At 55.4% G+C, this 52,513-nt stretch carries 40 protein-coding genes; 20 read left to right on the plus strand and 20 right to left on the minus strand.

Features of this window, described 5'->3' with window-relative positions; genetic code table 11:
* Both DHN12_RS24965 and DHN12_RS22185 read right to left on the minus strand, forming a co-directional pair.
* On the minus strand, positions 1-743 hold a 743-nt coding region (locus DHN12_RS24965; protein ID WP_159090165.1), incomplete at its 3' end, for a DUF1349 domain-containing protein.
* Positions 744-1,511: 768 nt separating this feature from the next.
* Complete coding sequence (locus tag DHN12_RS22185; RefSeq protein WP_108862134.1) at positions 1,512-3,047, minus strand: oligosaccharide flippase family protein; 1,536 nt, start codon at positions 3,045-3,047, stop codon at positions 1,512-1,514.
* A gap of 339 nt (positions 3,048-3,386) precedes the next feature.
* Here DHN12_RS22185 and DHN12_RS22190 point away from each other — a divergent pair, with 339 nt between their 5' ends.
* Entirely contained in the window at positions 3,387-4,283 is an 897-nt protein-coding gene (locus DHN12_RS22190) for a glycosyltransferase family 2 protein (RefSeq protein WP_159090167.1), read from the plus strand.
* Positions 4,284-4,285: 2 nt separating this feature from the next.
* Here DHN12_RS22190 and DHN12_RS25120 read toward each other — a convergent pair whose 3' ends face one another.
* Both DHN12_RS25120 and DHN12_RS22200 read right to left on the minus strand, forming a co-directional pair.
* Positions 4,286-4,972, minus strand: a complete 687-nt coding sequence (locus DHN12_RS25120; RefSeq protein ID WP_108862136.1) for a CatB-related O-acetyltransferase — start codon at positions 4,970-4,972, stop codon at positions 4,286-4,288.
* A complete protein-coding gene (locus DHN12_RS22200) occupies positions 4,969-6,672 on the minus strand; it encodes a hypothetical protein (RefSeq protein ID WP_234416753.1) in 1,704 nt (567 codons plus the stop codon). Before DHN12_RS22200 ends, DHN12_RS25120 begins: the two co-directional genes overlap by 4 nt.
* Before the next feature lie 1,135 nt (positions 6,673-7,807).
* Between DHN12_RS22200 and DHN12_RS22210 the strand changes: the two genes are divergently transcribed.
* From DHN12_RS22210 to DHN12_RS22220, 3 genes are all read left to right on the plus strand, one after another.
* Entirely contained in the window at positions 7,808-8,980 is a 1,173-nt protein-coding gene (locus DHN12_RS22210; RefSeq protein ID WP_159090170.1) for a glycosyltransferase, read from the plus strand.
* Between the two features lie 74 nt (positions 8,981-9,054).
* Positions 9,055-9,999, plus strand: coding sequence for a glycosyltransferase family 2 protein (locus DHN12_RS22215; RefSeq protein ID WP_159090172.1), 945 nt, complete (start codon positions 9,055-9,057; stop codon positions 9,997-9,999).
* A gap of 5 nt (positions 10,000-10,004) precedes the next feature.
* Positions 10,005-11,324, plus strand: a complete 1,320-nt coding sequence (locus DHN12_RS22220) for a polysaccharide pyruvyl transferase family protein (RefSeq protein ID WP_255415481.1) — start codon at positions 10,005-10,007, stop codon at positions 11,322-11,324.
* Positions 11,325-11,337: 13 nt separating this feature from the next.
* Here the strand turns inward: DHN12_RS22220 and DHN12_RS22225 are convergent, their stop codons facing one another.
* Entirely contained in the window at positions 11,338-12,234 is an 897-nt protein-coding gene (locus tag DHN12_RS22225; RefSeq protein ID WP_199913567.1) for a glycosyltransferase family 2 protein, read from the minus strand.
* 588 nt (positions 12,235-12,822) lie between these two features.
* Here DHN12_RS22225 and DHN12_RS22230 point away from each other — a divergent pair.
* The 3 genes from DHN12_RS22230 to DHN12_RS22240 are packed head-to-tail and all read left to right on the plus strand — an operon-like array spanning position 12,823 to position 16,179.
* The gene (locus DHN12_RS22230; RefSeq protein ID WP_108862142.1) at positions 12,823-13,737 is read left to right on the plus strand and encodes an ExeA family protein; all 915 of its coding nucleotides are present in this window, start codon (positions 12,823-12,825) and stop codon (positions 13,735-13,737) included.
* A gap of 52 nt (positions 13,738-13,789) precedes the next feature.
* Positions 13,790-15,316, plus strand: a complete 1,527-nt coding sequence (locus DHN12_RS22235; RefSeq protein ID WP_108862143.1) for a lipopolysaccharide biosynthesis — start codon at positions 13,790-13,792, stop codon at positions 15,314-15,316.
* 41 nt (positions 15,317-15,357) lie between these two features.
* On the plus strand, positions 15,358-16,179 hold the full coding sequence (locus DHN12_RS22240; protein WP_108862144.1) for a CpsD/CapB family tyrosine-protein kinase: 822 nt from the start codon (positions 15,358-15,360) through the stop codon (positions 16,177-16,179).
* Between the two features lie 326 nt (positions 16,180-16,505).
* Here the strand turns inward: DHN12_RS22240 and DHN12_RS22245 are convergent, their stop codons facing one another.
* Entirely contained in the window at positions 16,506-17,192 is a 687-nt protein-coding gene (locus DHN12_RS22245; RefSeq protein ID WP_306418424.1) for a DnaA N-terminal domain-containing protein, read from the minus strand.
* A gap of 460 nt (positions 17,193-17,652) precedes the next feature.
* Between DHN12_RS22245 and DHN12_RS22250 the strand changes: the two genes are divergently transcribed.
* Both DHN12_RS22250 and DHN12_RS22255 read left to right on the plus strand, forming a co-directional pair.
* The gene (locus DHN12_RS22250) at positions 17,653-18,960 is read left to right on the plus strand and encodes an AAA family ATPase (protein ID WP_108862145.1); all 1,308 of its coding nucleotides are present in this window, start codon (positions 17,653-17,655) and stop codon (positions 18,958-18,960) included.
* Positions 18,957-20,063, plus strand: coding sequence for a ParB N-terminal domain-containing protein (locus tag DHN12_RS22255; protein WP_108862146.1), 1,107 nt, complete (start codon positions 18,957-18,959; stop codon positions 20,061-20,063). The genes DHN12_RS22250 and DHN12_RS22255 overlap by 4 nt, the downstream gene beginning before the upstream one ends.
* Before the next feature lie 68 nt (positions 20,064-20,131).
* Here DHN12_RS22255 and DHN12_RS22260 read toward each other — a convergent pair whose 3' ends face one another.
* A complete protein-coding gene (locus DHN12_RS22260) occupies positions 20,132-21,187 on the minus strand; it encodes a tyrosine-type recombinase/integrase (protein ID WP_108862147.1) in 1,056 nt (351 codons plus the stop codon).
* Positions 21,188-21,479: 292 nt separating this feature from the next.
* Positions 21,480-22,499 (minus strand): replication initiator protein A, encoded by a 1,020-nt coding sequence (locus DHN12_RS22265; RefSeq protein ID WP_108862148.1) that lies wholly within the window; start codon positions 22,497-22,499, stop codon positions 21,480-21,482.
* Positions 22,500-22,921: 422 nt separating this feature from the next.
* Here DHN12_RS22265 and DHN12_RS22270 point away from each other — a divergent pair, with 422 nt between their 5' ends.
* Together DHN12_RS22270 and DHN12_RS22275 are read left to right on the plus strand one after the other, a co-directional pair.
* A complete protein-coding gene (locus DHN12_RS22270; protein WP_108862171.1) occupies positions 22,922-24,310 on the plus strand; it encodes an AAA family ATPase in 1,389 nt (462 codons plus the stop codon).
* Positions 24,311-24,357: 47 nt separating this feature from the next.
* The gene (locus DHN12_RS22275; protein ID WP_108862149.1) at positions 24,358-25,404 is read left to right on the plus strand and encodes a ParB N-terminal domain-containing protein; all 1,047 of its coding nucleotides are present in this window, start codon (positions 24,358-24,360) and stop codon (positions 25,402-25,404) included.
* 311 nt (positions 25,405-25,715) lie between these two features.
* On the opposite strand, the gene DHN12_RS22280 is transcribed toward DHN12_RS22275, so the two are convergent.
* Genes DHN12_RS22280 through DHN12_RS22290 form a run of 3 tightly spaced genes read right to left on the minus strand, consistent with a single transcriptional unit; the run spans position 25,716 to position 28,068 of the window.
* Positions 25,716-27,059 (minus strand): nucleotide sugar dehydrogenase, encoded by a 1,344-nt coding sequence (locus tag DHN12_RS22280; RefSeq protein WP_108862150.1) that lies wholly within the window; start codon positions 27,057-27,059, stop codon positions 25,716-25,718.
* 17 nt (positions 27,060-27,076) lie between these two features.
* Positions 27,077-27,589 (minus strand): glycosyltransferase, encoded by a 513-nt coding sequence (locus DHN12_RS22285; RefSeq protein ID WP_159090175.1) that lies wholly within the window; start codon positions 27,587-27,589, stop codon positions 27,077-27,079.
* Positions 27,586-28,068, minus strand: coding sequence for a UDP-N-acetylglucosamine--LPS N-acetylglucosamine transferase (locus DHN12_RS22290; protein WP_108862152.1), 483 nt, complete (start codon positions 28,066-28,068; stop codon positions 27,586-27,588). Before DHN12_RS22290 ends, DHN12_RS22285 begins: the two co-directional genes overlap by 4 nt.
* A 595-nt stretch (positions 28,069-28,663) precedes the next feature.
* Here DHN12_RS22290 and DHN12_RS22295 point away from each other — a divergent pair.
* The 3 genes from DHN12_RS22295 to DHN12_RS22305 all read left to right on the plus strand — a co-directional run bounded on the left by DHN12_RS22295 (position 28,664) and on the right by DHN12_RS22305 (position 32,538).
* Positions 28,664-29,320, plus strand: coding sequence for a sugar transferase (locus DHN12_RS22295; protein ID WP_234416754.1), 657 nt, complete (start codon positions 28,664-28,666; stop codon positions 29,318-29,320).
* Between the two features lie 74 nt (positions 29,321-29,394).
* Positions 29,395-31,830 (plus strand): tetratricopeptide repeat protein, encoded by a 2,436-nt coding sequence (locus tag DHN12_RS22300; RefSeq protein ID WP_159090177.1) that lies wholly within the window; start codon positions 29,395-29,397, stop codon positions 31,828-31,830.
* A gap of 117 nt (positions 31,831-31,947) precedes the next feature.
* A complete protein-coding gene (locus tag DHN12_RS22305) occupies positions 31,948-32,538 on the plus strand; it encodes a polysaccharide biosynthesis/export family protein (protein ID WP_108862154.1) in 591 nt (196 codons plus the stop codon).
* A 116-nt stretch (positions 32,539-32,654) separates the two neighbouring features.
* On the opposite strand, the gene DHN12_RS22310 is transcribed toward DHN12_RS22305, so the two are convergent.
* Positions 32,655-33,560, minus strand: coding sequence for a glycosyltransferase (locus tag DHN12_RS22310; protein WP_108862155.1), 906 nt, complete (start codon positions 33,558-33,560; stop codon positions 32,655-32,657).
* Between the two features lie 263 nt (positions 33,561-33,823).
* Here DHN12_RS22310 and DHN12_RS22315 point away from each other — a divergent pair, with 263 nt between their 5' ends.
* The 4 genes from DHN12_RS22315 (at position 33,824) to DHN12_RS22330 (ending at position 38,387) form a co-directional block, all read left to right on the plus strand.
* Positions 33,824-35,218: a hypothetical protein gene (locus DHN12_RS22315; protein ID WP_108862156.1), complete on the plus strand. Its 1,395-nt coding sequence runs from the start codon at positions 33,824-33,826 to the stop codon at positions 35,216-35,218.
* A 112-nt stretch (positions 35,219-35,330) separates the two neighbouring features.
* Entirely contained in the window at positions 35,331-36,929 is a 1,599-nt protein-coding gene (xrtD, locus tag DHN12_RS22320; RefSeq protein ID WP_108862157.1) for a VPLPA-CTERM-specific exosortase XrtD, read from the plus strand.
* 435 nt (positions 36,930-37,364) lie between these two features.
* A complete protein-coding gene (locus tag DHN12_RS22325; protein WP_108862158.1) occupies positions 37,365-37,985 on the plus strand; it encodes a VPLPA-CTERM sorting domain-containing protein in 621 nt (206 codons plus the stop codon).
* A 198-nt stretch (positions 37,986-38,183) separates the two neighbouring features.
* Positions 38,184-38,387, plus strand: coding sequence for a hypothetical protein (locus DHN12_RS22330; RefSeq protein WP_108862159.1), 204 nt, complete (start codon positions 38,184-38,186; stop codon positions 38,385-38,387).
* Positions 38,388-38,460: 73 nt separating this feature from the next.
* On the opposite strand, the gene DHN12_RS22335 is transcribed toward DHN12_RS22330, so the two are convergent.
* Positions 38,461-39,714 (minus strand): Coenzyme F420 hydrogenase/dehydrogenase, beta subunit C-terminal domain, encoded by a 1,254-nt coding sequence (locus DHN12_RS22335; RefSeq protein ID WP_108862160.1) that lies wholly within the window; start codon positions 39,712-39,714, stop codon positions 38,461-38,463.
* Positions 39,715-40,052: 338 nt separating this feature from the next.
* Here DHN12_RS22335 and DHN12_RS22340 point away from each other — a divergent pair, with 338 nt between their 5' ends.
* Both DHN12_RS22340 and DHN12_RS22345 read left to right on the plus strand, forming a co-directional pair.
* Positions 40,053-41,375 carry an O-antigen ligase gene (locus DHN12_RS22340; protein WP_108862161.1) on the plus strand — a complete coding sequence of 441 codons (1,323 nt, stop codon included), beginning with the start codon at positions 40,053-40,055 and terminating at the stop codon, positions 41,373-41,375.
* Between the two features lie 14 nt (positions 41,376-41,389).
* Positions 41,390-43,822 carry a LamG domain-containing protein gene (locus tag DHN12_RS22345; protein WP_159090179.1) on the plus strand — a complete coding sequence of 811 codons (2,433 nt, stop codon included), beginning with the start codon at positions 41,390-41,392 and terminating at the stop codon, positions 43,820-43,822.
* Positions 43,823-44,001: 179 nt separating this feature from the next.
* Here the strand turns inward: DHN12_RS22345 and DHN12_RS22350 are convergent, their stop codons facing one another.
* The 7 genes from DHN12_RS22350 to DHN12_RS22380 form a co-directional block, all read right to left on the minus strand.
* A complete protein-coding gene (locus DHN12_RS22350) occupies positions 44,002-44,643 on the minus strand; it encodes a PIG-L deacetylase family protein (protein ID WP_108862163.1) in 642 nt (213 codons plus the stop codon).
* Positions 44,644-44,647: 4 nt separating this feature from the next.
* On the minus strand, positions 44,648-45,427 hold the full coding sequence (locus DHN12_RS22355) for a sugar phosphate nucleotidyltransferase (protein WP_108862164.1): 780 nt from the start codon (positions 45,425-45,427) through the stop codon (positions 44,648-44,650).
* Between the two features lie 21 nt (positions 45,428-45,448).
* The gene (locus DHN12_RS22360) at positions 45,449-46,720 is read right to left on the minus strand and encodes a class I SAM-dependent methyltransferase (RefSeq protein ID WP_108862165.1); all 1,272 of its coding nucleotides are present in this window, start codon (positions 46,718-46,720) and stop codon (positions 45,449-45,451) included.
* A 35-nt stretch (positions 46,721-46,755) separates the two neighbouring features.
* A complete protein-coding gene (locus DHN12_RS22365) occupies positions 46,756-47,952 on the minus strand; it encodes a class I SAM-dependent methyltransferase (protein ID WP_108862166.1) in 1,197 nt (398 codons plus the stop codon).
* Positions 47,949-49,199, minus strand: coding sequence for a class I SAM-dependent methyltransferase (locus DHN12_RS22370; RefSeq protein WP_108862167.1), 1,251 nt, complete (start codon positions 49,197-49,199; stop codon positions 47,949-47,951). Before DHN12_RS22370 ends, DHN12_RS22365 begins: the two co-directional genes overlap by 4 nt.
* Positions 49,200-49,202: 3 nt before the next feature.
* Positions 49,203-50,249: an NAD(P)-dependent oxidoreductase gene (locus DHN12_RS22375; protein WP_108862168.1), complete on the minus strand. Its 1,047-nt coding sequence runs from the start codon at positions 50,247-50,249 to the stop codon at positions 49,203-49,205.
* 251 nt (positions 50,250-50,500) lie between these two features.
* Positions 50,501-52,513: cadherin-like domain-containing protein (locus tag DHN12_RS22380; RefSeq protein WP_199913568.1), on the minus strand; the 2,013-nt coding region annotated here is incomplete at its 5' end.

Below are 52,513 nucleotides of genomic sequence, written 5' to 3' on the forward strand. Positions count from 1 at the left end.
GTCAGGCTCAGCGCATCGCCGTTCGGGTCACTGTCATTGGCCAACAGATCGCCCGCCACATTGATGGTCAGCGCCACATCCTCATCTGTTGCCAGAGTATCGTCGGTTGCAACAGGCGGATCGTTCACCGGCGTGATCGTCCCATCCTCATCGGCGATCGGGTCACTGGCAAATTCAAAGTAATCCACCTGCGCGGTGTAGCCTGTTGCCGGGCCGGTATTACCGGCAAAGACACCCGCCTGACTGACGGTCATTGCGTGGTTAAAGCTGCCGGCGGTGGTCCAGTTCTCTCCATCCTGGGAATAGTCCAGGGTCCAGGTATCGCCGGTCCGGTCCACTCGCAGATACGGGGCACTGCCGCCGGGGATGACCACGTTGAACTGCATCGAAGTGTTGCCGTCGATGGTGATTGCCGCAAAGGCGCGCAGATCAGTGCCGTCCGAATAGGTGTCGAACCGGATCCAGTTGTCTGCATCCTGTTCAACCAGCAGGCCCTGCATCTGATATCGCTCGGTTGGCGTGGTCAGAAATCGGGCCTCGAGGGTAAAATCCGCGTTAGCCTGACTCTGCATCGCCCGCGCACTGTTGTTGGTGCCCCAGACATTGTGATCACCGTCCGGCGTGACAAGTTCCAGATAAGCATCTGAACCAGCCACCCCAAGCCCCACAGAAGTCCCCTGCGGACCAGTAATGTTCCAGGCCGGATCAATTGAACCAGAAGAAAAATCGTCAGAAATGCTCAATACGCCCCCCCACCGAACAATCTCGGCTATAACTCACCACCATGCTCCAATACAAAATGCTCAGACAAAAATGACTTAAAACCCTAAAAATAATAAAAAATACACAGGAAAGCCCCAGTGTATTTTACATTCTAAAACGGGATTTCAACGTAGCCCCCAAAAAACCAAACACCGACAATCAGACACAAAGAGCGGGAAACTTCGACGCATTACTCTTTGCGAAAAACACCATCATTTTTCGTGGAGAATTCTAACATACTATCCTGAGAGGGTCACCAAAATTGTCGAAGGCCACACCCCAAAGTGATTACTGTTATACATGTGGAAACAAAGACAAGGGTTTGAGACCTTAATCTGGGAAGCCGCTGCAATCCGACAGTCGCAATTCAGGTTCAGAGACCACCGTTTTCCATCGTGCAGCATTATCCTGTTTAGTCGTAGCAGTATACAATGGCGCGATGCACCTTTCTGCGCGGGTAGGGGCATAAGAAGGGGGCACCGGGTTACATGCCACCTGTGACAACCAGAGAACGGCATGTTCAACTTGTGCACTACCCTTGTGCAAGTCGGTAACTACAGTGAGACTAGGCTCGGTCTGGCCCAAGATATGGTGGCGCGAGCAGCTTTGCCAGGAATTCATCCCAGCGTTTCATTCCCATAATCTACCTGCTTTAGTGCAACAAACCTCGGTGGGCTTAAACTATGGTCAACCGAGTTACGGTAACATGATACTATCGAATAAAGATGCCATATTTTTGCCGGCACAATTTATGATCTCACCAAAATTTTCTTCAAATCTGCACGCTCACCTTTATTCAAGCAAAACCCAAATAAAACCGCAACGTAAACCAATGCACCGTAAACGGAATAGGCTATCAACATATGCCAGCTTTCCGGCTGTTTGTTTAGGTCCAGGGCAATCCAGACAATACTGGCGGCTATCGCCGGAGAGTAACCGGGAACCAAAACGCGCCGGAACAAATCGGCAAACGATCTTTCAATAATCTTAAGGCAGAGAATCCAAAAGAATAGGATCTGAGCAAGAATGGTGATAATTGTCAGCGACAAGGTTGCTCCAACTGCGCCCAATTCGGTAAAGCTCAGGAAAGAAATCATCAGGATCAGCCCGAAAAACTGAAAGATGAATGCGGCCGAAAAGAAAGCCTTTACCTGTTTTGTTGCTATTGCTGTCAATGGAAGTAAGGCCATTGGCGACGTAAAGGGATAGATAATCATAAACAGGATAATAACCATGGAAGCCTGCGAATACTCTTCACCCAGATAAAGGTGAACGAAGCTGTCCGAGTAGATCACCAGAGGTGTCGCAACCAAAAGCGTTATCCATGACGCATATCGCCCGCCACGAAGTACAGTCTCAGCCAGTCTCCGCTTGTCATCCAAGGCATACATTGCCGTCAGGGCTGGCTGCAGCGTTTGAGCGGCAAGCCCTACCGTACTGTCGATTTGCCGGTAAAACGTCGCCCCAATATGGTAGCAGGTCACATCTACAGCTGTGCCATAAATATTCAGCAATATGGTCGCTGCGTTTGTGTACATTATTCCGCCCAAACGACCAATTGTGGTCCAAAGACCAAAACTCGTCAACTCTTTGGCCTGGCTCCAGCGAAACTTACCGCGCTGAAGACGTAATTCCGGAACCAGAAACCTTGCGCGAATGACTAACACGATGGAATAAATCGTATCAGAAATTACAGTAGCTATTACCACCCAGATAACCTGAGGTCCAAAATACAATAGGAAAAACAGAAGAAGCCCCATACGGATTAAATCACGGGCGATGCCGAAAAGATTTAATTCAATAAACCGCTGGCGAACATGAAAACCGGAAAGGAAGGGCAAAGCTAACATTTGCAACGTGAAGCTTGCCACCAATAAAAGCAACATTGACTGCGCTGAACTCACCATGCCGGGCGCGATGTTCAGAAACTTTTCTATATTCAGGGCGAACGCTGCCCCACCAAGCAGAAAAATAGCGCCGACAACAACAAGCGGAGGAAATATGGAACTAATCAGGACAGGTATGCGCGCAAAATCCCCTTTTGCATATGCTTCAACCACATAGCGACTTATGCCTCCGGTAAAAAAAGAAAAGAAAAGCGGTGCAAACACCATCAGGGACGTAACGATCGGAAGGATCGCAAATTCTTCGGCCGTTATGCGGTGCAGAAGATATTGATACATCCACAGAAGGACGGTAACATTGAGTGCTTTGGCAAGGACCGAACTTGCCGAGTTGATAGCGACCAGCTTTTTCGAAACAACGATGTTCTTGTGTTCAGCCACACAGAATTCTCGATTTGGTTACTACTGCAAAATCAGACTTCAAATCCATGCCATTTACCTGATCCACAATCTCAGCTTTGTAAAGTGCGTTTGATGAAGCGCCCGAATCCCTGGGGCTAAGCCAAACAACTCTACTGAAGGGATCGTACCACACGCTCAGGCGCGGGCGGCGGCAACGCATGGTGCCTGCCCCAAGCCCACCAGGTAGGCACATTGCTGCTACACCCTTTACAAATCAAAAGGGTGATTACATGTTTTGAGCACTCTGGTTTCGATTAAATCAGGGTCTAATTTATTGCATGGAATATTACTGTGACCGGAACACGGCCTAGTCCAAGATTGAGTATCGGAATCCCTGTTTACAATGGCGAAAAGTATTTGCGGGTTGCTCTGGACAGCTTGCTTGCGCAGACATTCGAAGATTTCGAAATCATAATTTCCGATAATGCTTCGACGGACAAAACACAGGGGATTTGCGAAGAATACGCCGCCAAAGACATCAGAATTCGCTATGAGCGGCAGGCGACCAATCAGGGCGCGGCGGCCAACTACAATCGAACATTCGAACTGGCCCGGGGCGAGTTGTTCAAATGGGCAGCACATGATGATGCCTGCCTGCCAACGTTCCTTGAAAAATGTGTTGATGCTCTCGACAAGGCCGGGAAATACACTGTTCTGGCTTACACGACCGCAACCACCATCGACTCAGATGGAGAAGCCATTATTCCTGATCCATACGCCAACGGTGACACGCTGCGGCCAAGCAGTAAATTCGCCGCCGCACGCGTCGTACACACGTTGCGATATATAAGCTTGGCCAATGCGACCTTTGGAGTGATCCGAAGTGAACATCTCAGACGGACTCGTCTCATTGGTCCCTTTGTGGCCTCCGATTATGTCCTGATGATTGAGCTTGCCATGTTGGGTCGTTTCAGCAGGCTGGATGAAAGGCTTTTGCTGCGACGCAAACATTCCGAGGGGTCGCGGCATGAGGCCAATCCGACACTTGCCGATGTCGAGAAATGGTTCCGTGGAAACAGTGACCGCAAGTCCGTTCTTTCGCCACGGCTTAAACTTATGCTGGAGTATTACCGTTCCGTTTTCGTCGCGGATGTGCCCACAACCACCAAGCTGGCCTGTGCCAGCGTCATCCTTCCCGCAATGGCCGAGAGAAAACTTCGAGTCGCGGCAGGAAAGTGGAGGCGCCAAATAAGGCGGTCCACACTGGCACCCTGATTTTATTGCTCCAAAGCAGCCAAGAACGCTTTTACATCTCTTAACTTGTCTGCATTGTTCTTTAGCCACTCGAGGTCGCGATCCCACCATCGTGACGCAAGCAGAGCATCGATCGTTGGCTCATCGAACCGATATCTCAGTATCCGGGCCGGGACACCCGCAACTACTGCGTATGGCGGAACATCGCGCGTAACAACCGAACCGGCACCAATAATAGCCCCGTGCCCAATGTTCACGCCCCCCTTCACAATAACGCCATGTCCAATCCACACATCATGTCCAAGCGTTGTTTTGGTGATGTCCTGATGCGCGTCCTCAGCCACCAGATCGTAGCCTACATGGGGCAAGGAGCGGTAGAAATACGGATGCGTCGAGACAAAATGATCTGGGTGATCAGCCAGACCTATCGTCGAAAATGGTCCGATTGAGCAAAAGCGCCCGATATCCGTCAGGCTGACCCGGCATCCAACCTCGACATAGCTGAAGGCCCCGAAATTGGAACCGGAAACATATGCCGGACCGCCCAGTCGGCAACCGGTCTCGAACGTGTTGTTGTCAGCAATCCAATAATCGAACTCCGGACCCAATGAGCGCAGGCCATGCCGCTTTTTCAGGCGTTGGCGCAACAGAGCACGCCGGACACCGTGAGGCATCAAGTTTTCGAGCACGCGGATCAGTCGACTACTCATCGGCCAGATAACTTACGGATTCCGGCCACCAGAGCGGTATGTACAGTGCCAGATTTTTTTTCTGAGCTACGATAAGCAGATTCTGCAAGCTTCAGACCCTTTCTGATTGCTGGCCCGCTTATCGCCAGCGAACCTTCGTACCAATGTTGCCATCCCAGGTTTGGAAACTTTCCTGCAATCATTTCATTACAAATTGACAGCACCGTGTAGCGATGCACTAGGGATTTGGATGTTTCTTCAGAAGCCTGGGCCCCCTCGAATGGGAAGCTGCCCCAAGCCGCCGCCTCATTCTGATCCGGCTGTGTCCAGAGCGCTGTAATCAAATCGCAGGTTACATCACGCACATCCGCATAGGGGTCAACCAGATCACTATCCAGCACCAGATGCTCGGAAAACGTAGACAGTGTTGTGTTGTAAAGGTTCAGCCCCCATTCAATCACAGGCTTGTTAACGCGGACGGAGAGATCGGGCACCACAGCACCATCTTCTCGGCGATAACCGGTTACAGTGCCATGGTCAGCTGCACAGAACATCTGGACACAGGTTCCAAATCCCCGGGATCGCTTGATGCCCTGATTTCGGCGGTGATCATAGAGATAGCAATCCGTATCAGCGACCCACTCGGGCTCTTGAGCTGGCATGGGCAAGCCTGCGTCCTTCGGGTTATCCAGTCCAATCAGAAAGATACGCGGCGCCCGGCCACCGGCATTTTTTACTAGGGCATGTACAGCGCGAACCTGGCTGCCCACACCTCCGAAATCAATTATCCCTTGAGAAACATCATCCAGAAGGCCTTCCTGCCTGAAGTAATCGGTTAGGATTTCGCGCCGCCGGGATGCACGCTCCAAAATCAACTCGCGCAGTGGCCCTTCAGTTAGTTGGGCGCGTAAGGCTTCTGAAATTTGCGAGGCAGAATGCGTTACATCCACATCTTCGGGTTCATCCAGAAACTGCGCGATATCATCCCACTGAAGATCAAATCTGGCAAGGAATTTAGCTATAGATAAACTTGGGACATCCCGGAAAATCCAGCCTGTCTCTTCCTCGTCGGCACTGAATGTCGCCGCCAGATTGGTAGATTTCCGGCTGACATACAGATAGCCGATTTCAATTGGCAGCTGTAACCGCGACACCAAAGTGCGGGCCAGTTCAGCTAAAATCTGACCGTCTCGGGCAAGAAACACGAGGCGTTCCAGCGAAAGTTCCTGAGCTCTTTTCAGGATCCAGAGCACGTACCCCAGCAGGGCCGGGGCTGCAACACCAGCCGCTACATCGCGGATTGCGGCCTCTCTGTCATCTGTTGCCGTCGTTGCCAAACGGGTCATCCGGCTTGCGCCAGCCAAAGAAGATGCAAAGCCCGCAGTGGTCGTAGCGGCGTCGGCGAGTATTTCTTCATACTTGTTCAAACGCCCGCTGGTACACCAGCGCGTCTCAATCCCCCTCCTCAACGGAACAGCGACATCCGAGTGGGGGTGATCGCCCATATGCAGAATTTGGCCCGGTGAATTGTTTTCTGACGTAAGGCGCTCAAAAAGTCGGCCGGAAGCTTTTGATTCAGCGTGTTCAGATGACACCAGGCAACGGCTGTCGGAAAACCAGAGCCCGGCCGAATTTAGTCTGTCTTCAATAAAGGTGGCAGGAAAATACGTGTCCGAAGTGTACACCACAGGAAGTCCCTGTGCCTGGCAACGGTCAAGCAATCGCTGGGCCGCAGGGACAGCACGCAACATCTCAGCTTCCAGCGAAAGTTCGGCCTCTGCCAATTGCGGGACCAGTTGTTCATCCAGATGAAGTCGACTTGCGACTTCGACATAAAAATCCCGGAGCCCGGCTTTGGAATCTAATCCGCCTTCGCGCCGCCATACGGCCTGCTCGGCGTTCGCCCGGACCTGCGCGAATAGCTCAGGAGAACAGTTTATCATTCCTTTGGTCGCCAGACGGCGACCCAGCCAGATGAACAGATCATGTGGACGACCGCACGCCCGGGTTAAAACTGTATCAAAAACATCTAGCGAAAGTAGCGAGGGTGCCTTGGGCTGAACTGCGCCCATATCACCAAGATCATCAAGTGACCTAATATGGTACGGCTTTGCGCTGCGGCGTGCTTTGGATGTGTCCACTCTTTATGTCCTAATACCAATAATATGAATTCTTACCGTAGTCTGGCTTTATTGCACAAACCTAATAATGGCTGCAGTGCCGCTTTCCTCGGACAGAGTTATTCTATGGTCTCTGTGATGCGTATGCCAAGATCTGTATAACGGTCAGACAAGGCAGTTCGGGTCCGGGATTTCGCGATCGGACACCAAAGTTCTGCGTCACGAGCCTCTGCCAATGTATCTTGACGCGTTTATGGCATTGCTACGGGTAAACACACCTGTTCTGCGGGTTTTCAGGGTTAGTTTTTTGCAGGCAGCGTGGCGACTCCGATGAGGGCGCCACAACTGGTACCGGTGCTCTGATGTATGGGATGCCCGGGGACGATTCGACCGCTGACCTACTGCCCAGATTGTTTGATAATTTGGCGTATATTCTGGAAGAAACCCATTATTTGAATTCCATTTGGAAACATTTCGTCGGTCACGCCCGCTCTGAAAGTCTGCTCAAAACCCAGATCAGGAAACCGGACGCCTTCAGGAAGATACACCTGACACTCTTCGGATTGATCCTGAACGAAGATCAGCGCATTGCTGCCATCTTGACGGAACTTTGATGACCTAGATACTGGGCACGGTTTTCAAACTCAGGATTTTTTAAAATGACCAGTTATATTGCCAGACTGAAAACCCGCCTTGTACGTATACCCGGAAACGTTCGGGCACGAGGGAAGGAATAGTGAAGACCATCCTGCATATCACCGCCGACTATCCCGATCTGTATAATGAGAGGAAAACGCTGGCGATCAAAAATCTGCTGGAAAACACAAATGGTTTTCGTCATCTCGTTTACTCGATCAACCGAAAATCCGGTCTTGGCGGCCTGCAACTGATTGGTCGTCAGAACGGTGTCGCCACAATTTGTTACAAGGCACCGCCCCTGAGTATATTTCTGGAAACGTTTCTGTCCGGAGTGGCGGATTGGATCGTCAATGATCTTCGCGAAACGAATGAAGAGGTCCATTTGTTGCATGCGCACAAGCTTTCGATTGAAGGTCTGGTGGCGCAACGCGTGTCGAGAGCATTGGGACAAATTCCTTATATTTGCACAATTCGTGGGAACACGGATCAAAAGTACCTCCGCCTGAAACTGCAAAAGCGCGAAACCTATCGACAATTGGTCGGGGGGGCCGCGCTGTTGCTTCCTGTGACGCCCTGGATCGAACGCTATGTGGACCGGACCCTTGGAGCAGACCGGGCGCCCAGGCAGCTTTTGCCCACCATCAGCCAGAGTACCGAATTGCTTTCGCCACAACCGGGGAACGGTCGGTTGGTTGCCGCGTTTCACCTGGCCGGGTGGCGCCTCAAAGGAATCCCCAACCTCCTCTCCGCGATATCGGGGCTAAGGGCGGCCGGAACTCTGGTGCAACTCGATATCATCGGTGGGGGCGATGAGCATCATAGCCGGGCCATTCAGAAGCAGATCGAAAAACATAATCTGGAAGATCAGGTTCGGCTGGTCGGGGCCATACCTCATACTGAAATTCAGGCACGGCTGAACACGTATTCGGGGTTTGTGCTGCCCACACTACGCGAAACTTTTGGCATGGTTTACATCGAAGCGCTGACAGCGGGATTGCCAATTCTCTACTCCGAAGAACGGGGGGTGGACGGGTTCTTTGACGACATGGATATTGGGGTTCGTTGCAACCCCAAGTCGGTTCAGAGCATTGAATCGGGCCTGCTTCGGCTGACCGGGAATGAGCAGCATATGAAAACCGAACTTGCAAGATATCAGGCCGAAGGCTTCTTTCGCCGTTTCAATGCCGGAAGCGTTTCTGAATCATATGCAGAAGCGCTGCAGAGGATTTTTGATGACGATCAGGTTACAGTTGCAGGTGAGGCGTATTGATACGCACGGTTGCCGGTATGACACACAATAATGATAAAACCGCGCGAAATATGAATGGTATAGCAGGTGAGAGTATGAGTGAAACGGTCAAGGTTTCTATCCTGGTCATTAGTTTCAATACCAAGGATGAAACACTGGAGGCGCTTCGTTCGGTCGTAAAAGAGACCCGAGACGTCCCGTATGAAATAATCGTGGTCGATAATGCATCCGAAGACGGATCAGCCGCCGCGATCCGTGCCGAATTTCCGAATATAAGATTGATTGCGTCAGAACAGAATCTTGGCTTTGGAAAGGCCAACAATCTGGCAGCCGCTGACGCGAAAGGTGACTTCCTGTTGCTTCTGAACCCTGACACAGTCACGCTGGGGGGGGCTGTTGACCGGCTGGTCGACTTTGCAACGGTATATCCCGATAACGGAATCTGGGGTGGTCGTCAGTTTTATTCCGATCTCAGCCTGAACACGACGTCGTGCTGGCGGCAAATGACAATCTGGGGACAACTTATGTGGGCCTTGGGTTTGCTGAAGATGTTTCCTGACAACGGGCTGTTTAACTATGACGGCTATGGTGGATGGGACAGGGCCGATATTCGAGAGGTTGAAACCGTTTCCGGTAGCTTTCTGTTGATCCGCAGGGATCTGTGGAAAAAGCTGAATGGCTTCGACACTACCTTTATCATGTATGGCGAAGACGCGGATCTTTGTTGTCGGGCCCGTCAGGCAGGGGCCAGACCCATTGTGACCCCGAATGCCGAAATCATTCACTATGGGGGGCGATCCGAAAGGGTCCGCGCCGACAAGATGGAGCGCCTTTTGCGCGCGAAAGTCGCCTTTTCCAAAATTCATTCGAATTCGTTCCATGCCCTTGTTTTTCGGCTGGTTTTCAGGACGCTGGTCATAGTTCGGCTCTTGGGGTTCAGCCTCAAGAGGATCATCCGGCGGGATCAGAGGTCTGCGGATTCTTTTAACGTCTGGCACGATGTCTGGGCACGGCGACGTACTTGGCTACAGGGATATTGATCAAAATGCAGGATTTTGCAGCTAACACTTCATCCAGGCCCATCAGGCTTTGCCTTTTTGGGGCCTCTCCGGATACGGCAAACCTTGGTGTTTCAGCCCTGTTTCTTTCAGTGATGCACGCGATTGCAACCCGTCATCCGAACGCACAGGTGACGGTTTTCGACTATGGCACCGGACCGCGTGTCGCCACCCTTCACTTTGATGGAAAGCCGTTCCACTTCACCCGCATCGGTGCCAATCTGTCCCGCCGCTATTACCGTCGGGACAGCCTGTTCAACATGCGCATGAGCGCGGCACTTGGCGGGCTGGGAAATCCCGGCGTGCGGGCAATCGCACAGGCCGACGCCGTTCTCGACATCAGCGGGGGCGACAGTTTCGCAGACATCTACGGCCAAAAAAGGTTTGATGCCATAACGCAGACCAAACAACTCGCCCTGCACCAGAACACACCATTGATCCTTCTGCCTCAGACCTACGGCCCGTTCAGCGCGCCTTTGGCACGGCGCATCGCCGGTGACATCGTGCGTGCATGCGGCATGGCCTGGGCGCGCGACGAGCGGAGCTTTGAAACACTGAAGGATTTGCTGGGTTCGGATCTCGATCCCGCGCGGCATGACACCGGGGTCGACGTTGCCTTTGCCTTGCCACACAATAAACCCGAAACCATGCCAGACAAGCTGGTGGAGTGGATGAAGCCGGAAAGACCGCGCCCGCTTATTGGCATCAATGTCAGCGGCCTGATCCACAATCGGGGGGAGGAAGGCTCCCGGCAGTTCGGCTTCATAAGCGATTATCGCGATATCATCCACCAGACTCTGTCCCGGTATCTCGAACAGACCGAAGCGAATATCGTGCTGATCCCACACGTCCTGGCCGCCAAGAACAATCACGATACCGACCCCGAAGCCTGTTGGGATGCCGCCCGGGCGCTGAACAACGAAGAGCGGCTGCTTGTTCTGGATGAACGTTACGATGCCATGGAGATGAAATGGGTAATCTCCCAGCTCGACTTCTTCTGCGGCACCCGCATGCATTCGACAATCGCGGGGCTATCATCCGGAGTGCCGACAGCCGCCATCGCATACAGCAAGAAAACTCTGGGTGTCTTTGAAACCTGTGGGCAGGGTCAGCATGTGGTCGACCCGCGCAGCGAAACGCTTGAGCAATGTGTTGATGGTCTCTGGGAGGCCTGGGAACACAGGGTCAGTGCGGCAAAGACCCTGGCCGAGCATTTGCCGGGCGTCAAAAGCCAGGCCCAGAGTCAGATGGACCGGATTTTCAGCTATATCAAAAACCAGAAAAACACATCCGCCAGGACGCTCTGATAGCCGGTGATCGTTACCGGCTCCAGTCACCTTCGGCGTGCATGGAGCGTGGCGTGAAAGCCATCTGCAGCATTCTGCGTGCGCGATAGAGCCTAATTCTAACCAGGCACACCAAAGCCAGACCCCGTTCCCGGGTTCCCCGCAGGCGTTTGGACATCAGCACCGTTCCGATTTCTCCTGCTGGCGAGCCGGCAACGGCGATGGCCCGGACCAGCCAGCGCAACCTGCCGAAAGGTTTCATGTAATAGTCCGAGTAGTCGTGACTGATATGCCGGTCCCATTTTCGGGCCAGTTCCACAAAGGATTTGTGGGCGGGGTGATGGACAATCATGTCTCCAAAATAAATTGTGGTATAGCCGAGGGATTTTGCCCGAAAGCCCCAATCCCGATCTTCCGCAACCTCCAGCCCAGCGAAGAGGCCGACCTTTTCGAACACCTCCGCACGCATGGCGAGATTGCCGGTGCCGGAATATCCTTCAGCAATATATTTGCGGTTACGATAACCGTAGATGCGCTCATATGGCTCCAGAAAGGTGGGGTGCCCGGGAATGGCATATTGCACCTGGACATCGCCGCCAATAATTTGCGTGTCGGGATTCCGAAATGCTGCCTCAATCACAAAAAGCCAGTTTTCATGGGCATGGCAATCCGCGTCGATGAACGCCAGAATATCTCCGTGCGCCTGTTCTGCGCCAAGGTTACGGCCAGGTCCGGGGCCAAGTATCCCCTGAAACAAAAGCCGTACTTCTGGGTAGACGCTGCAGATATCCTGCGGGCTCTGCGTTGACCCATTGTCCACGACGAGGATTTCCACATCCGATCCATGGTTCTTTTGCCGATGGAGCACGTCCAGGCAGGTGCGCAGATGCTCGGGTTGATTGTAGTGCGGAATGATGACGGAAATCAGCATAAAGCAATCTCGAAAATAATTTGATGAAAAGGTATCAGATGCCGCGCAATCCAGAAAGGCGTGGACTGATCTGCTTCAACCCTATGATACATCCGTATTTGCCATTTCCCCGCGAATAAGAAATCAGAATCCCGGTTTGTCCGTGGTAAAGTGAAATGGCTAATTCAGAAAGAGTCCAGTCAGAGAGCCTGCACTTGCCTGGGAAAGAAGTAACGGACCTTACGATTGATCCGTCGGTAATTGCATATGTACGATAACGATTCGAAAATCAGGTCACTATCAGATTTGTTCTGAATATGGATACAGTTCCATACGGAACGTCAATTTTGATGCCTGTAATTGATTAATCGTTCCTGTCGGAAAGTCTGGAAAAAGGGTGATGAACCCTTACATAGATCAAAAGACTGACCAGTTGGTGTGACGGTCGTTGCAAGAGTTTCGCCCCAAGGGGTAGGCGGGGAGAGTTGTGACCGCTACAATCGTGATCTGATTGAATCGTATTATGAGCTCGGTTGCTTTGTTCCATAGCCGTTTCCGAGTTTGTTTTGTTGTGTCGAGTGTTGATGTTTTTTGAAAGTTGTCGTTCGCATGAGCAATGATCTCTATGTCGAGCATTTCGGGCTAACCGAGCGGCCGTTCACGCTGCTGCCGGATCCAGGTTTTTTGTTCTGGTCAAAGGTTCACAAACGCGCCTTCATGGTGCTAGAGTTTGGTATCCTGTCCCGGGCTCCCATCACTCTGATCACCGGCGAGATCGGATCAGGAAAAACGACCCTGATCCAGAAACTTCTTAGCCAGATGGATGATAATATCACCACTGGCCTGATCTCGAACGCGCATCGCGGGCGTGGCGAAATGCTGCAATGGGTTCTGAATGCGCTGGATGTCCCGGTCAATCCGCGGGTTCCCTATGTGCAGCTTTTCCAGACGCTGCTGGATTTCCTGATTGCAGAATACGCCGCCGGTCGACGGGTGGCGCTGATTTTTGACGAGGCACAGAACCTGTCGCGCGAAGGCCTCGAAGAACTGCGGATGCTGACCAATATCAACTCTAACAAAGACGAACTGGTGCAGTTGATTCTGGTCGGGCAGCCCGAGTTGCGGGACATGGTTCTGGATCCAAACATGCGCCAACTAGCCCAGAGGGTGGCAGCCAGCTTTCACCTACCAGGCATGGACCGGAAAACCGTTACCGACTACATCGCACACCGGTTGCAGGTCGCTGGCGGCACTGGTGAGGAATTCACGCCCGGGGCTTGTGCCATGGTGTATGAGACGACTGCGGGCATTCCGCGCCTCGTCAACCAGCTTTGCGAATTTGGCCTGCTATATGCCTGGAGCGACGATAGCATGACTGTGTCGGAGAGAATTGTGCAAAACGTTCTGGACGATGACGTGTTCTTCGGAGCGCTTTCTACGCCGGATTGCGGCGAGAAAAAAAAACTTCAGGTTCTGACGCTAAATCAGGAAGAGCGAATCCTGCCAAAGGAAAAGGCGGGGTGACAGTGTTGGATTACAATCGGGCTCAGTTCGACGGAAAACGGGATAACTGAACGTGGACTTACGGTTTTACTGGTCGATCTTTTCGCGGCGGCTGCCGTATTTCATGCTTGTCGCAACCGTGATCAGCGCGGCGTCGATCATCGTCGCTTTCTCTCTGCCGCCAGCCTATGTGTCAGAGATGAAACTGATCGTCGAAGCGCCTCGGATTCCCGACGATCTGGCCGCATCGACGGTGCGCACCCCGGCGCAACAGCAACTTGAGCTTCTTGAACAAAGGCTGCTGACCCGGGCCAACCTGATCGATATCGCCAACCGGCAAAGGGTATTCCCGGATATCTCTGAAATGTTGCCGGACCGGATCGTCTCGGCGATGCGGGCGCGCACCACAGTGCGTGCAAGCAACCACAGGGCGCCGGTGCCGCTGATGCAGATCAGTTTCGAGGCGCGATCAGGCGCGGTCGCGGCAGGGGTGCTCAATGAATACCTGAATCTGATCCAGCAGGAAGACGTCCGGTCCCGCACCGCGCGCGCAGCGCAAACGCTTGAATTTTTTGAACAGGAAGTGGCGCGCCTGAGTGAGGAATTGGCTAGGCGCAATGCCCGCCTGCTAGCCTTCAAGACCGAAAACTCCGATGCACTGCCGGAAAGCCTCGATTACAAGCTCAGCCAGCAAACGCTGCTGCAGGAGCGTCAGGCGATGCTCGAACGCGAAATCGCGGGCCTTGAGGATCAGCGCCAGAACCTGATCCTGATTTTCGAATCCACCGGGCGCGTGAACGGGTTCGAAAGGACGCAGCAGTCTCCGGAAAGCCGGGAACTTGAAGAACTCCGCCGCCAGCTCGGCGAAGCGCTAATCATCTATTCCGAACAGAACCCGCGTGTGAAGGTGCTCAAAGCGCGCATTGCCGAGATGGAAAAGACGGTACAGCCCCGTCCTGAGGACGACGAGGATACCACGGGCAACGCACTGCTTGATGTACAGCTGGCCGAGATCGCAACCCGTATTGATGTGCTCAGAGGACAACAATCCGCGACACAGGCACGGCTGGAAAAAGTGACCGACACGATCAACCGGACGCCCGCCACATCGATCCAGATCGAAGAACTGACCCAAGACCGGGACAACCTGCAACAACAGTACAATCTGGCCGTTGACCGGCTTTCCCGGGCCAGCACCGGCGAACGGATCGAAGTGACGGCACAGGGCCAGCGCGTGTCCGTGATCGAACCACCAGTTGTGCCGAACCGGCCGTCCAAGCCCAACCGAACTTTGATCGCTGCCGGCGGATGCTTTCTGGGTATTCTCGCGGGGCTTGGTCTGGTTGTGCTGCTGGAAATGCTGAACCGATCTGTCCGGCGGCCGGAAGATCTGGTCGCGCGCCTGGACATCACGCCTCTGGCGACCATTCCATACATCTCAACACCGGGGGAAATTTGGCGGCGACGGGGGTTCAAACTGGCGCGGCTGACGATCATACTCGTTAGCGTGTCGGCCGGGGTATATGCGATACACACCTATTATCAGCCTCTGGATCTGATGGCCGAGAGGGTTATGGAAAAAATCGGGACGCGCTGGTGATCCGCCGCCTGAATAGCTTTGATCGGGAAGGATAGCGGTCGATGGAGAAACTGCAGGTTGCCATAGAAAAGGCACGGTCGCAGCGGCAGAAAGCCGGTAACCCCCGGCCTGCTACCGAACCGGTGGTAAAACCTGTCAAGCCGACGGATGAGAGCCTGAGGGAACGTTGGAAAGATCTGACGCAGATCGACGTGCCCGAGTCTGCCCTTAGCCGCAACCGACTTGTCGCCAGCGCCGACGGACCCGCAGCGGGGCCGTTCGACATGCTGCGCACCCGTATTCTGCAACAGGCCAGAAGCCGGGAGTGGAAAAGGGTTGCGCTGGTTTCACCACACAGTGCTTGCGGCAAGAGTACCGCAGCAGCCAACCTCGCCTTTAGCTTCGGACGGCAGTCCGATCTGCGCACGATCGTTCTGGATCTTGACCTGCGTCGCAGTGGGTTGCGTAAAATTCTTAGCCAGCACTGCCAGCACACGATGGCCGATGTGCTGCGGGGAGACGTCCCGTTTTCCAAGCATGCTCAGCGGCTTGGCGAAAACGTGGCACTGGGGTTAAACGGCAGCACTGTTCGAAATGCCGCCGAAGTCCTGCAAAGCACGAAAGCCGGAGAGGTGCTGGATTCACTCCAGGCCGGGTTCGAACCGGACCTTATGCTGTTCGACATGCCCCCGCTGATGGAGGTGGATGACAATTTCGGCTTCCTGGGGAATGTGGATTGCGCCCTGTTGCTGATCGAAGCCGAACGCACCACGATCGACCAGATCGATGTGGCCGAGCGCCAATTGTCGGAGTTAACGAATGTGATGGGTGTCGTTCTGAACAAGGCCCATTATACAGAGGGCGCGTATGGGTATGGATATTAGTCTCAGAACCCGCTGAAATTTTGTTGGAAGCAAATTTCATCGTTCGGAACGGATCAGCGACGTGTCTGATATTCTGCCCTGTGAAGATGCATCGGGTGCATCAAGATTTTCCTCTTGGCAACTGTCATCACTCACACACAGTCAATCAAAGTAGCGCGCACCAACCTGCAAAACACGTCTTGAACCTGCCCAAGGCCCAACTGAACAGAATGTGCATATTTGGGCGTTATAGAAAAATAACGGGGCATGGTTCGGCTATCGCGGTTGCTACATTGCTGTTCCTCAGAAACAGCAGAGACCTCATAGAATAACCCAAAGAAGCGACTCTAACTGCCTGCCTCAATACGGAGGACTCTGATCGCCGGGTCTACGCGGCTATATGCTGCCAGCAATCGTCCAGACCAATTCTGATCAATGTAATCAGCCATGAAACGTGATGGCGCGACCAAGGTCACTGTCCCCCCTGCCCTATCAGCTTCAGTCAGATGTTGGAACCAACTGCTCCATAACTCCGGATCGCGCCCATGCAGGACTGCCTGAACCCGACTCCAGACGTCACCAGCCGCATCAGGCGAAAAATCCTTGGCTTTGAAAGGGACGACGTTGGTTGTCTCTTCCGGTTCAACCGACATCCGCGACAGGAAATCGGATCCGATTGTGGGCCAGATATCCGACGTGTCGATCATCAGCTGCTTCAGATCCAACTCATAGACGGCAACGCGCCCCCGCACGGCCGGGCGTTTGACGGCGATCCATCCCATCGCACGAAGCTTTGCCATCTCGCGTTTGACCGTGCGCTCATTCACAGACCAGAGCCGGGCTATTTCTTCCCGTCCGATCGACAGCTCATTGTTGCGCCAGTTATACCGAGTGGTGATTAGGGCAACGACGCGCAGGATGCTGCGCTGTCTGTGCTTGTCGCCTGACAAGGCGTATACGGCCAATGCAGACAGAATATCATACTTGAAAGCCGGCGCATTTCGTCCAGCCGGTTTCGCAACCTGTATTTCCATTCTCACCGCTCTGCCTGCCTCGTGCGGAGCTATGCCGCCAGTCTTACGCTGTTCACCCAACGCTTTTCACTATCGTGACACAATTAACGTCCAAATGATCGGTTGTGTCAAGCGGAGTCTGCGACGAGATCGTTTTGCGGTCAGGCCCGCATCAAAATTCAAAAGAAAACTGGTGAAGTATTGGTGATGGGGGGCATCCTGAATGTCCCCCTATTGATCTCTTTTGCCCCCCTATATAGGGGAGTTTCCAGCCTCGTGGCCCCCTAAGTATTGGGGCGAGGGTCAATGTTAGGGGGGCTTTTATTCCATTGCTCCGAATCGATTCCGGCGCTGTTTTCCCCTGCTTTCTTACCCGTGGGTAAGATCATACCGGCATCATATTTTCTTTTGCGTAAAACGCAATTTCAGCGTAAATACAAAAATATCTAAAAATAGCGTCCTAAGAAACGAGACTCGAGGCATGTACACGCACGAAGACCTAAATACTCTGCGGAACCAGTCCCTCAAATTACAGGGATGGATCCGCCAGCAAACGTTCAGCCCGGAAATGGAGAAGACCCTACGTCGCTTTTCAAGTTGGGAAGTCTCCGAGCTGATCTTTCGCGTCAACCAGTCGACCTTTCGCGGCAAGCTTGCGGCGGATCCTACTCTGCCCAGTGGCGAGGTTGAACCCGATGGTCGTCAGCGCTGGTTCAGCCTGGAAGAGGTGAATGAACTGCGTCGACGGCTCAAGGTAAATCGGAAGTCCCTGATGCCGCCCCGCCCTGCCGGTAAACGCGCCATTCGGGCAGCGGTAGCCAACTTTAAGGGTGGTGCCGGAAAATCCACCGTTGCGCTCCACCTTGCGCATGCGGCGGCGCTCGATGGTTATCGCGTGCTGGTCGTGGATTTTGACCCGCAGGCCACGTTGAGTCATTCCATGGGTCTGACAGACGTGACTGAAGATTTTACCGTTTGGGGCATCATGGCGCGGGACCTGATCCGCGAAACCGAACGCATGAACAATCGCCCCGTTGCTGCCGAGTCCGGCACCGCCCTGCCCCGCCGCGAGCTGCCGCCATCGGTCACCGGCATGGGTCTGGGCGATCTGCGCATCGCGGATTTCATCAAGCAGACATCCTGGTCCAGCATCGATGCGATCCCTTCCTGCGCCAACGCGGCCTTCGTAGAGTTCGCTTCGGCTCAGTACCGGCATCTGAACCCCGAGTGGTCCTTTTTTGCAGCGGTGTCGCGATATTTGGATCAGATCCCAGATGATGCCTATGACTTGATCCTATTCGACTGTCCCCCGGCGATTGGCTACCAGTCGATGAACGCAGTGTTCGCGGCGGACATGCTCTATATCCCGTCTGGCCCCGGATATTGGGAATATGACTCGACTACCTCCTTCATCGGTCAGCTAGCTGAGGCGCTGGAGGATCTGGCTTATGGGTTCGACAAAACCTTACCCACGGGTAAGATTGGCCTTCCCAAAACTTTCTGCGAACTTCGGTTCCTGTTGACCCGCTATGAGCCCGGCAACGCCCTGCACCTCGCCATGTTTGATGCTTTCAGGAAAGTGTTCGGTGACCACGTCGCGGAGCATCCGGTCGAGATGACGCGTGCTGTCGAACAATCCGGTCGTTTCCTGAGTTCGGTCTACGAGATGGATTATCGCGAGATGACGCGGGAAACTTGGCGTCGCGCACGCTCGACTTTCGATAATGTCTATGAAGAGTTCCGAGGCACGATGCTGGCGGCCTGGGATAAGCTGGAGGATGACACATGAGCCGCAAACGCAGAATGTTTGACATCGATATGCCAGCCATGGAGGACATCCCGGTTGGCAAGGTTCCGGACAAAGTTCTGGAGAAGCGGCGCGGGCCAATGGCCGCGGCAATATCCGAGAATGCGGATGCCCTGCGTAATCAACAATCGACCGAAGAAACCATTCGCTCTGAAAACGACCGTTTGGCGCATGAATTGGTACGGCTGCGGTCCGAAGGGTTGGTGACGGAACACGTCGTCCTGTCGGATGTCGTCACCGGAAAGCTCACCCGGGATCGCAAGGCTGGCCCCGACGCCGAACTGGACGAATTGAAGGATTCTATCCGTGACATTGGATTGTCGAACCCAATCCGTCTTGAACGCCGGACGGATGGCCGCTTTGATCTGATCCAGGGTATGCGCCGGTTGTCGGCCTATCGAGCGCTGCACGAGGAAACGGGTGATGACATCTACGCCAAAATCCCGGCCGGTATCTCAAATGCAAGCGACATAAATGACAGCTATCGGCGCATGGTTGATGAGAACCTGATCCGCAAAGATATCTCTTTCTCCGAGATGGGCGCATTGGCGCGAGCCTATGCCGAAGATCCTGCCAACGAATGCCCCGAAGTGGATAAGGCTGTTGCGATCCTGTTCAAGTCTGCAAGTTATACCAAGCGCAGTTACATCCGGTCCTTTGCCAGCTTGCTCATGATGTTGGACAAGGTGCTGATGCATCCCAACGAAATTCCGCGCAATCTGGGGGTCGAACTGAAGCGCAAGCTGAACGCCAATCCGGGCTTGATCCGCCAGGTCAGCACCGCCGTATTGACCGAACCGGATCGGGACGGCCCACGTGAAATTGCGATATTGCGAACCTTTATCGAGACCGACCGCAGCACAGCCAAGAAGCCTGCGCCATCCGCGAGCGGGAAAACCCGCCGTGCAAAAACTACTTTTCAGGTTTCGGGCCGGGCAGGGGTAGCCAAATGTTCGGCCTCCAGCGGCCGGATCGAGCTGCGCTATGACCTGGATTTCACACGCGTGGATCGCGCAAAGCTGGAAAAGGCTATTGCAACTTTGATCGACGATTTGCTGGAGGACGGTGATCTTACCCACGGGTAAAGCTCTGGTTTGCAGCTTTGTGGGAAGGGAACGCCGGGCCTTCAGCCCGGTATTCTTTTCTGCAGACCTCACCCCAGCAGATCTGTGGCCGGGTTCTCGGCAATATCCACATCGTCATAATATTTCTGCGCCTGGGCCATGGAACGGTGCAGGGACAAGCGCATGGCGGCCTGGATCGGCGCGCCATCGAGCGCGGCCTGGGTCAGAAACCCCGATCGCAGCCCATGTGGCGAAGCGAAGCTCTCGGGCAATCCCGCCAGTTTCAGCCGGTGTTTGACGATTTGGTAAATCGCGTCCGGGGAGAGGCGGCGGGCCAGAACCCGGTCGGCTTTGGAGATGGGCCGGAAGAGAGGGCCGTCGGTGATCTCACCCACCTCGACCCAAAACACCAGCGCTTGCGCTGCCCGACCCTTCAGCACCAGCCGCGGTGTTTCGCCCTTTTGAGTGGTCTTGCTCTCCAGCAGCGATAGCCAGATCAGCCCTGTCTTGTCGAACTCCTTCAGGCTGACATCCGCGCGCATCAACCCGGTGATCTCGGACCGGCGGCGGCCGCCCGAGGCCCAGCCCAACATCAGGAGCGCTCGATCCCGGCAATCCCGCCGCGATCCATGGCAGGTGGCTAACAACTGCTCCAGCACATCGCGGGTGATCGGGTGCTTTGATTTCGAGGCAGGAGGACGGGCGGCGGCACGGCGCGCCTTGGCGCGGGCCTGTTTCACCTGTGGCGCACCAAAGGGGCTGGTCAGGTTCTTCATCCGGTGGAAGGCCAGCCAGGAGGCGATGCGCCGGTCCAGCGTGGACGGGGCCGGGCAGGTGAGGGTTTTTCGCAGCCCCTGCGCAATCAGCGCTTCGGCGGTTTTGCGTGCGATATCATCCTCGGGCACATCATTCAGGTCCCGAGCGTGGTCCAACAGGAAGGCCAGCGCAGTGGCCTCGGCCTCAGGCCAGTCCAATGCGGCGTTGAACCGTGCCTGTTTCCACGCTGTCACATAGAGCAAATCCCTCTCATACGCCCGCAGTGTATTGGCGGGCGTGCCGCGCACATAGAGATCAGTCAACGCATCCTGGTCTGCCTGAGAGAGGGCAGGGGAGGCGGCGGGGAGATAGGGCGCAGAGGGCTTCATGAAGTGTATCCTGCGCCAATTCAGGTAAGAATTCAATTATACGTAATAAGCGATACTTATCGGATGTGATTGTAAAGTTCACCCTCCATCTACCTAATGTGCAAAATCGGGAGATAATAAGGGTCACAAACCGAAAACGCTTGTAAAAAGCAAGAAAGCCCAAGCACCACACACAGCCACACGATCAGAACCTATGCAGGGTCGACCCTGCATCAGAGAACAAGTGGACATCCGGTCTCGGTATATTGCCTGTTGGCGCAGTAGGACACGGCATCGCGCGAAAGCTGAACACTCATCCTCCAATCCGTTTGCGCACCCAGCCGAGGAAAGCCGCGTCCGGCTTTCTCAGCCGCGGCGCGCCCGAGCGCGCCCAGACCCCACGCCAATCCGCCTCAAGCGCATAAACATCGGCTCCTGGCATCAGGCGCCGTGCCTCCTCCAGTGTCTCCGGTCTCAGGATCGGAGGAGGGCGGTCCGGTTCAATCAAACCGCTGCGCGGGGTGAACCGGATCAGATCCCCTGGCTCTTCCCGCATTTCGTAATCGGGCAGGTGATCGGCTTCGATCATGTCGCGCAGCATCTTGCGGAACACCCGGCGCGGCGAAGCTGAACCGGATTTCTTGAGCAGAGTATCCACCGACACCGTCCAGCCGGGCTGGCGTCCGCAGTGTTTGCGCGTCAATTCATAGATCCGCCGCTCTAGCGGCTTACGCAGCCGAAAGTAGTCGCGGGAAAGCGTGAGGACGCTTTTCGACAGCACCGCCCGGTACAGCCAGTCGGACAGCGTCACCGCCACGTTGACCATACGTCCCCCGCGTGTCTTGCGCACAATCTCCCAGCTTTCGATCAAGCCGAACCCGGTGGTGGTCTCTTCTTCGCCGGTGACAATATTGGTGGTGATACGGGTGCCCGCCAGCCGCTCAAAGGCTTCACGCAGCCGTCGGTAGGAGTCGCCGCTGGTTTCCCGATTGGTCGCCGCCAGCAGGTCATGCGCCTTGAGCTGCAACGTACGGCTGACCTGACGACCCGCATTGATCGCCGCCATCAGCTGGCTGATACAAAAGATCAGGATATCTTTGTCATGAATCGTCGCCAGCCCTTTCACCGAAGGCGTCACTGTGATTTCCACTCCATTGTGCTCATAATTCAGGATACGGCGATCCGGCCGGGTCGCCAGCGAGAACAGCGGATGCTCCATGCTGGCTAGGTCATCTTTTGGGATCGCATCGAACACATCGCAGACGAAAAAGTCACCCTGCTGTCTGCGGTCCGGAAGAAGCCTCCCCGACGTTTCTGTAACTGACCTGTCCATGACCTTGTCTTCCTGCCGCCCTCGTTTTCGGGGTCTTGCTGACACCTAATACCGAACTCATTTTTTCGTGGTTTCAGTGACACCCACCCTAGAGTTATCCACAGACTCGCACAACGGGGGTTCAGAGTCACCCAACCGGGGTTTCAGAGTCGTTTCATCGTGGTTTCAGAGTCGGAAATACCCGTCAAAAGTAACGCAACCTGTTTTTTTAAAAAGAAAATCTTGGAAAATCGATATCAAGTAACATTAAATAACACGAATCTAACAGATCAAAAAAACCCAAAGCCTTCCGGAATTGCGCTAAATCCGCATCACGATTCCCTTATTTTGCTGAGAAAAACCGTCTTTGTGCTTCTTTTTGTTCCATGTACTGCCTTTTTGGCTATCATGAGGAAAACACAGCACATCGAGCGGTTTTCATCATGGCAAAGGTCGGCACTCCCCTTCCTCCTTATTTCAACATAGATCCCGATGCAGCACTCACGGATCTGGATTTACCCACAGGTTCGCAGGACTTTTCTGACATTGCCGAAGCCTGCACCCGCGGTCGCTCGGATTTGGCCAGCCGGGGTTTGAATGAAACCGGGAGCAAGTCGCTGCGCTTGTTTTCCACCTGGGAAATCACCCGCTATCTGATCCCTGTAGCCCAAGCTCATTTCCGCCGCGTGTTGAAACAAAATCCTGATCTGCCGCAGGGCCAGTCCGAGACCGAAGGCGGAGCCAAATGGTTCACACTGGATGAGGTACTACGGCTACGCGCCTTTTTTGGAGCTCAAGGATCGAAGGCCAAAAACTACCTGTCCTACCGTCCTGCTGGACAGCCCGCCAAGATGGTGGCTGTGGCCAACTTCAAAGGTGGTGTCGGCAAGACTTCCACAGCAGCTCATTTGGCGATGTCCGCTGCCCTTGACGGGTACAAGGTGCTGGTGATTGATCTAGACAGCCAGGGGTCAATGACTTCTATCTTTGGCGGTCAGGTTGAGGATGAATGGCAAACCGCCTTTCCGTTGCTGGCTCGTCATTACGGAGAATATCTGCGGATCGAGAACCAACGCCGTCTGGACCGGGGCGACGCGCCTCAACCGCTGGACGAAGCGTTGGGTGCAGCCATGGAAATGACAGCGCGGGATGTCATACAAAGCACCCACTGGTCAAACATCGATCTTATTGGGGCACAGCTGAACCTCTACTGGGCCGAGTTCCAAATTCCCGTCTGGAGAATGCAGGCGCGGGGCTGGAAGTTGTGGGATGCACTGACCGACCGGCTTGAAGCTGATGGCGTGCTCGACGAATATGACCTGGTCTTCATCGATACGCCGCCCGCGCTTGGATACCTGACCATCAACGGGCTGGCCGCTGCTGATATTTTGCTGGTGCCGCTTGGGGCCTCGTTTCTGGAGTTTGACTCGACGGGCCGGTTCTTTGACATGCTGCATTCCACCTTTGCCAGTATCGAAGAGGGTGAAAATGTTGCTGCCCGAGCCCTGGGGCGGCCCGAAATGGCATTTGAATGGGATGCTGTTCGCGCAGTAATCACACGTTATGACGGGGCGCAGCAAGGCGAGTTATCGGCTCTGATGCAGGCTTATTTAGGCAAGACGCTATCACCGCACAGGCAGGATTTCACCGCGCTGATCGGTCAGGCAAGCGAACAGGTGAATGGAATCTACGAAGCCGATTATCGCGATTTCAACCGAGAAACCTATGCCCGCGGCCGCGAAACCTTTGACGCCACTTATGCGGCTTTCAAACGGTTGTTGCTGGGCGTCTGGAGGCGCGGCGAATTGGCTGCGCAAGAGGCCGCGGAATAGCGTCTCGTGACGCGCACTGACCCCAGCGTATGTGAGGAGGAGCAGAGATGGCAAAACGCAAGCGACTGACCCCGGCCCGACTGGATTATCTGAAGGCTTCTTCCGAGGTCAGGTCTGTGTCTCCGGACCGGAACCCGGCTCCGATTGCGCAAATGGCTGGCGAAGCTGCTGCCACGGCGGCACTGCAGGAAGTCAGCCAGGCTCTCCAGAACGCCCGGGCCGACAGACGGATGATCGAACTGCTGCCACTGGCGGAAATCGATGGGCACCATCTGGTTCGCGACCGCCTGGAACAAAACGAAGAGGAAATGGGGGCGCTTGTCGCTTCGCTGCGTTTGCGCGGCCAGCAGATGCCCGTTGAAGTGGTTGCACTGCCCACTCCAGTGGGCGGGTGCAGCTATGGTCTGATCTCTGGCTGGCGGCGGTTGACGGCGTTGCGGCGCCTTTTCAAAGAGACAGGGGACTCTGAATTCGAACATATCCGGGCAATGGTGATCACTCCCGACACCGCACAGGACGCCTATCTGGCGATGGTCGAAGAGAACGAGATCAGAGTGAACCTCTCTCACTACGAACGGGCGCGCATTGCGGTTCAGGCGATGAAGGAAGGTGTGTATCCAACACAGAAAGCCGCGTTACAGGGTCTATTTGGCAATGCGGCACGGTCTAAGCGGTCTAAGATCGGTTCCTTTATCGCGCTGGTCGAATCCTTCGATGCAGCACTTTGGTTTCCATCTGCCATCAGCGAAAAGCTGGGTTTGGCGCTGGTCCGAGAAATGGGACGGGACCCTGGCTTTGCAGATTCACTGAAAGAGCGATTGTGCAAGACCCCCCGTGAGAGTGCAGAGGCCGAGATGCAAATTCTGTCCCTGGCCTTGGAGGGGCCCCAAGACCGCACCGATCCGAAACCACCCATGCCGCGTCGGTTACGTTCTCCCGGGCCGAGCGCAACTCCGGGTGAACAGATTGTCACTTCGGTGAGCGAGGGTATAGAACTGCGGTTCACTCCGGGGCAGTGCCGCATCGAACTGGTCGGCGAGGCGGTTTCAGACCGTCTGGCCGAGGCTCTTCAGGATTGGCTGCAATCTCGGTAAGGGTCCGCTCCGGGCGTTCTGGAGGTTAAATCAATGTTTCGCACGCGAAACATTGATTGCGGCCGGCATATCCAGCGCCTCACCTCCAAACACACCTCAAAGCCATCCTTTTAGGACCGCTCTGGATCAGGTTGAACGCGTGGGTTGCGGGTCCGCAAACGCATATCACTGCACCCAATCAGATCGGAAATGCCCCGTGCCAGATGACGGCACAAGGCGCATGCTTCGCGAACGATCAGGTATGGGGTAGGGCGGCCGTGAGCAAATGTCCCGAACTGTTCCGAAGTGAAACGGTATCGGAACAGGCACCGTCAGGCCTTGGTCACCAGATCCATCGGCAGCCCACGCGATGCAATAGCGTTGCGGGTGTCGACGATCGGAAGCCCCAGTCGGATCAACTCCTCATAGTCGATGGCATCATGATCCGTCGAAATCAGTATGACATCATAGCCATCCGGCCTGATATCGCCAAGTTGGACGGCTTCGCGATCCAGCAGATGTGGAAATTCCCGCATGCGGGGAATACTGTCGATATGAGGGTCCAGGAAGTCGACTTCTGCGCCGTTTTTCAACAACATGTCCATCAGAACCACCGAAGGGCTTTCCCGCATATCCGGGACATTCTTTTTGTAACTGATGCCGACCAGCAGAACCCGTGATTTCGACAGGCCCTTCCCGCATCTCTGGTCCAGAGCTTCACGCAGCTTGGCTACAACGTAATGCGGCATTGTCACGTTGATTTCGCCGGCGAGTTCGATGAACCGAGTGGCATGCCCGTATTCACGGGCCTTCCATGTCAGGTAGAACGGGTCGATCGGGATGCAGTGGCCGCCAAGGCCGGGGCCCGGATAGAAGGGCATGAAACCGAACGGCTTGGTGGCGGCCCCGTCGATCACCTCCCAGACATCGATCCCCATTGCGCCGTAGATCATTTTCAATTCGTTCACGAGCGCGATGTTGACGGCCCGAAAAATGTTCTCGGTGATTTTAACCGCCTCGGCCGTACTGGCCGAAGAAACAGGGACCACCTTGTCGACGACCTTACTGTAGAAAGTCACCGCTAGGGTCCGGGCCATGTCGGAATCGCCGCCCACGATCTTCGGTATGGAATGCGTGCGATATGTCTTGTTGCCGGGGTCCTCACGCTCCGGGCTGAAGGCAACCCAGAAATCCTTGTTGGGCTCCAGCCCGCCCGAGGCTAAAATCGGCGTCAGAATATCTTTTGTCGTCCCGGGGAATGTTGTCGATTCAAGAACAATCAGCGCTCCATCCCGCATATTTTCCGCAATGATCTTGCCGGTTTCAGTGACGAAAGACAGATCCGGCTCGCGGTGGCGGGTAAGAGGGGTCGGCACGCAAATGATGATTACATCGCAATCGGACAGTTTCGAAAAGTCTGCTGTCCACATAACAGGGCTGCCGTCTGAAACCTCTTGCAGCATCTCGTGCGTTACCGCGGCGACATAGCTATTGCCTGCATCCAGTGCGCGAATCTTGTTTTGATCGATGTCGAAACCGGTCACCGCGAAGCCGCGCAAAGCCGCCGTTACGGCCAGAGGCAGGCCTACATATCCAAGGCCGACGACCCCAATCCTGGCTGTTTGGTTGTTCAGCGACGCCAAAAGCCTGGCGTCAGTCGCGTTTTCCATATCCATCTTAAATACCGTCCCAATCAATCGCCTTGGCTTCTTCCGCTTCCGGCGTGGATGAAATCTTTAACTACATCAATGAGCTGCGCATCGGCAAAGGCAGGAACTTCCCCCCCGGCCAATACATTCCCTTTAGAAACTCGATCCAGCAACTCCGTCAACTCTGTTTCTTCCTGTGCTGCAAACACTCCGTCCCGGTTACCGAAGCGCTTTATTGTGGCGAACTGATGGTCATTGCGGGTTTCCCGCAGATGTCCACGCCGCGGCAGGAGCACGATTGGCTTCTTCATGCTTTGCGCCATGATGATGGTTCCCATACCGGCATGAGAAATGACAAATTCGGCCGTTCGGAAGCGTTCGCTGTAGTCGTCCGGTTCCAGCGTGGAAACGGTCTCGAAGTTGCGGGGACTGTATTGGGCGTTCTTCGTGATCTGTCCGAAAACGCGGGTTCCGACGCCGCGGGCACCGCACCAGTCGTCAACGCAGCGTACCAGCCTGTCAAAAGGCTCATGGGTTCCAACTGTCAGAAAAATCAAATGACCGATCCTTCATAGCATGGGCCTTCCGGGGTAGCCAAATACTCCCACTGTGTCAGCCAGAGATCACAGTGCTTTCCGGCTTTCTGTCCTGCAAGAGACAGCTCTTCGGCATTGGCGATGCTGTCGATCCATATGGTACGGGTCCCCATCATGGATGCGAGCCGTAATGCAAAATAGCCAGGCGCAGCGCCCGTCGTTACGACAACATCCGGCCGGACCCTGATGAGAATAGCGGCAATCTGAAAGACCGAACGGATCAGCCTCAGCTTTTGCCACCGGTTGGCCTCAATCATGACCCGGTAACCGGGCTTCGGCTGGCCCCTTTCAGCTGCCAGGGCTTCTACTTTGGCCCTGAAGCCGGGCTCTGTCGTGACATATGTCACATCGCAGCCGTCCCATGCCGGCATCAGTCGGCAAAGCTGCACCCAGTGCCCGCCACCTGATGCAACCGCCAGAACGCGGGGGGGGGGGCTCATGGGGAGGCTCCGGGCAATAGATATCTTAATCGCATCAAACAAATCCGCGGGTTTCTGTACATTCTATGAACTGCATTGTCAGGTTTAAGACAAAGTCGGCACAGGGCCTACCATTTTCCGAACGGGCAGAAGAGATGGTGAGCCGGATTACGCCCCGGGCGGCGACTGTCGCAACAGCGGTGCGCGGTATGAAACCTGTGTCCGGTTGCACATTGGGCACCACGCACCTTTCCGAGTGATAGCGCAGAATCATTGGGTCTCAGGGGTGGGCAATCCTGGGCAAAATCGAGATTTGGTTCTTAGGTGAAAACAGCCCACCCAAAGAATCTCTGACATTGCCGTTCAAAATAAGGCATTTTGTGGGCGGTGTCGTTTTGGGCGGGCGGATATTCCTGAATTGTCTTTGAAATATGGTGGGAATCGGCTAAAACCGTGCCTGTATTTGAGCAGAGTCCCAATAATAATCTGGGCAAAAATGTGACGGACCTCACAGTTAGAGTTGTTTGGTTCATGTAATGAGGATGGGCAGGCCACAGTTTTCGTGGCGTTGTTTTGTGCCGGAGTAAAATTGATTATGACGAGTTACGTTAAAAGTGTGAGTGCAGTTGATACAGTCGCACCGGTTCAGTCTCAATGGGAACCGGTATCTGTATACTCCCGGGGGGGAAAACGCGCATTTGACATTCTCTTTGTCCTGCTAACCGCACCGATCTCGCTCTGCCTGATCGCAATCATGGTCCTTTTGGTCATGCGCGACGGTGGACGCCCGTTTTACACCCAGGAACGGATCGGGCGGGAGGGCAGAACCTTTCGCCTGTTCAAAATCCGCACCATGGTGGCGGATGCCGACGAGCGGTTGGCGGCCTACCTGGCCAAAAATCCCAGTGCCCGCGCGGAATGGGAAAGCGATCAGAAACTCAAGAATGATCCGCGCATCACGCGGATTGGCTGGTGGTTGCGCCGCACGTCTCTGGATGAGCTGCCTCAGCTTTTGAATGTTCTGTTGGGTGATATGTCCATTGTTGGGCCGCGCCCGATGATGACCCAGCAGAGAAAGCTATATCCTGGTACTGCATATTACGCGTTGCGTCCGGGTATTACCGGCCCCTGGCAGGTTTCCGACCGCAATCAGACCAGCTTTGCCGCCCGCGCAGACTATGACGCGCAATATCTGGCGGAGCTGTCGCCCGGGACGGATTTGTCCATACTTGCCCGCACTATCTGGGTCGTTCTGCGCTGTACGGGCTGTTGATCGCATCAGGTTTTGCTTGAACAGTTTGCGGACACATCCCATCTTTAAACACGCAACCTGCAATGACGGTTAAGATGCTTCAAAAAGCTTTCAGGGGCGTTGCATTGGGTGTCGCCCTTATTCTTCTGGTCGCCTGCGACTCTGCCGAGGAACGGGCCGAGAAGCATTTTCAGGCAGCTCTGGAATATTTGGAAAATGGTGACTTCGCTCGGGCGACCATCGAGTTCCGCAATGTTTTCAAGCTGAACGGCAAGCATAAAGAAGCCCGGTTGACCTATGCCAAAATGCGCCGCGATGCCGGTAACGTGCCCGAGGCCTACGGGCAGTATCTGCGTCTGGTCGAACAATATCCGGATAATCTCGAGGGCCGCCGCGCGCTGGCGCAGATGGCGGCGTTGTCCGGAGACTGGGAAGAAGCCGAACGCCATGTCGGGGAGGCCGCCGAACAGGCCCCCGAGGATACGGTGGTGCGGGCGGTTCTGGCCAGCCTTGCCTATCGCGAGGCGCTGGAGGCGGAGGATGAAGCCGCCATGGGCCAGGCCGTCGAACAGGCGGAGGCCCTGATTGTCGAAGCGCCTGAATTGGTGATCCCGCATTTCATCGTGGTGAACGATTGGGGCCGTCAGCAACGCTGGCCCGAGGCGCTTGAAGCGCTGGCGGCCGCGCTCGCTGTCTCGCCCGAAACGCGGCGCTTTCACGATATCAGACTCGCAGTATTGGGCCAGCTGGGCCGGGACGACGAAACCGAAGCGGCACTGGAAGAGATGGTGGAGCGCTTTCCCGCCGATCCCGGGATTCAGAGCAGTCTGATCTCCTGGTACATGGCCCGCAATGATCTGGAAGCGACCGAATCCTTTCTGCGCCGGCGCATCGACCCGGATGAGGACGATCCGCAAAACCGGATGGCACTGCTGCAGTTTCTTGCGGGCACCAGCGGCCCGGACGCTGCCATCGCCGAGATTGACAGAATGCTGGCCGGAGAACTGGCGCACCGGCCTCTGTATCAGGCGTTGCGCGCCGGGCAGCGCTTTGAGGCTGGTGCAACCGATGCGGCCATCGCCGAACTTCAGGCCGTTATTGCGGCCTCTGAGCCGTCTGCCGATCTGAACGATGCCAGGGTGGTGTTGGCGCATATGCTGCTGGCAACCAATGACGAAATCGGCGCGCGCGCGCTTGTCGACGAGGTATTGGCTGCGGATACCGGCCATGTGGGCGCAGTCAAGCTCAGAGCGGGCTGGTTAATCGGGGATGACCGAACCGGGGATGCGATCGTTCTGCTGCGGGCGGCCCTTGGGGACAGTCCCCGGGATGCCGAACTGATGACCCTGCTCGCAAATGCCCATCAACGGGACGGCAATCGCGACCTGATGGCGGAAATGCTGTCTTTGGCTGTCGAAGCGTCAGGAAGCGCGCCGGAGGAATCTTTGCGCTATGCCGAATATCTGGTGCGTGAAGACAACGCAAACCTGGCTGCGGGGGTTCTGACCGACGCACTTGGCCGCCAGCCCGGCAATGTGCAACTGCTGACACGTCTGGGGCAGATTCATATACTCGGGCGGGACTGGAGAAGTGCGCAGAAATCTATCGACAGGTTGGAGGCGCAGGGGGACGGCACTGCTGCCCAGGTCCAGGCGCTGACCGCCGGCCTGCTTGCGGCGCAGGGCTATGTAGAAACCCTGATGAGTTATCTAGAAGACCTGTCGGACGAGGGGGGCAGCGTTGGCGACATGGCCGAGATCGGAATCGTGCGGGCCCATGTGCGCAATGATGATCTGGAGGCAGCTCAGGCTTATCTCGACCGGGCGCTCGAAGATGCACCAGAGGATGTCGTGCTGCGTTTTCTTCAGGCCTCTGTTCTTGCCGGGATGGGAAAGCAGGACCAGGCCGTCGCCGTCTATCGGACGCTTCTTGAGGAACGACCGAAGAGTGAGCGTACCTGGATAGCGCTTTATGTTTTGCTGTCCGGAACCGATACGGCACAGGCTGACGAAGTTCTGGGTCAGGCTCTTTCCGCTTTGCCGGACAGCGCTGCTCTGAAATGGATAAAGGCCGGCGCGCTTGAAGCGCAGGGCGATATCGAGGGCGCAATTGATGTTTATGAGGCTCTGTACAAAGCCGACAGCAACTCGGTCGTCGTCGCCAACAATCTCGCCAGTCTGCTTGTTGCGGCCCGGGATGACGCGGAAAGCCTCGATCAGGCCTATCGCATTGCCCGCCGCCTGCGGAACAGTCAGGTGCCCCATTTCAGCGATACCTATGGCTGGATCGCCTATCGGAGAGGGGATTACGACGCAGCATTGAAACATCTGGAGTTTGCAGCCCGGCAGCTGCCCGGGGAACCTACGGTGCTGTATCATCTGGGGGCCACCTATGCCGCGCTCAGCCGCAACACAGAGGCGCGCGCCACATTGGAAAAGGTCACTGAACTGGAGCAGGTGTCTGAAGATCTGGCGCAAAAAATACAGGCTGCAATCGCTGACCTGACCACACCAGCCGAAAATGGTAACTGATTCTGATTGCGGCACAATTTCACCACAGCGTGAACGCATCGCTCCACAGGTGGCTTACATGGACTCATCTTCCACGCTAGGCTCAACAAGAAACTCAATTTTTCGAGGGCTTAAAAGATGCTAAGAACATTAATCGGTCTTCTCGGCCTGATCCTTTCGGTAACCGTTGTTCAGGCGCAGAGCGGGTATAGGGTCTCGCCCGGCGACACGATTCAGGTTGAAGTTCTGGAGGATCCAAGCCTCAACCGAAGAGTGTTGGTTTTGCCTGATGGTACATTCAGCTTTCCATTTGTTGGAACGATTCAGGCGGGTGGACGGTCAGTAGGTTCGATCCGTGATGCGCTGACCTCTGGGCTTTCGCCACAATTTGCGGCCGAGCCTAATGTCTATGTTGCTGTCGCCGCGACCGCATTACCCGAAATTGTGGGAACGGAAGCTGCTCCTGATACGGATGCCATTTATGTCATGGGTGAGGTCAACACGCCCGGGTTGCTTGATGCAAGGCCAGGCACGACGCTGCTGCAGGCCCTGGCGCAGGCTGGCGGGTTGACCAGATTTGCCGCTGGTAAACGCATCGAATTGCGCCGACGCGAACAGGTTCTCTTTTATGACTATTTCCGCACCGGGAAAAAACCCAGCGTTGGTGGCAGCACTGTCCTGGTTCCCGGGGATGTCGTCATCGTCCCGCAACGGCGCCTATTCGAATAAAACTCGGGTATGCAAACCGGCGCAGGGGTTTTCTTCTGCGCGGTTTATGACAGCAGGGCAGGATCGCCTTGCAGCCCTTGCCGTTCTTCTGAATCTCGTGATCCCGGCCGAAAGGCCTAAAACGGAAGCCGTTTCCTTAGAACCCTGGGAATTCGCGCTGTTACGAACGCCAGTGTTTTCACGGGGTGTATACGTAGCGCTTTGCGCAACATCTTTTTAGCTGCCCGTTTTCGCCCCAACGTCATGAGCGCCTGCGCGAGGTAGAGTAAGATGCGGGTATGTGCGTCCGGATATGCGGCAAGCACGCGCTGGTTTTTCTTCAGAACCCGGATTGTGCCAATTGCCTGCTTACGGGTATTGCGGGAAATACTGTCCGGGGAAATGAAACTCAGCACAACCGGATCGAGAGCTTCATAAACTTTCGTGTGCTGCACCAGACGAACCGTAAAGTCCCAATCTTCATTTGCCCGTGCACAAGGATCAAACCACTCCCTGTCGGGAAAGCAGCCACGCCGGAAGACTGCATTTTGCAGGCTGATCCGGTTGCCGAAAAAGAACCTCCGAACCTGATCATCATCCAGTTTGATCTGCCCATCTGGCGGCGGAGCGCACGTGACCTTGCCGGGGCCGTAATTGTGGAATTCGTCGCGTCCGTACAGGATCTTTGACCCGGTCACAACGCCCACCTCATCGGGCAGGGATTCAAGCTTTTCTATCTGTCGGAATAGTTTGTCAGGCAGCCACATGTCGTCACTGTCCTGAAAGGCAACAAAACGGCCCCGCGCCATTTTGAGACCAGTGTTACGCGCCTTGGCGGGGCCTCCATTGACCTCGTGACGGACATAGCGCACCCGGTCATCTCCGAGCGCCTCGACAACGGGCCGCAGGTCGATCTCGGACGCATCGTCGACCACGATCAGTTCCAGATCCCGATAACTTTGCGACAGGACGCTCTCACAGGCCACTTTCAGACTGTCGGGACGGCCATATGAAGGAAGAATGACGGAAACGGAAACGGTCATGATCTGTTATCTTGAAAAAATGACATTATGAACTCTGAAAATACTGCGCTATCAGCGCCGGAACGGCCAGTTATCTTCTAGCATCCCGCCCTGTTTGAAGGAACATTTACCTCCTGTATCGCATCGGTTCCTTGGCAAAGCCGGGGTCATTGTGGCTTTGGCGTTACGTCTGGCGAGACTGGAACGGGGGAAAACGCTTCTTGCATGATTTCCTGACGTAACGGCGGTAATGAATAGATAAGAAAAACAGGCGGAAAATCGCAATGAGAGCAAGCAGCAGAGTATCTGGCTTCGTCGCGGCAGCTTTGGCAATTCATGCGGTGCCGCGCGTGGCCACGCCACAAGAGGCCGAAGTGACCGGGCTGACGCAAAGCTTTGGGATTTCCTCGTCGGTGCGGGTGAATGACAATTTCGGGCTGGACGAACCATCGCTGGGAACAACCACGCTGTGGGACAATACTGTTACTTACGACCTGCTGAAAGAAACCCCTCTGGATCGACTGTCGCTGGGGTTAAGCGGTATCTTCCGGTTTTCTGATGTACCTCAACAGTCCAGCGAATTTGAGTTCGACTCTCCCTCGGCAGCGTTCAATTATGGCCGTTTCGGAGCCAACAGCCTGCTTGATTTGAATTTAGGCTATAGTGAAATTGACCTGAATTTTGAAGACCCGCTGCGCCGTATTGACGAAGATTTTGATAGCACTGACGACGATCTCATTTTGGACGACGGGACCCGTAAAACGACTAACGCGGGGCTGGAGTTCGAAACCGGGGTAAGTGATCCATTCGGCTTTGGCCTGTCCTCAAATTATTTACACGTCGATTATGACGACACCACTGACCCCTCTCTGTTTGAACGCGAGACAATATCCAACGAGGTATTCGGGCGCTTCAGATTTTCCCCGGTGCTGGAAGGTCGGTTGAGCTTTGCGCAGTCAGATTACCAGGCAGAAGACGCTGAAGGTACAGATAGGACCAGCAAATTCACGAACTTCTCGCTAACATACGACATTGACCCTGCAACCCTTCTGGAAGCCACGATCGGCTACACTGACATCGATGAAACTCAGGAAGTCGGGGTGGATTCCCGAGAGCGCGGAGTGGTCGGAAGCCTAGGTCTGGTTCGCGAGATGCCCAACGGAAACGCCGGGGTCGAGCTGGGGTCGGATTTGAGCATCAACGGGCGCCGTAACACCATTCTTTTCGAGCGCGCCCTTGAATTGCCGTTGGGCGGGCTTGAGGCAGGTTTGGGACTTACGCGCGGCCCGCTGGGCGAGACTAATCCGATCGGTAACCTGCAATATACTCATGAACGTCCGCGTTCCAGGCTGACAGTTGGGTTTGATCGCAGCTACCAGACCAATGATCGCAGCGAAGAAACCCGTCGCACCCGCGCGTTCCTGGGATATGAGTTCACGATCAATCCGATTTCATTCATGACCTTCAATCTCGACTACGCCAGCGTATCGTCGATTGGTGACGGCACCGCAGAAGACAACAAGGTCGGGACGTTCCGCACAGCATATGTACGCGACCTGACAGCCGATTGGGATTTCTCAGTCGGCTACAAATACATAGACTACGAAACCGAAAGCGATCCGCGTGCAAATTCCAACGAGGTATTCTTTACGCTTTCGCGAAGCTTCACGACCCGTTGATTTATCTGCCGCGCCGAATTCCTGTCAGCGAAACTTTATGATACGCTCCGAAAAGTCCGATGCGTTCCCGTTTACCAGTGTCCTTTTGTTAGTTTGAGAACGGTAAGATTTTATGGCTGATACACGTGCCTATTCTGCGATTTTTCGCGATTTGCCGACCATAAACCCCGCAGGGCTGGCGTGGTTCTTACTTCTTTTGGCAGGATCTGTTCCGATATTCTGGATCGGTCTTGTGTCGTTGGGGCAGGCCTGGGCCACACCGGAATACAGCCATGGCCCTCTGATCCCGATCATCTCGCTATATCTTTTTCTGCGCGAAATGCGCGGGATGCCACCGCCCGACGCAAATGTGACGGACCGCTGGCCCGGGATCATTGTTGTCTTTCTGGCTTTGATGCTGGCGGTCTTTGGCAACCTGACCCGTATCCCTGACATCGTCACTTATGCGATGATCATCTGGGTGGGTGGTGTGGTTCTGGCCATCTTTGGCTGGAAACGGGGCCGGTATCATCAGTTGCCGGTCATACATCTGGTGTTCATGTTGCCCCTGCCGCAGTTCCTGTATTGGAAACTGACGATATTTTTGCAGTGGGTCTCTTCGGCGATTGGTGTCTGGCTGGTCGATCTGGCAGGCGTGACCGTCTTCCTTGAAGGCAACGTGATTGATTTGGGCGTCTATAAACTACAGGTGGCCGAAGCCTGTTCCGGGTTGCGCTATCTGTTCCCAATCCTCAGCTTCTCCTATCTCTTCGCTCTGCTCTATCGCGGGCCGATCTGGCACAAACTGGTGCTGCTGCTGGCTGCCGTGCCCCTGACCATATTGATGAACTCGGTGCGGATCGGAGTAATCGGCATTCTTGTGGACAGTTACGGGATCGGAGCCGCCGAAGGATTTCTACACTTCTTCGAAGGCTGGGTGATCTTTCTGTTCTGCATCGCGATCCTGTTCGCCATGGCCATCTTTCTGCAGCGTCTGGGGTCGGACCCGAAACCCCTTTCCGAGGCGATTGATCTTGATACACATGGGTTTGGCCGAATTGCTGTTCAGATTCTGGCGATCCGGCCGTCCTTTGCGCTGGCCTCGGCAGCCCTGCTGACATTGACCATATCGGCCGCCTGGGCCTTGCAGCCCGAGCCTGACGCCCGGCCGGTTGACCGCGATCCATTCTCTCTGTTTCCGCGTCAGTTGGGTGACTGGTCAGGGTCATCCGCGCAGCTGGACCCCAATGTAGAACGCGTGCTTGGGGCCACCGATTATCTCAACGCGACCTATGCCCGGCCCGGGGAGGCAGGCTATATCAACATGTTCGTGGCTTTTTATGACAAGCAAACGGAAGGCTCGGGTATCCACTCTCCGGAAGTGTGCTTACCGGTGGGGGGATGGGAAATCTTCAGCCTGAATCCCCATGAGGTCACGTCTGGTTTGGAAGAGTATGGGACCTTCACGGTAAATCGCGCTGTGATTCAGAAAGGTCTGTCCCAGCAGTTGGTCTATTACTGGTTCGAACAGCGGGGCAAACGGCAGACCAATGATTTCCAGGCTAAAATGGGTGTCGTCATTGACAGTGTCACGATGGGCCGCACGGATGGAGCGCTGGTGCGCTACGCCACACCGATCGCCCCGGACGAAAGCGAAGCCGATGCGGATGCCCGTTTGATCGAATTCATGGGCCACAGCATGAGCAGACTGCCGCGTTTCGTTCCGATTTAAGGGATCTCTTGGGCGCGCAACCCCTATTTTTCAACTGTTAACTGTCTCTAAAGGGGAAACAACGTGATCGAAAGCGTTGTAATCCGAACAAGGAAGAATCGCTGAGGAACAGGGGCTCTCAGACGGCGGAGACGCTTACCTTTTGGTTGTTTTCGGTGAATCTCATGCGTCTTGAAGGGCGATATTTGACGCGTATCTATGCTAAAATAAACGAATTTTGGCAAAAAAGTGTCAAATCCATCAAAATTCTTCCAAGATACTGAAAAAAAAGATATATTGCATAGTGAAGACCCCCTTGGGCATGTGTGGCTGTTTTTCAGCCGGTAACAAGTTTTGTGATGTGAGACGTTTGAGATGAAACTTAGGAAACTTATAGCCGTTGCGGCCGTAGCCACATTAACTCTGAGTGGGGCGGCATCTGCTTTAACTGTGAAAATGAAGGGACCTGCAGCAGGTTCTTATGAATATCTGGGGGCCCATGCGGATGGGGTCGCCACGTATAGAGGCGTCGGAGCCGGCGCGTTTTCCCTTAAAGACAGAACGCCTGCGCCAAACAACGTGTTTGGGAACTTCGTCGCGTTTTGCCTGGATCTTGCGGCCAGGTCTCCCCATGGGCGGTACAATTACTACAGTGTGACCGATACACCGTTTACAAGCCTCAACCTGATTGCAAGCGGTGCGATACACCGTATCCAGTCGTTGTTCGATGCCGTATACACCGCCGGTCTTGCGACGGACAATACAAAAACATCGGCAGCATTTCAGGTTGCGCTTTGGAATGCCATTTATGACACTGACAACAGTGTTAACGGCGGTTCCTTCGTTGCATGGGGGAACTCCGGCGTACTTAGTCTGGCAAACCAATATCTGGCGGCCGCAAGCGCCTATGCGGGCGATAAGAAATGGAACCTCAGCTATCTGGAAAACGAGAATTATTATCGTCGCCAGAATTTGGTTACCGCGTCACCAGTTCCGATTCCTGCAGCGGGCTTGATGTTGCTGGGGGCATTGGGGGGGCTGACCCTTCTGCGCCGACGCCGCAAGATCGCTGTCTGATATCAGCGATTTATAAGCTTACAAGGAAAGGGTTGCCTAACGGCACCCTTTTTTCTTTGCCGTGGCAGATTTGGCCGGGCCAGGCTTTTGGTCAAAAATCCGCTCAGTAAAGTACAGTAACGATTTTTTAATAGACGCCCGTTAAATTAACTCTACTTTAAGATGCAAATATTCGATCCGCAGCTAAGGAGTGTTGTCATGGGAGTTCTCGTGCTAGCCACTATGATGGGTAGTATCGCTGCTTTTGTGGCATTGGTGACCGGATACGGATGGATGGCTGCGGGGGCGTTTTTTGTCCTTGCTGGTCTGGCCAGTATTCCGCTGGTTATCTTACCCATTCTGGGGCTCTGCGCCTTGCGCAAGCGCTGGGTGCAGCGCGATCAGAAAAAAATCTATAGCTGATTGATAAGGCGGCTTTCCTGCTTGGCCTTTCCCCCTTCAACCGGGTTGCCAAACTGTTCTGAATCCGTTCTGTTTATCGCATCACGATCCGCCGCAAAGTACCCAAAAAATTACGCACTGTCAGCAATAGCCCCGCATCCCACGTGTTTCGCAGCAAATGAAACCCGTCATATCTGGGTGCTGGCTTTCCAGCCAGTTTCAGTGCGAGCAATCTGGGTAGGGTAAAGCGCCGCTTTCCCTTTTGCCCCGGTTGCATTGCCAGAATGCCCTCTGCATCGAATGGTTTAGCCTCAATCGCGCCACCAGCCATGGCGTCCTGCAAAATTCGTTCTCCGTTCTCTGTTCGGCTGACGATCAGCGACACCCCTTCGCGCTCTTCGAACAGGGGATAGCCATGCTCATCCGTTTCCCACGCGTCGGCGCACACGATATCGGCAAAACCGCCTGTGCCATCGGGGCAGATACGACAGCGAAACTGAACATGTCCCGAAAGAATACCACCCCAGCTGTCGGCGTAACTCATCTCCCAGACGGATCCGTCCGCCATCGTTGCCTTGGCAAATCCGGGCCATCCGTCTCCGCGGAAACGGAACGCCACGACCTGATCGGGATCGCCCCCCATCTTTTCGACGACCTTTCTGGCACCGTTGATGCTGGGCACGCCGGCGCAAAAAAATGACAGCATCACCGGGAACCGTTCCTGCACACGCGGATCAATTTGCGCTAGTGACCGCAGCGCCGCGACGTCGCAGGGTTTTCCGACAAATGCGGTGCGGCACCCCCCTGTCAGCCAGCGTTCCAGCCCGTCCAGCGGCGCCGATGGCGCATATCGCGAACCGGCTGCCTGGAAAACCTGCTCGGCATTGATGCTTGTTACCGTGCGGTTACCGAATGGCAGGTCGGGGGCTGCTCCGGTCTGCAGGACGTGATCGATCGTTCCACTTTCCAGAAGATGTACAAGAATGGCTGACAGCGCACCGCCCGACGATCCGTTCTGGCGTAACGCCGGATCTGTTGCATATCCTGTATACAGGCCGGTCATCGGTCCCCAGAGCGGATGATCCCAGCGCCCGCCGGGGTCTTGCGTCAGCCCAAGCCCCGGGCAGACCGCAGCGACTTTTTCCTCAGCCTCTTCAGATATTCCGGCCTTTTGCACGGGTCTCAAAAACCCGTCCTGCGAGTATTCCATAGTGACAGCATCCGGGGCTACTGCCGCACATCCGCCGCATCCGGCGCACAGCTGCCCGCGCGCAATCGTTTGCAGTGTCGGGGAAGGTTGAAACACAGTATCTATGGTTTTGCTACTGCAGCGGTCAGAGCGCAGCATGCGCACAATTCCGTCGAGGCGTTCTTTTCCAATTCACCCGCATTCCACTCGTCTCCAAACAAACTCATCTCAAAAAATATCCATGGTGCCAAAAACCGGGATCAGACTGGCATCTCCGCCCTTCTCGATAAAGCCCTTTTCCCAGAAGCTCCTGGCAACTCCATGACTTTTTCGTAAATATCACCCAAAAAACACATACTTTCCAGATAGGTGTATGCGCGCACCCGATTGGTATACTATCTATACGTTGACGAGGAAATGTGTGAGCGATGACGGCAACAACGAGCAGTTCCTTCTCTAACTCGGCAGAGCCTGCCGGTGCTGTTCGCGGACATCGCATGCCGTGGTTACTTCGCCTGTTCATTCTGTCTCTGGTGATCCCGTTCTTCTTTCAGCTTGGCCCGATACAGATGAGTGCCTCGCGCTTCCTGCTTACGCTTTGGATCGTGCCGGGACTGATCATGTGGATGCAGGGCAAAGCGGGACGTATCCGCGTCGCTGACTTGGCCTTGCTGGGGCTGTGCTTGTGGACGGCGATAAGTTACTTTGCTCTGCATGGCCCGTCGCTCGCGATTGAGCCGTCCGGTATCTATTTTATCGAAACTATGGGCGCGTATTTCATGGCGCGCTGCTTCATCCGGAATGCGGATGATTTTTATGCGGTCGTCCGGATGTTTTTCTGGATTATAATGGTGCTGATGCCGTTTGCCCTTTATGAAACCCTGACGACGCATAACATTCTGCTGGAAATGGCAAACAAGATCACGTTCTCGGGCTGGAATGTGTGGAAAGAACCGCGCTGGGGCCTGGACCGGGTGCAGAGCGTTTTCCAGCATCCGATCCACTTCGGAGTGTTCTGCGGCGGGCTGATCGCCCTGACCTATTATGTTCTGGGCTACGGGAAATCTTTCGTGCGGCGCTGGTCTCAGACCATTCTGGTTACCGGAACAGCGTTTCTGGCCTTGTCTTCCGGCCCCCTGACTGCGGTTATCGCACAGATTGCACTGATTATCTGGGATCGGGGGCTGCGCAAGGTCCGGCAGCGCTGGGTCATCCTCAGCAGCGGTATTCTGTCAATGGTCGTTGCGATCGAGATCGCGGCCAACCGATCAACGCCAGAGATTTTCATTTCGCTTTTCGCCTTCAATACGTCAACCGCCTACTCGCGTATCCTGATCTGGCACTTCGGCACCATTTCTGTCCAGATGCACCCGCTTTTTGGTGTTGGCTTGGGAGAATGGTTCCGGCCCGAATGGAAGAGTAGCAGTCTGGACATGTTCTGGCTGCATCCTGCAGTCACCAGCGGCCTGCCCGCTGCCATTTTCATGCAGCTGGCGTTTTTTGGGCTGTTTCTTCCGATTATTTTCAAGTCCGGGCTGAGTGACCGGTCTTCCCAATTCAGGACAGGATATCTGGTCTGCATGATGGGTTTTTTCTTGGGAGGCTGGACCGTCCATTACTGGAAGGTCGTTTATATATTATTCATTTTCCTGCTGGGTGCCGGCGCATGGATTCTCGACGATGACAACCGGCATGATCAAAACACGGCGGATTCGGCAGAAGATAAATCTGGTCGCAAAGACCGGAATTACAGGCGCACTGACTCAGCTCCGCGATACACCCGTTATGACGCTAAGCATTCGCGCAGGACGGACACGTGATGTTTCGCTTCCGCATGGCGTTGTTTCTCGCGGGAAGCCTCTGTTCGCTAATCATCCCGCCCGCACCCGCATTTGCCGATGGTGACAAACTCCTGAAGGAGTTGGCTAAGGCCCGGGGCGGCGAGATGATCCGGTTGCCAGCTGGCGATTACGGGGATGTCGTGTTGTCGAACCTCGATTTCCGGGAACCTGTGCAGATCAGGTCAATCGATCCCGAAAATGCAGCGCGCTTTCGGTCGCTGCAGATCGACACTGTTCGCGGGTTGCATATAGACGGAATCACTGTTGCCCATCCGGGGAACGGGGCGGCGGCTTCCAAAGTTGTTTCGATTGAGAACAGCCACCATGTGGAATTTCTGAATTCCGAAGTTCATGGTCTGGAAGACAATGATTACTTCGGCCACTACGGGATTTATGCCAACGGCAACACCGACATCAAGATCAGCGGCAACTATGTCCATGATGTCAAAAACGGTCTGGTCATCTATCCCAACCAGGGGATCGAGATTTCCGACAACTACGTCGATTATATCGGAAGCGACGCGTTCAAGTTCATCGGGATTACTGACTTCCTGATCGAGAACAACAYAGGCGGTGGCCACGTTTACCCGCTCGAGGGCGCTGGCTGGCACCTGGACTTCATGCAGTTCCAGGGTACCGGATCATCGGACGGGGTTGTTCGCGGCAACGTGTTTCTTCCCCAAACCGATGCGGCTGTATCGTCGCAGGGGATTTTCATGAAGGGCGGGACCTTCAACGACATCCTGATCGAACAGAACATCATTGCCACCGGCATGTTTAACGGCATCAAGGTGGAAAGCACCGGGGGATCGTCTGGTATCGTCATACGTGACAATACTGTGGTCAACATCCCCGACACCGTTCACAAGGCGTCGATCATCATCGGTGCGAATTCCGGTTCGGGGAACCTTGTCACTTCCTATACCGAGGTGGCCGGGTCGAATTACCAGGCTGATACGGACGACTACGGCCAGATATTTCAAGGTGATATCCGCCTTGGTCTGACGCTTGAAGATCTGCGCCCCGTCAGCGGAAGCCCTGCCGAAGAATTCGGTGCTCATGAACGGCTTGCGGAACTGCTTGACGGCACCTCCTATGTTCCCGAGCCAGCTCCGGTTGAACCCGCACCGGTAGACCCGGCACCGGTTGAACCTGCGCCGGTTGATCCCGAGCCGACCGTTCCGGATACCGGCGGAGAGACACCGGGCGGAAACGTGCCCGACAAGCTTGAGGGCGCCGCTTTCAGCATGCTGGGAACGCAGGAATTCAGCGGCTCCAAAAGTGATGTGGTCGAGGTCGCCCACACCAACGATCTGTCGCTGGAAACCGGGACCATCGCGCTCAGCTTCAATGCGGATACCGTTTCGGGCCGGTATGGTCTGCTGACCAAGGATGCCAGCTATTATGCAGGTGGCGGTAATCACCTGGCTGTCTATATCGACAAGGGCTCGCTGGTCGTGCGCTTCCAGGACGGTTCCGGTGACGAGATCGTCCGTATCCCTGGGATAAACGCAAACCAGGATTACGATCTGCAACTCACTTTCGGTGACAACGAGGTCGGAGTTTGGCTGAATGGCCAGCAGGTACATACCGCCGACTTTTCAATGAACCTGGCAGACAACGTCGAACATCTGCAGATTGGCGGGCTTGGCTGGGGCAGCGCCTCGGGCAGCGCAGGCTTTGGCAATGCGTTTGATGGCACAATTTCCGACGTTGTGATCGTCGAGGGGAAATGGTCGCCTGAGCAAATGCAGGAGCTTGTCTACGGTTCTCAGCCGCTTCCTGAGACTCCGGTTACTGAACCGGAAGCGCCTGTTACCGAGCCGGAAACACCCGTGACCGAGCCGGAAGCACCCGTGACCGAGCCGGAAGCACCTTCGGACGGCACAGCCAAAACGATTTTCGAAGAAGGCGAGGCTGAGTTCAACGGTAAGACAGGAAGCATCATCAACCATGACCACGATCAGGCGCTGGAACTGGAGGAAGGCTCAATCGCCTTTACCTTCAACGCAGATGACCTGAACGGCCGCCAGGGTTTGCTGTCCAAGGATGCCAAGAACTACGACGGTGGGGATCACCTGTCTGTTATGCTGGAGGGTGACGACCTGGTTCTGCGTTTCCAGGATGCCGAGACAAAAAGCGATGCGTATATGAGGGTAGAAGGCATCAAGGCCAATCAGGACTATGATGTTCAGGTCTGGTTCGATGGCGAAGAGATCGGCCTGTCTGTGGATGGCGAACTTGTGGAAACACAAGAGTTTGATTTCGACCTGACCGCAAACCAACAGACCCTGCAGATTGGTGGTCTGGGTTGGAGCAGTTCCAACGGCGGCGACTCTGTCAGAAATGCCTTCAATGGCACGGTGTCTGATGTTCAGATCCTAGACGAAGCGCTGCATGTCGAAACCTTCGATCTGCTAGCCTGATACTGAGCACATACGTGCCTTAAAACATACAAGCCGTCAGAGGTTTTTCTGGCGGCTTGTTGCGTTCAGGCGGCCAGACTTCGGAAATTCGCCCCGGGTAATTCAGGCTGCCCCCAAATGAGACCATGTCCTGGAATTCCGGGGCATACTGGTTGTTCTGAGTCTGTGGTAGGTTTCTCCTATCCCAGCCGCAGCTTTCGGGCATAGAACGCTTCGGCCAGTGCGTCCGGCGCATTGCATTCCAGGCCGCGCAGCCGCATCAGGCCGCGAAATGTCAGGTCGTCGAACCAGTGCTTGCCTGCCTGGGATGCAAAACATTCCATCAGCAATGCGATCTTTGCGTCTGTATCTGCGATAGAGGCAGGAACGAAGACGTTGGGTGCACCTATACCGCCATCCCATTTCGGGATCTCGTATTCCAGGATCGTATGATCGCGGAACGTGTTCCAGGTCAGTTCTGACAGGATGCGGTGATCCTGATGCAGATCCTGCTTGTATTGGGTCAGGATCAGGTCTGGATTATGCACCTTCAGCGTTTCCAGAAACGCCTTCACCTCAGCCCATTGATGCGGGAAATGGCCGTCGCGGAAACCCTTCAGAATGATCTCTGACGATCCCGCACCTTCCAGAAAGCGTTCAGCGCTGGCCCGGGCCTCTTCGCCGCGGACGCCCGAGGCGGCACAGACCACCCAGACGATATGGGCATCTGGATTGTCGCGGACAAGCCGCAAAATGGTTGCGCCCGCACCAATTTCGATATCGTCGCTATGGGCGCCGAGGCAGAGCACCGTGCCGAGTTTTCCAAGGCCGAGTTCACGCATCGTCTCAGTCGTCCTTCCAAACCTGCCAGGGCGTATTCCCGGCGGCGACCCGATCATCCAGCGCCTGCTTTTCCTTGAACGTGTCCATGCAGGTCCAGAAGCTTTCATGCTGATGCGCATAAAGCCGCTTTTTCTGAACCAGACGTTCGAAGCCCTCGATCACCAGTTCTTCGCCCTCGTGCAGATTGTCGAAAATCTCAGGTCGCAGTGCAAAATAGCCGCCGTTCATCCACATGCCTGAATCTTTGATATCCGAGATCTGCGCCACGCGGTTGTCGCCGCCGAAAGACACCAGGTGAAAGGAGTAGGGAGGTTTCACACAACAGAAGCCTGCGACCGCGTCGGTGGCGGAAAACCCGCGGACCATCTCGTCAAGATCAAGGTCGGTCAGCGTATCGGCATAGTTGGCCAGAAACATCTCCTCGCCTTCCAGATGCTCGCGCACGMGCAGAAGACGGCMKMCGATATTGGTGTTCTGACCGGTATCGACAAAGGTAATACGCCAGTCCTGAATGTCGCTTTGCAGAACGTCGATCTTGGCGCCGCCATTCTCGAAGACGAAGTCGTTATTCACCCGCTCGTCATAGTCCAGGAAGAACTGTTTGATCGTTTCGCCTTTGTAGCCAAGGCAGATGATGAAATCCTTGTACCCGTAGGACGCATAATACTTCATGATGTGCCACAGGATAGGACGCCCGCCCACCGGCACCAGCGGTTTGGGGATCTGATCGGAATAATCCCGCAACCGGGTTCCCTGGCCACCGCAGAACAGAACGACTTTCATAATTGGTCCATTTCCTTTTGTTTAGGCGCGCGCCCGGGTTTCCTGTGATGTCAGCACCGTGGCTTCGGGAACAAAAACCACCAGTTCTGCGCCCCATTCGGCGGTATAGGCCAGCTGTTCAGAGATCTCGTCGCGGAAGTTCCAGGGCAGGATGACAATCACGTCCGGCTTGGTTTCGGCGATCTTGTCAGGATGGTGAATCGGAATCCGGGACCCGGGCAAATAGCGGCCCTGTTTGTAGGGGTTACGATCCACCGTATAGCTGATGAGGTCGGTCTTGATCCCACAATAGTTCAGGAAGGTGTTCCCTTTGCCGGGCGCACCATAGGCGGCGATCTGTTTGCCGACGCGCGCCGCAGCGATCAGGTATTCCAGTGCCTTGCGTTTCGTCTCACGTACCTGTTCGTCGAAAGAGGCATAGGTCTCCATCCGGTCCAGCCCTGCGGCCAATTCCCGGTTGCGGAAGGCAACAAGACGCTCCGTCACCGGTTTGGTGTCGTCTTCCTCGTGGCGGCCAATAATGCGCAGTGACCCGCCATGCGTAGATACCTCTTCGATGTCGAACAGCCGGATGCCGTGATGGGCAAAGACCCGTTCCGCAGCAATCAGCGAGAAATAGCAGTAATGCTCGTGATAGACCTGATCGAACTGGTTACCTTCCATGGTGGCCAGAAGATGCGGGAACTCGATCGTCATTACCGCACCTGGCATCATCATGATTTTCAGCCCGGCCACGAAATCATTCAGATCGGGCACCTGCGCCAATACGTTCTTGCCCAGGATCAGATCGGCCTGTCGTCCTTGGGCGGCCAGCTTCTGAGCTGTTGCGACACCAAAGAACTCGACCTCGGTCGGAACGCCCTTGTCGATGGCAACCTGGGCCACGTTTTCTGCAGGCTCCACCCCGTAACAGGGGATGCCCAGCGTCACGAAATGCTGCAGCAGGTAGCCGTCATTGCTGGCTACTTCGACCACCTGACTGTCAGAGCCCAGTTCGAAACGGTCTTTCATGTCATGGCAATAGCGGCGCGCATGTTCCACCCAGCTGTCTGCGTAGGAGGAGAAATAGGCATACTCGGTGAATATCTCCTCGGCCGGGACGAACTCGTCCAACTGGGCTAGGTGGCATTCGTGACAAACGAAGGCATGGAGCGGATAGAACGGCTCCATCTTCGAGTAGTTTTCTTCGGCGACATAGCTTTCGCACAATGGCGACATGCCGAGATCGACCAGCGTATGTCTGAGATCTGTGCCGCAAAACCGACAGGGGAAGGATCCGGTAGGAGCTGACATGCGGGGCCTTTCTTGTTGCTTCAATGCGTTTCGTATCAGGAATTGATCAATTCAGGCGTAAGCCCAAGCTCTGCCAATTGTGCCGCTATCTCGTTACGGTAAATAGGATTCATCAACACGACAACATCGGGCGGATCTTCCGTCAGTGCCTGTGGCGAAATGATCTGCTGGCCGGTTCCGGCCAGATGTTTGCCCTGTTTGTGTGGGTTGATGTCGACCACGCGGGTGATCGTGTCGCGATCCCCCAGCATATTGAGGAAGCCAACCGCCTTGGCGCCGGCCCCCCAGGCGACGGCCCGGCGGCCCTCGGCACGCCATTGCGTCAGCCGGTCACGCCAGTCGGACATCTTGGTGCTCTGCGTTTCGCCAAATGCCGCAATATCTGCCGCCAGCTGTCCGAGATTGCCGGTGTCGTTGCCCGGGTTGCCGGTATCTGTTCCCGCAGCCCGTGCTTCTATTGTCAGAAATTGCTTTTCAAAGGTCTCTTCCACGCGCAGCACATCAAAGCCGCAGGCAGAAAAGGACCGAGTCAGGGATTCGACACTAAAATAGGAACAATGCTCGTAAATCACGTCCCAAACCGAACCTTGCCGGATGATCAGATCAGTGTCCGGCACTTCAAAATAGATCACCGTACGGTCCGGATCGGTGATCGAGCGCCGGATCATCCGCAGGAACTCATTCGGGGCCGGGATGTGTTCATAGACAAAGCGCGAGGCTAGGAGATCGGCCTGCAGGCGGGCGTGTTCTTCGCCATAATAGTCATTCGACCAGGTGATGCGGTCAGCGGCCGATGTGCTGACCCGCTCGCCCTCGTATGAAGGGTCAAAGCCGTACCCGGTATTGCCCCCGGCCTCGCAGAGCATGGCCAGGAAATCACCTTTTCCACAGCCGATATCGACCACGGTGCGCTGATGCAGCCCATAGGTGTCTATCAGACGATCGACCAGTTTTTGCGAATAGTTCTGGAAGGTTGGCGAGAAATGCAGCGAGTTGTCATATTGTTGATCATATTCGATCCGGTCCGGATCGAAGGACACATTCCAGATAAATCCGCAGTCGGGGCAGAAGGCTAGATCGATATCTCCCCGACGGCAGGCGCGGGCGCTGTCCGCATCCGGCCATAGCACGCCGATCAGCACGGGCTGGTCGGACAAGGAAAAGAACAGCGCGGCATGGTCCCCGCCGCAAACCGGACAGGCAGGCACAGAGGGTGTGGCGTGGGCGGTCATTGCGTTGGCTCCATTTTCGGGGCGGTGTCAGTTGTCAGGATTTCTGGGGACAGTTGCATGCTGGCAATCTGGGCGGCGATTTCGTCGCGATAGATACTGTTCATCACGATCACGACGTCCGGGCGCTCTGCGGTGAGGACTTCGGGCGCCACGATGGGCGCGGCGCAGCAGGGCATGTAATGGCCCTGTCGAGCAGGATTGATGTCGACGACGCACGAGACGATCCTGGGATCGCCGACGGTGGTCAGAAACCCCACCGCCTTCGAGCCGGACCCCCAAAGCGCCACGCGCTGTCCCGCACTACACCAGGCGGCAAAGCGCTGCCGCCATCCGTCGATGCGGGCCCGTGCGGTATCGCGGAATTCTGCGACCAGTTTTGTGGTCTCGCCCAGATCGTTGGCCAGTTCCGGCAGCGGTGGCGGCTGATCCGACACCACGGCTTCGATGATCAGGTATTGTTCACCATAAACCCGGCGCAGGTCGATCACATTGAAGCCTGCCTGCCGGAAGGCCCGCGCCAGAGACCCGGCGGTAAAATAGCTGGCATGTTCATAATAGATGTCCCAGAACGCGCCTTCGATCAGGATCCGCCGCAGGTCCGGCACCTCAACACCAAAGCGCAGACGGGCTCCATCTCCGACAGCCTGACGCATGAGGTTCAGGAAACCGGCCACGTCGCCAATATGTTCCAGCGTGTGCCGACAGATCATGAAATCCGCGTCCACCGGTACATGGGCTTTGGTGAAATCCTTGGCATGGAAAGTCAGCCCGTCGGGTTCCGGGCTATGACCCGGCACGTAGGCCGGGTCATAGCCGGTGCCACTGCAGCTGCCTTGGGCGCAGATCATACGTAGGAAGTCGCCCTTGCCACACCCAATCTCAATCAGATGTCCACCCTTGAGATCGAACCGGTCGATCCAGCCCTGTGCCAGATCGGAAACGAAAGCATTGAATGTGGGCGAGCCGCCTTGCGCGTCCTCATATCCGGTACCGTAATCGACCCGTGCCAGATCAAACCGGGCGTTGAAGGCCAACCCACATTCGGGGCACCAGCACAGCGCCATGTCTCCGGTTGGAAAGCCAAGCGCGGTGGCGCGGTCCGGCAAAAGCAACGTGCTTTGTGCCGGAATGCAGGTCAGATCGTAGATCGACAGTGTATTCCCGGACTGGTCGCAGGACGGGCAGATTGTGCCCGGTGTGCTTTTAGCCGACGCTTCACCGTCCTTGGTGATATTCGCAGATGTCACGGATCACCCCACAGCAGCGCGGCGTTCCGTCCAGAATAGCTCCCCATCAAGCGCGCCGCTGGCCATGTGATCCTGAAGGGTATTCAGGCGGATAAAGCGCGAGCCTTCGAAATCCGCCAGTTCAAGCCCGTTATCCACATAAGCCTTGTGCAGTTCCTCAATGCCCATGGGCACTGTCCATTGCGGATCATAACCCGGCAGCCCGGTTTCGATCTTCGAGAAATCCACCCGGTAGCAGCGTTTGTCGGGCCCGCCGCCTGGTTCGTAAGCAATGCGGCTGCCCGGAACCAGTTTCTCGACATGCTCCGCAACGTCGCGCACCTGATAGTTCTCACTGGAGCGGCCAACATTCCAAGCGGTGTTGTGGACCAGGTCCCGCGGGGCTTCGAGCGTCGCAAGGAAGGCCCGGCTGATATCTTCGATATGAACCAATGGCCGCCATGGTGTGCCGTCGCTTTTGATCAGAACCTCACCCTGCAAGAAGGCATATCCGACCAGGCTGTTGACCATCAGATCCGCCCGCAGCTTGGGCGACGCCCCATAGGCCGTGGCATTGCGCAGAAAGACCGGCGAGAAATTGTCATCCGCCAGATCGGACAGGATCGCCTCACTGCGGACCTTGGATTCACCATAAGGCGTGACGGGATTGAATTCGGCGCTTTCGTCCAGCACGTCCTCGGGGCTGGCGGCCCCATAGATCGAGCATGACGACGAGAAGGCGAAACGCCCCACGCCTGCGGCTTTGGCTGCACGGCCAAGGGTCAGCGTCGCGTCCGCGTTGATGTCATAGGTGCATTGCGGATTGAGGTTGCCCATCGGATCGTTCGACAAACCGGCAAGATGGATCACCGCGTCGAAACCTTCCATGTCGGCAGGTCCCACATCGCGGATATCCTTGCGGATCACGGCGTCCGCCTCGGGCATCCCGGACATGTCACAATGTTCGAAATAGTAACTGTCGAGCCCGGTCACATGGTGCCCGCGTTCCTGCAGAAATGGGATCAGAACCCCGCCAATATACCCGTTATGACCGGTAACCAGAATACGCAACTCGCCAACCTCCTAAAACAACCCCTGGTCCGAAACGACACTGCATACCTGATGCTGTCGAACCCAGCGGCTTTCATTAAAATATATTCGCCCCGGCAAAGGTCATCGCTTTATGATTTTCCGGGTTTCCGGAGTGTAACTGAAAGCAACAGCGAGGGCGAAATCTAATCAAAATCGTACAATCTGAATACAAGGCCGCTACCAGAATTCAACCTTTTTGTCAAAAGCGTTCAAACCGTGATCTCTACGCTTCAGGTTACCAAATCACCTTGGAAGAGGAAGTCATCACTGGTTAACAACAGTCCGTATACATCATTGATCACACCGATTAATTCATCCTCGTCCCCGCCGGAGCCCACGAGCCAGATTGCGGTCCCTTCAGGCAGACCAGCCGCGTCTTCAGTCAGCACGTAATCCGCCGAAATCCCGGCCAGTTGAATTTGATCCGTTCCGGAAACAAAGTCCCAGGCATAGCCAAAATCGTTGACGCCACCGGTGCTGCCGTCGCCGTCATCGTAGTAGTTGCCGCTCAGATCACCGAAGACAAAAACATCCGCGTCTTCATTGCCGACCAGCACATCGCGTTCCCCCAATCCGGGCAGCGCCGCGTTGGTATCCACAGCTACCAGCAGGTCCGGGCCATCGGTCCCCAAGATGATATCGTCACCCTTGATCTCGGCAAAGTCGAGATCGTGGAAGGTGACATCCCAATGGTGCGCGATCAGTGCGAAGGAACCATTAAGGGGATCCGTCATCACATCGGTCCCCTCCAGCAGCCACTCCACAGGTTCGCCGCTGCCTTCCTCCCAAATCTTGAAGCGATAGATTCTGTTGATCAGGTCGGCCTGCTCTACCCGGATGGTCACGTTATATGTTGCGCCTTCGGTAAAGGTGAAAGGCGCTGTGTCGAGCAGGAAATTCCAGTTTGGATGCTCATGGAGTTCAAACTGACTGTCATTCATATCGTAAAACGGCGCAACAATCGGGTTGTATCCGGAAAGTGGCTGCCAGCCCGAAATAGGATCATCTGTATGCCCGCCCCAGAGCATTCCGAAGCCAAGCCCCGCGCCATCTCTCGGGGTGCCGTTGTTGATGTCGTTGACTGTCAGAGACAGATTGACCTCGTAGTTGTCCCAGGACTGATCTCCGAAAGTCAGAATACGGTCGTAACCAGGTTCTGCGGTCCGTACGCCATCCGGGGTAATCGTCCATTCCCCGTCGACTACCTGAGCTACGTCTTGGATGTTCGTGACACCTGACCAGTCGACCACGTAATCGGGGGCCCAGGTCGTGCCGTTCTCATATTCGATCGTGACATCCTGGGTGTGGATGTCTCCGTTTGAATATGTTGCCGTTATGGTCACAACGTCATCAGTGGCCGATCCGTCCAGCGCAGCAAAGTCGAGGTCGATATTGAAATCCCCGTCTTCTTCAAGCCGCCGGGTATCGGGCCCGATCGAAAGCGTTTGTTCCGGGCCGCCATTCAGCGAATAGGTCAGAGAAACTAAATCCGTGGTATGAGCATTGCCCAGGATGTTTACCCATTGCTGCGACGCGCCCGGTGCACCAAAGGTCTGTACGTCCCCGTACCAGACATCAATCGGATCGCTCACTTCAAGGTTTACGGTTGCGGTGTCGGTGAGCTGCCCGTCGGTGATGGTGTAGGTGAAGCTGTCACTGCCTTCATACCCGGCATTGGGGGTGTAGGTCAGCGTGCCGTCGCCATTATCGGCAATCGTGCCGTTGGCGGGTTGGGTAAAGGCGGTCAGGCTCAGCGCATCGCCATCCGGATCGCTGTCATTGGCCAGCAGATCGCTGGCCACATTGATGGTCAGCACAGTATCGGGCAGGGCGGCCAGCGCGTCGTCGCTTGCCTCAGGCGGCTGAGGCACCGTTACAAATCCTGCATCCTCATCGGCGATCGGGTCACTGGCAAATTCAAAGTAATCCACCTGCGCGGTGTAGCCTGCGCTGGTCTGGGTGCTGCCGGCCAGCGGTCCGACCGCCGTGACGGTCAGCGCATGGGTGAAGCTGCCGGCGGTGGTCCAGTTCACACCGTCGGTGGAATAGCGGAAGGTCCAGGTGTCTCCGGAGCGGGTAAGATCGAGGAATTCAGCGTTGCCACCGGGGATAACGACATTGAACCTCGGGCTGCTGCTGCCATTGACGGTGACGGCGGCAAAGGCCCGCAGGGTGCTGCCATCGGAATAGGTGTCGAACCGCAGCCAGTTGTCCGCGTCCTGCTCAMCCAGGAAACCCTGCAG

Source organism: Ruegeria sp. Alg231-54 (assembly GCF_900143525.1).
Classification (GTDB): Bacteria; Pseudomonadota; Alphaproteobacteria; order Rhodobacterales; family Rhodobacteraceae; genus Ruegeria.

Coding starts and splice junctions, on each gene's coding strand:
- DHN12_RS25120 (WP_108862136.1), bottom strand. CDS start 4,972: ATGAGTAGTCGACTGATCCGCGTGCTCGAAAACTTGATGCCTCACGGT.
- DHN12_RS22215 (WP_159090172.1), top strand. CDS start 9,055: ATGAGTGAAACGGTCAAGGTTTCTATCCTGGTCATTAGTTTCAATACC.
- DHN12_RS22220 (WP_255415481.1), top strand. CDS start 10,005: ATGCAGGATTTTGCAGCTAACACTTCATCCAGGCCCATCAGGCTTTGC.
- DHN12_RS22225 (WP_199913567.1), bottom strand. CDS start 12,234: ATGCTGATTTCCGTCATCATTCCGCACTACAATCAACCCGAGCATCTG.
- DHN12_RS22230 (WP_108862142.1), top strand. CDS start 12,823: ATGAGCAATGATCTCTATGTCGAGCATTTCGGGCTAACCGAGCGGCCG.
- DHN12_RS22240 (WP_108862144.1), top strand. CDS start 15,358: ATGGAGAAACTGCAGGTTGCCATAGAAAAGGCACGGTCGCAGCGGCAG.
- DHN12_RS22245 (WP_306418424.1), bottom strand. CDS start 17,192: ATGGAAATACAGGTTGCGAAACCGGCTGGACGAAATGCGCCGGCTTTC.
- DHN12_RS22250 (WP_108862145.1), top strand. CDS start 17,653: ATGTACACGCACGAAGACCTAAATACTCTGCGGAACCAGTCCCTCAAA.
- DHN12_RS22255 (WP_108862146.1), top strand. CDS start 18,957: ATGAGCCGCAAACGCAGAATGTTTGACATCGATATGCCAGCCATGGAG.
- DHN12_RS22260 (WP_108862147.1), bottom strand. CDS start 21,187: ATGAAGCCCTCTGCGCCCTATCTCCCCGCCGCCTCCCCTGCCCTCTCT.
- DHN12_RS22265 (WP_108862148.1), bottom strand. CDS start 22,499: ATGGACAGGTCAGTTACAGAAACGTCGGGGAGGCTTCTTCCGGACCGC.
- DHN12_RS22270 (WP_108862171.1), top strand. CDS start 22,922: ATGGCAAAGGTCGGCACTCCCCTTCCTCCTTATTTCAACATAGATCCC.
- DHN12_RS22275 (WP_108862149.1), top strand. CDS start 24,358: ATGGCAAAACGCAAGCGACTGACCCCGGCCCGACTGGATTATCTGAAG.
- DHN12_RS22280 (WP_108862150.1), bottom strand. CDS start 27,059: ATGGATATGGAAAACGCGACTGACGCCAGGCTTTTGGCGTCGCTGAAC.
- DHN12_RS22290 (WP_108862152.1), bottom strand. CDS start 28,068: ATGAGCCCCCCCCCCCGCGTTCTGGCGGTTGCATCAGGTGGCGGGCAC.
- DHN12_RS22300 (WP_159090177.1), top strand. CDS start 29,395: ATGCTTCAAAAAGCTTTCAGGGGCGTTGCATTGGGTGTCGCCCTTATT.
- DHN12_RS22305 (WP_108862154.1), top strand. CDS start 31,948: ATGCTAAGAACATTAATCGGTCTTCTCGGCCTGATCCTTTCGGTAACC.
- DHN12_RS22310 (WP_108862155.1), bottom strand. CDS start 33,560: ATGACCGTTTCCGTTTCCGTCATTCTTCCTTCATATGGCCGTCCCGAC.
- DHN12_RS22315 (WP_108862156.1), top strand. CDS start 33,824: ATGAGAGCAAGCAGCAGAGTATCTGGCTTCGTCGCGGCAGCTTTGGCA.
- xrtD (WP_108862157.1), top strand. CDS start 35,331: ATGGCTGATACACGTGCCTATTCTGCGATTTTTCGCGATTTGCCGACC.
- DHN12_RS22325 (WP_108862158.1), top strand. CDS start 37,365: ATGAAGGGACCTGCAGCAGGTTCTTATGAATATCTGGGGGCCCATGCG.
- DHN12_RS22330 (WP_108862159.1), top strand. CDS start 38,184: ATGGGAGTTCTCGTGCTAGCCACTATGATGGGTAGTATCGCTGCTTTT.
- DHN12_RS22335 (WP_108862160.1), bottom strand. CDS start 39,714: ATGCTGCGCTCTGACCGCTGCAGTAGCAAAACCATAGATACTGTGTTT.
- DHN12_RS22340 (WP_108862161.1), top strand. CDS start 40,053: ATGCCGTGGTTACTTCGCCTGTTCATTCTGTCTCTGGTGATCCCGTTC.
- DHN12_RS22350 (WP_108862163.1), bottom strand. CDS start 44,643: ATGCGTGAACTCGGCCTTGGAAAACTCGGCACGGTGCTCTGCCTCGGC.
- DHN12_RS22360 (WP_108862165.1), bottom strand. CDS start 46,720: ATGTCAGCTCCTACCGGATCCTTCCCCTGTCGGTTTTGCGGCACAGAT.
- DHN12_RS22365 (WP_108862166.1), bottom strand. CDS start 47,952: ATGACCGCCCACGCCACACCCTCTGTGCCTGCCTGTCCGGTTTGCGGC.